Here is a 42,207-nt window from a genome sequence, read left to right as displayed (position 1 = left end):
GAGAATTGACCCGCCTGTTAGGTATGTTTCGGGTCTGCGGTCGTGGTCAAGTTCCTCGGTTTCTCTTTTGTCGATTTAGTGTCGTGCGCAGAGCTGTTCTTGAAGCGGAAGCTGTCGTTTCCGGTTTCAAGGATGTGACAATGATGGGTAAGCCGATCGAGCAATGCCGTGGTCATCTTGGCATCACCGAAGACACTGGCCCATTCGCTGAAGCTGAGGTTCGTCGTAATGATGACACTGGTTCGCTCGTAGAGTTTGCTGAGCAGGTGAGATGGTAGGACTGAGCCAATCGGCTACGAGCGCGGCTCTCAGCCGATTGAGGGACATGTTTCATGACCCGTTATTAGTACGGGTTGGTCGCCGGCTTGCGCTGACCCAGAACGCGGAGAATTTGATCGAACCGCTGAAAGACGCTTTGAGCAAGGTTCAGCAAACACTAATGCAACAAGGGGGCTTTGACCCTCATCACGACGCAAGAACTTTTACAATAAGCGCGTCGGACTATGCGGTCCTCGTGCTACTCGGCCCGCTGCTAAAGCGTCTAGAAACAGAAGCGCCACACATCACACTTCACCTTGTCCCTCGCTCGCATGACACTGAAAGAATGCTCCACGAGGATTTGGTGGACGTCGTGATCGAGCCTTACGAGCTATTGCCGGACAGCGATTTTCCCTCTGAGCCCCTGCTGAGCGACCGTTGGCTTTGCGCTGTTGATTCGCAAAACGCGATTATTGGGAAATCAGATAAGGTTTCGCTGGAGGCATTCCTAAATGCGTCCCACCTCGCATATGGTATCGGACCTGATCGGCAATTCAACTTGGCCGACCAGCATCTGGCGCGCGAAGGTGTTAACCGGCGGATTACAGTGACTGTCGAGAGTTTCGTGCTAGTCCCCTTCCTATTGCGTCAGTCCAATCTTATTAGTTTGGTGCTGGAGAGAGCAATTTCCGAACTGGGCGTCCCGCAGGTTGTTGGCGTTGAGCCGCCCATAGCGTTGCCCGATATACATGAACGTATGTTCTGGCACCCGAGGCACACCAGCAATCTCGCACACTCTTGGCTGCGTGACTGCTTGCGAGAAACGGCAGCGCGGATTCAGGCCGGCATCTCACACGTGAAAGGCGCAGGCCAACTCGAGGCTACGCGGGAAGAGGCTGAAGCGGATCGAATTTAAGGTCGCCCTCTTGAAGCGCTCTTACGGTTTCGGAAACGAATTCGGTAAACACCTGCAAGCGGTGGGTAGGCATCCTGCCAAGCGCATGGAGAACCTGGAACGGCATCCTCTTGAGGCTTGCCGACGGGATCACCTCAAATAGCGTGCCGCGCGCAAGGTCTTCTTGTACGATCAGTTTGATCACATATGCGAGCCCGATTCCGGATCTCGCCGCCTGATGGATTGCCGCGGCTGTGTCGAGATCCAGTCGGCCCTTTGGAATAAACTCTGTTCCATCGGCAAGCTGAACTGGATAGGTCCGCCCACCAATCGAGTATCGCGCAAAGGGCAACTCTCGCAGCATTTCGGCTGTCACCGACTTGCCACGTGTCGCTTCAAACGACGGCGAAGCCACCACGGCCATATCCAACTGTGCAAGAGTGCGGGAAATGAGAGAATTCTGGTCTGCAAAGCCTACACGATACGCTGCGTCGTATCCATCACGGACGACGTCCGCGTGGCGGTCAGTCATGTCCAGCTGCAGCGATATACCCGGATGCACCACCATGAACTTCTCGAAAATTGGTCCAAGAAGCTGCCTACCGAATTCACCTGGTAAGCTGACGCGTAGGTGACCCGATGTGTTTTGACTAAACTGGACGACATCGCCTGCTTGCTCGATGAGGTCTAGTATGGGACGCATTCGCTCGAAGAGTGCCTCGCCTTCCTGTGTTAGCGTGAGCGTCCTTGTGGTGCGCCGGAACAGCTTCGCTCCAAGAACCGCCTCCAGCCGCGATACAGCCTTTGAGGCAGATGAGGGGCTAGTTCCAATACTACGCGAGGCTGCGGTAAATGAGCCCGTCTCGACAGTTCGGCAAAAAGCAAGCAAGCCCGTGGTTTCACTTAGGAGATCGTACACCGAGATCCGCCTATTCCCAGCTCTCGCCCTGTGACGCCCGCTGACTCGGCCCTACCTCCCCGAGCAGATCCTCAATGGTCAATCCTGCGAGCACCGATTGCCACGCCGCGTTGACCTCCTCGATTAACCGTTCGACCGCCTGATTTAGAGCTTGAGCTGGCGGTTCAGCAGTGGCGAGCATGGAGCCTTTGGACCTCGGGCTGTCGATTGGACCTTCTATTGCCTCGATGATTTCCAGAATGGAAATCCCGCGCGCCTCTCTACTCAATCGATAACCGCCACCAGGACCGTATGAAGCGGTTACGATCTTCGCATGAGCGAGTGCCTGCAGCGTCTTCGCAAGATAATCCTTGGGCAGGTCGAAAGTCGCGGAGAGCGCACGCGTTGTCATACAATTGCCGGAGCGAACCGCCAGAAGCGCACAACACTGTATTGCCTGTTTTACCTGCGTCCGCAGCCTCATAATTCTACACCAGATGCCGCACCTTGGGTCGTCGCGTCCGAGTCATCGAACGGCGGCCAAGAGTAATCGGGGTGGCGTTTTGTTTGTAGTAAACTCAGGTTTGGGTAACAGTCGCCGACGCACTGCTCTAGTCATCTGCCGATCGGGGAGTGAAAGCAGTCACCTTGGGGACTTCGATCGCGAGAAAATCGACGAGCGACCGGACAGCAGGGAGGAGCCCGTTCTTATATGGCATAAGTGCACTCATGCGAGCGTCGGCGGCCATCCAGCCCGGCAATATCTGGTATAATCTCCCGGCCTCTATTTCCTCTCGGCACATATATCCAGGCAATGCAGCAACGCCGAGGTTCGCGCACGCCGCTTCCTTCAGAGCGATCATGTTGTTGCTCAGAAATCTTGGTTCTATGGGAACCTCAATCTCCTGACCTACCGGACCTTTAAGACGCCATAGCTCGGCTCCGTGGCGGTCGTTAGCCAGCGTGGAATGTGAGGTAAGATCTTCCGGCTTGGACAGGTCGCCCGCCTGCTTCAGGTACTGTGGACTTGCAAATAGATACCAAGGCACACTGGCAATCCCTCTTTGAACCAAGGTTGAGTTCTGAAGGGACGCGACATGGCCGCGGAGCGCTAAATCGAATCCCTCGGCAACCATGTCGACCAACCGATCGGTTGCGATCTCAACAATCTTCACCTTAGGATATCTGTTCAAAAAGGTTGGGATGACGTCCCGCAGGGCAAACTGAGCAATCTCGACCGCGGTCGTGATCCTGATCGTACCGCTGGGCTCGTGTAATCTCTGGCGGACGAACTCCTCGGCGGTGTCTGCCGATTGAAGCATGTGGAGAGCATACTGGTAGAACTCTGCCCCTACGTCCGTCATGCCGAATTGTCTAGAGGTGCGGTTGATCAGCCGTACACCCAAGGAATCCTCAAGTTCGCGGACCCTATGACTGAGGGTTGACTTCGGCACGCGAAGGCTTTCGCCAGCTGCGGTAAAGCCGCCGCGATCTACGACTTGAACAAAGAAGTACACATCTTTGAGATCGAGCATTGGCACCTATCACTTTGGCGCGTGTAAACACGAAAAGGTCCCCGCGAGACCTCGCGACGACCAATTAATCGGCGGCTTCGTAGTATGACGTCAAGTGGCTGACGCGTTCAGCTTACGAATTCGACGAAATCCTCGATCGCTAGCTTATGATTCACCATGTTGTTTTCAGGGAGAGTGTTGTTGGCCCAGCCCAACGACATGCCCGCGATTACCATGTCAGTTTCGGGAAATCCGAGCTCCTCGCGAAGCAATCGATGCTGTAGCGACCAAATCTGCTGTGCACATGTATCCAGTCCTCTCGCCCTGGCCGCAAGCATCATGTTCTGCAGAAAGCACCCGTAGCAGATGAAACTTGCCCACTCAAGCTTCCGATCCATGGTGAAAATTATACCCACCGGGGCTTCGAAGAATCTGAATTGACGCTCGACGTCCTTGAGTCTGCCGTACTTATCACTCCGAGGAACGCCAACCGCATCGCCCAGTTGACCACGAAATTGATTGAAGCGACCGATGAACGGGTCGTGCAGCGGCTGCGGGAAGAACGGATACTCTGGTGCCAACTTTTCCGGACCCGCCCGAAAGGTCTCGACTGCTTTTGATGTGATCCGGTCTCTCGCGCTGCCCGTCAGGACGTAGCAGCGCCACGGTTGGGTATTGCTGGAACTAGGGGCAAAGCGAGCTGCATTGAGAATGTCGTTGACGGTTTCGCGCGGGACCGGCGTATTCAAAAAGCCCCGTTTGGCGCGTCTTTCCATCATAATTTGATCAACAGTAGATGCTCGATCGATGTCGGATTCATCCGGTTTCAGATTTGCCTGCATGACAGCTCCCCTTTCATTTTTTTGAGCTGTTAAGAATGGTAATAGCTCTATAGAGTTTTAGAAGTTCCTATGCTTGTACGCATGTTCCAACCACTTGAACGATGGCTCCGGGCGCGGTGGCATTCGTCCTCCAAAGCATGCGGTGGTTAGTGCCCACCGAACATGCTCCTAATCGCGTGCACGAGGTCGGCTCGCGATCCGTCCGAATGGTTCGGAGGAGGTGAGCCAGCCTCGTTATGTGATCCATGTCGGTGCAGTCGTCTCGCCAGGTCCTTGATTAAGAGTGGCCGCTCTATAGCGAGGCTATCGAACACTGACTTCTCGACCTCGTAGAATACGGCAGGTGTCAAGGTAAGAGACTGGCTTTCCTCGGGCTGCCCTGCAAATACCCCCCAGGCTCCAAGGACGTCGCCGGGAGCTAGTCTCTTGACGATCTCACCTTGATCGCGTCGCAAAGCGACTCCCTCGCGAACGATCAGCAGCCTGGTCGAGACGGACCCCTTTGCCAATAACTCCTCCCCCGAATCCGTCTTCTTTTCGATCGCGCCGGCGGCGACCGCATCTTGCTCCTCTTCCGTGAGATCCGAGAAAAGCGGGATTGACTTCAACAACGTCAACGCCGAACTCTTGGGAGGATTGATTTGGCCGTCTTGAATAATCTGGCTCCCCACCGGCCTCGCCAGAACAAGCCCGTTAGCAAGGCAATGCCTATATACAAGATCGATGACATCATTTCTGGCCGCGCTACGCTGAGCCAGGCTTGTAACCCTGAAGAAGAGTTGAATGTCGATTGCTGCCCCGTCGATACCCATCAAGGATGCGCTTGATGGCGGCTCTTGGACAATGCTATTGCAGCTGCTGAGGGCATCCAGCATCACCTTGAGCACAAAGCCGGGAGTATGGGTCGGGACAATACGGACATCTAACATGACCTGATGCGTTTCATCTGGTTTGCTAACGTTCGTCAAACCCTGCTTAGCCAGGACGCTATTCGGCATCACAACCAGGTTTTGGGTGCCCGTAAGAAAATAAGTCGAACGCCAGTTGCTTGCGACGACGCGACCCTCAGTTCCATCGGCAAGCGATATCCAGTCTCCGATCGTGTATGGTCTTCCGAGAGTTAACGCGATGCCCGAGAAAACATCGCCTAGAGTGTTCTGAAGCGCGAGGCCGAGAATGATCGCGAACACCCCTGAGGTGGCGAGAATGGTTCCGATTGGCACGCCGAAGACGAATGCCATGACAGAAAGCAGTACCCCGAGGTAGACGATTGCAACTAGGAGGTCCTGTATAAGGCGTGCTTCCCGGGGCCTTCCGTCGAGCACGATGTAGATCCTTACAAACCCGATCGTGGCCCAAGAGAGGTGCGTCCACCAGAGTATCTTAGCCATGACGACGAGTGAACCGGTTCCGTCCAAGTGCGGCGCGTCGAACCGGAAAGGCATAATGCGTGCGCTAACAAGCACCGCGGTCATCGCTAGAAAGAAGAAGATCTGCGTTACAAGTCTTTCGTTTGGTCGAGACCGGCCCTGGAGGTGCCACACGACAATGCCGGTTATGCCGAGCAAATCTATCAAGGTGGTAAGAAAAATGGTGTTTTGAGACATACGAGCCCGTGTTTGCGGCGAGATATGCGCGCAAAGCCGCTTATCCCGTCGCCTCTCAGAGGATTTTTGAAAGCAGTCTACCCTCTGACGGGCTCTCTCGATACTAAACCAATTGGTAGGGGCTCTGATCGAATATGTCGATCCAGCCCGGCTGTGCCCTCACTCGCGCGAGCCATCCGGCAATGGCAACAAACCGTTCCATCTCATATTTTCCCTGATGTGCCAGACACACGTATGCAAAGACCGCCAAGTCGGCGACCGTGTATCTATCACCCACCAACCACTCACGGTTTGCCAGCCAACGCTCCAACTTTTCAAGACCGAGATAGCCGTCAGCGTGCAGTCGCTCGATCTGTTGCGACATTTTGTCGGCCAATCCACGAATATGGTAGACCCTGGCCATAGCAAGAAAGCGTTGGAGGTCTCCCTGTTCGAAAAACATCCAGCCTATGACCTGCGATCGGAGATACGGATCGTCGTAAAGGTATTGTGTCCCTTCGCTTAGGTAGAGAAGGATGGCAGCCGACTCGACTACACTCCGCCCGTCTTCGAGCTCAAGAACGGGGACGCGGCTGAAACGGCTCAGCTTATAGAAATTGTCGGTCTTCGTCTCACCCGCCTCCAGGTCGAGGGTGCGTCTTTCGAAGGGCAACTTTAGCTGGTTTAGCAGGATCCTTATCTTCCATGAGTTGCCTGAATAACGGCTGTCATAGAGTCTGAGCATCGCGTGCGTTCCCTCGCCTTTTCAATCTAGCGAGTCACACTCTAGCCCTTAACCTCGCGGTATGGCTATCAAATTTAGGCTTGCATTCGATTCATCCGCCTCAACCAGTGATGTATGACCTTATATATTCGGCCTCGTATTCTATGGCTCGGATGTGATGCCTGACAGCGTCGCCAATTGAGACTATGCCTGCCAGCCGGCCGTCGTGTTCCACCGGCAGATGGCGAGCTTTTTGTTTATTCATGACGTCCATCAGACCATTGATGCTAGTCGTTCGGCTGCAAGAGAAGACATTCTTCCACATGACTTCCGAGAGTTGCAGCTCCATGCAGGAAATCCCGCGCTGAACAATTGCGCTGACTACATCCCGCTCAGTAAATATGCCCTCGATCCGGTTCTCGCGGTCAACGATGATTACCGCACCAATATGGTTCGAGTGAAGCAAGCGACACGCGTCCTTCACGGTATCGGTGCCAGAAGCAGTTACAACATTGCACCCCTTCTCCATTAAAATGGCATGCACAGACATTTAGTCCTCTCCCCGTTCATGGTTACCTGAGATCAACTCGGCCGCGCCAACACCAGATGCGCCTCAACTTCAGACGCGAAGGCCAGAAGCCCGTTGTCTCGACCCCTCCTAGCGGCGATCTGCAATCCGACTGGCATCCCGTCTGCCTCGGCTCGAGATATCGGCAACGATAAGGCTGGCATGCCCGCAAGGTTGAATGGCGCGGTATAGAACATCAGCGCCTCTCGAACGCTGCCGTTCCACGAACCAATCGTAATCTGATCAGCTCCGACGGCTGGAGCCGTGCATGGACACGTTGGCAGGAGTAAGAAGTCAAGATCGGCCATCGCGTTATCGAGCTGATGAACGAACACTCGGCGAACTTGTTGACTGTCCGCATAGGTCCTGATCGTTGTCTCCTCAGCCATTGCAAGGCGGCTAGCGGTCTCGGGGCCGTACGATGCCTGGACATACTCTCTATCGTGCCGGCTGAAATGGACCATGCCACCTTCGGCAAGAACAATCCCAGCGAAAGCTTCAAATCCTCGCTTAAACGACGGCAGTTCTCCCACCTCGACCAAATCATAGTGAGGTTCGAGAACAGCATAAGCCTTCTCGAGCGAACGCTGGACGTCCGAAGAAATCGGAAGATCATTGGTTTTGCCCGCGACACCTATTCGATACCGCGAGGTTCGCGGCGCGATATCGTTCCTAATGCCGAGGGCAGACACAACCATCTCCACATCACCGACGGCTCTCCCCATCACCCCGACATGGTCCAGTGACGGCGCAAGAGGAAAGACACCCTCTGTTGAGAGCAACCCGTAAGTCGGCTTGAAACCAACAACCCCGCAGAGGGCCGCGGGAATACGAACCGAGCCGCCGGTGTCGGTTCCAAGCCCCGCGCTGACAGTTCCATAGGCGATCGCCGCTGCCATACCGCCGCTCGAACCGCCCGGGATTTTACCGTGATCCCATGGGTTCAATGTATCGCCAAAGTAATCACTCGCTGTTGTCACGCCCCATGCGAATTCATGGGTGGTCGTCTTGCCGATAATAGCGGCCCCCCTCTTTCTTAGGATGCGGATAATCTCAGCGTCGGCGGACGGCATGTTCTCAGAGTAGGCCGGCGAGCCATACCGTGTTGCCAAACCGGCTGTATCAAAGAGATCCTTGACGGCAACAGGTATGCCTTCGAGTGCTCGTGCCTTCCGGTCCCGGTAGCGGTCGTCCGACACAGCTCCGGACAGCCGCGCCCCAAGGGCGTCAATTTCCGCGAATGCGCGGATTTCGGTGCGGCAGCTCTGAGCAGATGCAATTGCCGCCTCAACTACAGCAGTCGGTAGCAGTCGCCCGGCGGCATAGTCTGATAGCAGTCCGGCTAGCGAGTGTGTCACGTCGGCTCCATTTCCTACCAGAGGCTCTCGAGGAGATCGGAAAGTTTGGTGCGCGCGTCTACACCGAGATCTGCGACCTCCCGGGGATAATTCTCGACTAGCAATTCGGCAACATTCGAAATCAAGCTTCTGTCGAAGCCGATCTCCCTCAGTTTTGAGGGCAATCCGAGGAACGTCACAATGCCGCTGATGTCACTTGAGAGAGCGGAAGCAGCTTCGCGTCCACCGGCTTGGGCATTGAATATTCTGAGCTTGTCCCCGTAAAAGGACGCGCAGGCTTCGATGACCGGAGCCAGCGTGATGCAGGACGTGAGGCTGTGCGGTACCCCGAAGGTTCCGCCAAGAATGTGACCGATACGGTGGCTCAAGCCGTAAATTACGGACGCTGGAAAGAAATAACACTGCCAGGCAGCCAACTGAAGTTGAAGTAAGTCGTCAAGTGTGATTGATCCAGCATCGAGCGCGTGCTGCGTCTCGCCCTCTGAAGGCCACCGATTGAGAACACCCAAGAAACGAGCCACACCGCTGGCCGCGAGAACCGCGTGCGGATGGTCTGCCTCCACTAACCGCATCCCCTCAACAGCATGATCGATTCCCTTGATTGCGGAAGAAAGTAGTAGCTGTCGCGGCGTACCTCGGATTAGTTCCGGGTCGATGATTACGACCCGAGGAGCCGTCTCCCTAACCGCGTAGCTCCGCTTGAACTTGATCTCCCCAACCGTTTCGGTAACACCAAAATAATGCGAAAACTCTGAACCCGACAATGTGGTGGGAAGAGCAGCAATCGGAAGATTCTTACCGTGCCGAACTTGGTAGAAGTGCGACACGGCTTTTGCCGCGTCGAGTACCGAGCCGCCTCCAAGAGCGATGATCGATTTCGCTCCTGTGCTTTCGCAAGCCCGCAAAGCGCTATTGACGGCCGTCTCAGGAACGTGCGGCGGAAAGTCTAGGAATTCGCCCACGATGTCGGAGCCGATGGAGGCGATCACCTCATTTGCTAGCCCAGCCAACGGCTCCACCGTGAACAATATAGGCCTCTCGATGCCGTAAAGACTAAGTTTCATAAGGGCATCGGCCAGGATATCGCGGCCCCAGACGACTTTTTCTTGCGGTAGAAAATCAAGCTGCTGCATGCTTCACTCCTGCCATCGAGGGCTTGTCGTCGTTTACGGCAGCACCGGCACCGGTGCGGGGCGATACGCGATATGGCGTTCGATCTCGCGGCGTTCGCTCTCAAGATGTTCCGGTAGGCATAGCTTCTGGCCTAAGAAGCCGGTGTCTTCGTCTATCGAAAAACGATTCGGTGTGGAAAGAGCACAAATATGGCCATCCGGATCACGGAACAGAAATTGGCGTGCGTATACCGTGTCCTGAATTTTCGACACGTCGATCCCGACTTTCTTGAACCGCGCGTGTTCGTCAGCGAGAGCGGCATCGTTTTCCACTTCCAATGCAAAGTGATGCGAAAGTCCAGTACCAAGCCGACCGCTCGTGTATCCGGGCAGACCGAAGAAGGTGAGCACTGAGCCGGGCGATAGGTCCTCGTCGCAGGCATAATAGAAATGAGTTCCGCCCTTCTCGTCGAGATAGTCGGTCTTCTTGATGAGCCTAAGTCCGACCTTCTCTACGAAGAAGTTCTCGGTTCTCTCCGCGTTGCTCGAAATAGATGTGATGTGGTGAAAGCCTCGAAGGGCGAAATCGGATGTGACTTGGGGCAGCGGTTGCGGCCAGGTTTCAGCGGCGACTTGCAATTCATCGCGACCACCTATCAGGTTCTCCTTAGGCTGCGGTCGAAATCCTGAGCCGAGGACGGCCTCGTCATGGCCGAATCCCGGCTCCGTCGTCGCTATTTCAATAATCGCGCCGTCGGGATCGCGCAGGTAGATCGCGTGAAAGTAATGCCGATTGTAGGGCCCGGTTACGTGGACGCCGTGATCGGAAAGGCGGCGCTTCCACTTCAGAAGTCCGTCCCTGTTCGGCACGTGCAGAGCAAGATGATGGTTCGTACCAGCGCCCCAACGTCCCTTGGGATCTCCAACCCGAGGATTGGAGACGCCGTCACGCGTGGAATTCTCTTCGACGAAGCCTCCATCTGGCATCATATAGAAAATTGGATTCCATTCGATATACGTGATGGTTTCGCCACGATGTGGCTCACTTCCGACCGACTGGAAACCAAAGGTGACAATCGGAAGACGGGCGTCATGGTGATGAACCGTCCGCTTGACGACCGGCAAGCCGAGGACTCTGTTGTAGAAGTCCTCCGTCCGCTTGATATTGGCTGCAACGAAAGTCTGGCTATTGACGCCTCTGATGATCATCTGGTTCATGTTCCACCTTTGCTGTTTTTCGTTCGTGCACGGCTTTGGCTGGCTCGATCGACTGCAACCGTATGGCCAGGTTCCTTCCATCTGAAGTCGGCGCGACAGAAACGGAGCGTCCAAAATTATGGACGCAAACCGCGCGAGTGGTGTCAATCCGCCCGCGTAGCCCCTCACCCGAGGCCGATATTCACACGGAAGCGCTGGCTAGGACGACGTTTGCGAAGCGATCGTCCAAGTTTTTGGACGCACATTCCGGCTTTTGACGGCTTTTTAGGGAGGTCGGGGTTCGCCATTTTCCGGGCACGGCTGTGGCATGAGCCAGCAGCGATAACTCGGAGGCAGATATGTCGAAACCAAAGGTGCTGATCGCATTCTATTCGCGGAACAGTTCTACCGAAATTCTAGCAAACGCTATCGCACAGGGAGCGATCGAAGAGGGCGCAGAGGTACGCCTTCGTCGCGCGCGCGAATTTGTCGGTGACGACATCATGTCTCAGGTGCCGGGCTGGCGCGAGAACGCGCAGGCCATGAACCAGAAATACGAAGCTCCGAGCGAGGCGGACGCCGAATGGGCAGATGCGATCGTATTCGGGACACCTACGCGCTTTGGCTCTATTTCGTCCGAACTCAAGGCCTATATCGATGGCCTCGGCGGGCTCTGGTTCCAAGGCAAACTCAATGGCAAGGTCGGCTCTGTTTTCGGAGCTACCTCTTCCCTCCACGGTGGAAATGAGTCGACGCTGCTGTCCATCTATACGCCGATGGCACATCTCGGACTTATCATCGTTCCACTCGGCTACGCGGACCCCGCGATGTTCAAGGCCGGCACTCCCTACGGCGCAACGCACGTCTCCGCCCGCGACAGCCTGAAACCAAACGACGATCATTTGGCTGTGGCACGCTTCCAGGGTCGTCGGGTCACCTCGGTGGCGCGCGGGCTGCTCCATGCAAAAATACCTGGCGCTACCGCCTGATATCGAGAGGACGGTGTGTCATCGGCACACCGTCCTCGACCGAGGCAGGCATGTCAAAATCCAGCTTCAGTCGGAAAAGATCCTTGCCCCTATGGATCGGCGGTTTTGCCGTTTCCATTCGGTGTTCGATGGTGAACTCGGAAAATCCCACAGCGTTCGCAATTTCTCGAAGACCGTTAGCCTTTCGGTGGGTGTTCGAACATTGGCAGCACCAACCCAATTGCTCTTGAAGAAGTCGGATGGCTGAAAGAGTTAACAACAGGATCGGTTCAGCGAAGCGCGCTATGGACAGCTTGGTTGTCGACATCGCTGATGCGTCGAGCGAAAGCATTGTTATCTATGACGCGGAAGGATGCATCGTTCATTGGAACGAGGCGTCCCATCTGCTTTATGGTGTCGTAAATTCGGAAGCAATCGGAAAGACCGCGGCTGAACTGTTCGGGGAGTCAATTGATGGGCCTGGGCTGGACCACTTAGTCTCAAAGCGCTCTTGGCAGGGTATCGTCCAACGACGTACGGCGGACGGGATACCGTTGCTCGTTGAAATCCGAGTGAGATATCATCGAGCCGAAACAAACGCCACGGATCTCTTCATCGAACTTGGTCGCCGGGCAGATCCGCGCATAGTCGAGGGGCATTCGGTCGGCATCCAAAGGGACTGGGTGGCAGTCTGGAGTATCGATGTATCGAGTGCGACCACGGCACTCCGGAAAATGGCCAGTGGCGGCGAAGGCGGACCAAACCATCTATCCGCTTCGGATCCCCGTTTCGTGGCTGACCATCTCAAAATTAAAGATCTGAACCTCACTGCCGCCAAACTGTTTGCAAACGAGGGCTCTCCTGCTGCAGTCATTGGTAAAAGCGCATACCGCTGCTGGCCAAAGAACCACAGGGATGCTCTATTGGATATGACACTCGCCATGCTGCTGATGGCAGAGGACGACATCCCAATTATTAGACGTATCGTCGGAGCCGACACGCTTACCGTATGGCGCGCCAGCACCGAGCATCCCTCACTCATTTCCGTCAGCGTGACTGGATCGTGGAGCGATCCCGAGACCTATTGGGAAATCGCAGCGAGCGAGCAGCGCTACCGAAATCTGATCGACAACATACCCCTTCCCGTGTGGCAGGTGGATGCTCGCGTCATGAGTGGCGTTATCGAAAATCTCAAGGCGTCCGGCATTGATAACATCGAGGATTACCTTTCGGAGCAACCCGACTTGGTGCGTTTTGCCAGCGAGGCAGTCGTCGTAACGGAGATCAACGAAAGTGCGATGCGCCTCTTCCGAGGAAACAGACGAGAAGACTTCCTACAAGACGTATCATATCTCTTCGCCGGTACACCGGCTGCCGCTTCTCGTGTGGTCATTGCCCACTTCGAAGGAGGGCGGAACTACAGCGAGGAAATGAGAATTCTTACGTTCGATGGCGAGCTTCTCGACGTTCTGTTCTACGTTACGTTTCCTCAATATCCGGAGAAGTTGGATAAGACGTTGATAATGATGATCGACGTCACAGAACAGCGTCGGATCGAGCGGCAACTGAGGAAGATCGAAGCCGATTTTGCCCACGCCGCCCGCATTTCCGCTCTCGGTGAATTGGTGACGTCGATTGCGCACGAAGTGCGTCAGCCGCTTTCAGTTATCGTTACGGACGCCGATACGGGAATTCGCTTGCTTACTCGAGGTGAGCCAAACCTTCCCAAAGTAAGGTCGATCATGTCACGGATCATGGAGAACGCCCATAGGGCGAACGAAGTAATCCGACGAATAAAGGACATGGCGGTAAAATCCGACCCGGTTCGTGACTTTGTTGATATCAATGACATTGTGCGGGAAGCCGCCCTGTTCGTACGATCAGAGAGCCAGACGCATCACATTGCGCTTACGACCAAGCTCGCAGGCGGGCTTCCCCGGACGATGGGTGACCGTGTCCAGCTCCAGCAGGTTATCGTCAACCTTCTCATCAACGGTATTCAAGCAATAGCGGCCAACAATTCGCGCACCCGCGAAATCTCAATTGAGACGGCTCAGGCCGCCGGCAAGATAACGCTCGTAGTTAGGGACACCGGAGGTGGCGTGCAAGCCGATGACTTAGACAGAATTTTCGAGGGCTTCTTTTCGCGGAAGGCAGACGGGATGGGAATGGGGCTAGCGATTTGCCGATCGATCATTGGCGATCATGGCGGAACGATCTGGGCTGAAAATGCTGGGACCTGCGGCGCAGTCTTCCGCGTAACGTTGCCGATCGTTGACGGCTCGCAAGAAGTTGCAATTGAAACCGTTCCTCGTGGAATTGCAAAGAGATAGCAAACGTTGGTTTACTTGTTCGAGGAGGGATGAGTAGTAGAATGTACCATGATCTGATGCCATCAATCCCGCTTGGAGGACCTGACATGGCGGACACTGCCAAATCCATCGAGCCCCCATTTGTGCCGCGACAGGTCGTCCATATTGTGGAGGACGACGAACAGTTTCGTCTATCGCTCCTAGATCTCTTCCAATCGCTCGATATCGAGGCGAGAGCGTTCGAGGACGCCGCTTCGTTTTTTGAAAGGGCTTCGAAGGCCGATTCGGGATGTGTTCTTCTTGATGTCCGCCTCCCAGGGGTTGATGGCATCGAGTTTCAGGCGAAGCTGAGTGCTAACGGGTTCGATCTGCCGATAGTGTTTATGACCGCACATGGCGACGTGGCGACAAGTGTTACCGCGATGAAGGCCGGAGCCATAGACTTTCTTCAGAAGCCGCTCAGCACGACCGATCTTCTTAATGCAATTGAAGCAGCCTTTTCTTTGGATCGGGACCAACACCCGGAAAGATCCCAGCGCATAGAAATCCGATCCCGCGCTAACACCCTTACTCCTCGTGAGACCCAGATTTTCTGGCTGGTGGCCAGTGGCCTGATGAATAAGCAAATCGCGTTTGAACTCGGGATCAGCGAAATCATGGTCAAGCTTCATCGCGGCAGCGTGATGCGGAAGATGCGCGCGAAATCTTTAGCCGACCTGGTTCGGCAATATGAGCTTATCAGCTAGGTCTTAAGCCTCCCGACAACAATCAACGTCAGGCTCAATACGGCCAGCGACACAACAGAGGTTCAATGCGTCTCAAGCCCCCCACCACGGTCGCCATAGTTGATGATGATCACTTTTTGCTGGAGTCGCTCCACGACTTCTTCGAGGCTATAGGCATTCGCAGCAAGACATACTGTTCCGCGGACGAATTCCTCGCCTCTGGTGATGTGAGCAAAGTGCATTGTGTACTCGCCGATCTCAAAATGCCGGGCACTAGCGGCCTGCAACTTTTGGAGTCCCTGGTCAAGCAAGGGGGCCCGCCGGTATGCATCATGACCTCCTTTGCCGACGCCCGGACCAAAGCGGCTGCTATGAGCGGCGGCGCTGTAGGCTTTTTGGAAAAGCCAATCAACTCCGCTGAACTGCTCGCTTTCATCTCTACTAAGAGCCGGCATTGACGCTCACGTCGAGCGGAACTCGGACCTGCGTCCCGTGTCGACTAGCGGCATCAGAATAGCCTCAGATGACGATCAACCGCACAAACCGACGTATAGTACATATCCTCGTCCGTAGCGCGTAATTTCCTGCTCATTGCAACAGGAGTACAAAATCGTGTTTGGAGAGCGGGGCTCGAGAAGCCTTATCAATCTGACGAAATCGCTCTGGAAAAGGGTTTCGACCAATCGCCCAATGAGCCAAAGGTCCGAGCCCACTACGATCCCAATCTATGTGGCGCAGGCATATTCGAGCGGGCTTCCCTTCAGCACCAGGAAAACCTTATTCGATCGCCCGTCCACGATCGAAAACGGCGAAAATCAAAGATCATGAGGATCTTGCATTTAATCTGCAGTCCCCGCGGCCATGCCTCCGCAAGCGCTCGTCTCTCACGTCAAATGATTGAGAAACTAGTCGCATCAAACAGCGAAATCGAGGTTACCGTTCGATGCCTGAACGACTCCAACATGCCGCATATCGACCGTGAATTTTCGATGTCATCGCGGACGCATTGCTGGATTGAGGAGCCAATGGGATCGCGACTGCTCTCCGACGAGCTCATTGAAGAAGTCGTCGAAAGCGAAGCCATTGTGATCGCCACTCCTACGCACAACATGACAGCACCGTCCGCCCTAAAGGCCTGGATCGACCACGTAGTGAGACCAAATAGGACCTTCCGTTACATTGATAACAGGATGGTCGGCCTACTCTCCGATCGCCCCGTATTCGTGAGTATATCGCAGAGCGTTGAAGCGGTCGGTGAGCCAGATTTCTTGCGTCCCTATCTCCGCGCGATCTTCGCCGCAATGGGGATAACTAGCCTCGAATTCCGGGGCTCGCTGGAAGCAACAGCTGATGCTGCAGCGTCACTACCTTTGACCTTGGGCCCGGCATGGACCGATGGAGCTAATGATGATGAACCGAAGAAATGCTGATCCTAGCGCGGAAATGATCGAATGGCTTTCGCAGGGCGTTCGCGATGAAGCCTCATCCGAGAGAATTTTCGTACAGCTCTGCGAACGCCTGATGAAGGCGGGCATCGCACTTAGTCGAGCGACCGTGCACTTCAGGGTCCATCATCCTCAATGGTTAGGCACGCGCCTTATTTGGTATAGAGGATATAGCCAGGCGGAGGTACAAAATGTTGCATATGATGTCGAGGCAACAGACGTTTTTCTACGAAGTCCTTTCCATTTCGTCATAGCCACCGGCAAGGAGGTCAGGCAGAAAATCCAGGTATACGGCCCTCATAAGTATCCCGTATATGAGGAGCTTCGCGATCAAGGTCTGACCGATTATGCCGCTTGGCCATTCGACCACACGCAGGGTCGTCGCCACCTTTTAACTTTTGCCACAGACAGGCCGGAAGGTTTCGATGAAGCTGATATCGCCTTGATCCGCGACACACTGCCACTCTTTTCCTTGGTTACCGAGATCCGGCTTAAAAACCAGTTGGCGAGGACACTGCTTCAAACTTATGTTGGACCACACGCTAGTGAACAGATCCTGGATGGTGCGACAACACGAGGCAGCGGTACCACGGTGAGCGCCGCGATCATGATCTGCGATTTGCGGAATTTCACTCTCCTTTCTGGCAGCCAGCACAGGGATCGGGTTATCGACATTCTGAATGAATACTTTGACTTAATGGCTGATCCGATAGAAAGACACGACGGGGAAATTCTCAAATTCATGGGCGACGGCCTGCTAGCTGTTTTCCCCCTCGACAAGCCAAACGCCTGTCAAAGACTTATCGGGGCGTTGACGGCCGCATACGAAGCATTGGCACGCCGCACTTCAGCGAAGTTTCCTGTCCAGTTCGGCACTGGCGTACATGTCGGAGAGGTAATGTATGGGAACATCGGTTCGCAGAGAAGGCTTGACTTTACTGTGATTGGCCCAGCCGTAAACCTAGCGTCAAGGCTCGAAGCCATGACAAAACAACTGAAGCGGCCTATTTTGATTTCTGCAGACTTTGTCGCGTCCGCCGAATGCGCGGCCCAGACAGATTGCCTTGGAATGCATAGTATTAAAGGCTTTGATGAGATGATCGAAGTCCATGCTCTCAACATCTAAAGGCCGCCTTTGGCCCGAATACTGATCCATAGTGTCGGAGGACGCTCGTCCGACACCGCAAGTTCGCCGTCTTTTCCAAAGAGAGTTGGATATAGCGTTGTGAAACTGGACCCGCCGCGTGCCCAAATCTATCTAGCTTCGGGCATGGGTTGAGATGAGCTGAGAGAGCAGTTCGCACTTTGCCCCGACCGAGCGTTCGCGGACGTTGGATATCCCAAGTAGGAGCCCCTGTCCGGGAGTATGCGACTGATACCAAGGGGAGAGTGGAAGGACGCCAAGTGAAGCGCGCTGTGCTTCCGCTGCAATAGCTACATCGTCGATTCTTCCAGGGAAGAACAAGCGAACCGACAGTGCGCCTTCAAACTCGCACCGAACCCCAGGATGGATTTCACGACGGAGGCTTTCGACTAACAAGGCTTTTCGCCGAGCATACAATGTCTTCATACGTCGGAGATGTCGATAAAAATGCCCTCCTGCCATGAAGTCCTGCACCGCTTGTTGAGCGACAATTGAGCCGGCGGGCGCAAGACATCCCACGAATGTGGCGAACACATCTATAAGCCTTGGAGGCACAACTAAGAAACCAAGTCGGAGGCCCGGGTTGAGCGTCTTGCTGAAACTGCCAATATGGAACACTCGCCCAAATTTGTCGTCGGCGGCCAAAGCGGGCGATGCCCTGCCCGTCAGTTGCAACTCACCCGCGTAGTCATCCTCTATTATCCAGGCGTCTGCCGCCTTGGCCCAATCGAGGACTTCAGCGCGTCTGGCAGCCGAAAGAGACATTCCAAGCGGCGCTTGTTGGCTCGGCGTCAGGACGGCAAACCGTACATCGCGCTCCGAATTTGGAAGATTTACGCCTTCGTGATCAACAGGGGCAGAAATCGTTTCCACTCCGGCTTGTTGGAGCGCGTGTCGTGTACGAGGAAACCCTGGCTCCTCTACGAAAGCCTTGCTGCCTCGAAATCCCATGGCACCGAGCACGATGCCAAGAGCGCCAGCAAAACCTGATGTCATGAATACCTGACTGGGATGGCAGCTATACCCACGGGCCATGGAAAGATATCCGGCAATCTCACGCCGTAGCGAAAGGAGTCCTTGCGGATCTGGATAGATCTGTGGTCGCGCACTTTCCATCGCGATTGCTCTGCGCCAAGCACCATGCCACGCCTTGGTAGGAAATTGATCTTGAGCGGGAACTCCCATTTGAAAATATTGGGGTGCGTCCTCGAAATTGTAAAACAAACCGCGCGGAGCCCCCACAGGAGGCACGCTCGCCGAAGGTGTCGCTGGAAGCGTCGTGGACACCCAAGTTCCCCCTCTCCCCTTAGTGACGATGAGACCTTCGTCTTTGAGCAAATCATAAGCTCGTTTGACGGTTCCTCGCGATACGCCCAACTGCGCCGAAAGGTCCTGCCAAGAAGAAATCCGTGATCCCTTCTCAAGCGCGCCATTCAGGATCGCCGTGCGCATTCCAGCGAAAATCTGGCGCGTAATCGAAACCTTTCGCTCGCGGTTCACCGGCGGGAGGAATGCACCCGTCATTCGGTACAACGCCTTTCTACCTTATTGGGGCTATCGGGTTTTAGCACCTTGGACCATGGTCCCCACAAATTGAAATTTGAAGGAGTCGATATGTTTTCCCGAGCGCTTTTGATACTGGCCGCAGCAACGTTGTCAACACATACCGCCAGCGCCTCCGATGTCCACGGAGGTGCCGCCAAAATCTCGATTGTGTTCGACCACGTGCTACCGAACGTACCTGGGAAAAGCATGAAGGGCGTGCTCGTCGAATATGGGCCAGGCGGTTCGTCTTCGGCTCATATTCATCCCAAATCAGCTTTCATCTATGCGACCGTCCTCACCGGTGCGATTAAGAGCAAGGTTAACGACGGTCCAGAGACAGTCTACAAGGCAGGCGAGAACTTTTCCGAGTTGCCAGGTGATCGCCATGGAGTGAGCGCTAACGCCAGCGCCTCAGAGCCTGCCAGCCTCCTTGCCGTATTTGTTGTAGACAGCGATGAGAAGAACCTGGTCACGGACATAGATCCGTAGTCGTCGCGAACTTCCCTTTCGAAGGCGAATTGCATCCGAACGACAGCACCAGCAGAGCTCGTCATGAAGCACGTCCTCGTACTCGATCGATGCCAAACGACGAGGTTGGAACTGACCGAGTTTCTTGGGCTACACGACATAAGGGCTATCCATGTCAGTGACAGCAAGCATCTATCGGGTATCCTTTCGACAAATGTGGTAGACGCATTGCTGATCGAGATTGCTACCGATGAGTTGGAGAATGTTATTCGCCAAGTCACAGCGATTACATATGCCCCGATACTGGTTGTCGGGGCAGAGAAATCCATCGAGGAAGATAAAATTCGCGGGTTGGAAGCTGGCGCGAGCGACTATATTTGCCGACCTGTCGGAAACCGTGAACTCGTTGCCAGGATAAAGGCTGCAATTAGAGACAGAGTGAATTCAAATCTCCGGCAGGAGCGGCGCTCATACAAGTTCGGCGATTACAAGCTTTTCCTTCGGCAACGGCTGCTCACGCATTCCGACTCCGGCGAAATCAAACTTACGATAGCGGAATTCAATCTGCTGACAGTATTTCTAGCTAGCCCAAGGATCATATTGACGCGCGAGCGCTTGTTGTCAGCAAGCAGGCTTCATGAGGGCGAGATTTCCGATCGCAGCCTTGATCCCTTGATATTGCGACTCCGCCGGAAAGTCGAAGTTGATCCCACCCATCCACGACTTATACGGACCGTGCGCGGCTCTGGTTATATCTTCGACAGTGACGTCGCTATCGAAGTTAAAGACTCGTGAAAAACCTGACCCTGGGCCCAAGCCACCAAAACGGCTTTGTGCAAACTTCGGTATAGCTTCAAGGTCACCTGTTTAGCACCTACGATACACGAGAGCTGCAAGGCACCTCTCGAATTCGGAAGCTCCGAACTCCGGCGGCGCATTGGTAGTCTATTGTTGCATCTTACTATCAGCGCGCTGCGCCATTGCCATCAAGTTGGATGGGTAGTGGAAGCGAGTACTATGGGTCCCAAGATGGCCGTCACGTCTTACACACAATATCTCCGCGACCTTAAACAGGTCATCGATCGCATTCGCGACAGACCTTTCGAGTTCGACATCGCGGATGTGCAACTTGCGTTATGCAAAAACGGGTTTGGGTACAAATGCCGCGATCGCGTCGAATGTGGCCAGCTGTTCTCAGAGCATTACATGGGTCCATTGAACTTTCACCATTGGAAGCCTGACCACGAGCAGCTCGGACGCGCCGAGATTGATGAGTTTTTCCAACTGCCCGAAGTCTTTGCCTATTCGGATCGAGCTCTACTTGCCGATAAGAACCCGCTGTCCGTTGCTCATTGGGATGCTACGATTGGAATTGTCGAGATCGAAGTCCGCGAGCGCCATTTGCCTGCGCGAAAACAGCGTATGCTGTTCGCAGGGTTCACTGACCAGATTCACGCAGAGTTCTTTCTCGCGGTGGAGCACGACCTTATAGTCCAGGATCACCAGCCCGGAACCCAGCTATACGAATGGCGAGAGAGCTTGCGTGACGAGGCGACGTCGTCGATGAGGTCCGGTCTCTCCAAAAGGCATCGTTTGGCGAGCCTGTGATCTCGACTATAGGTTAAATCGCAATTTGAATAAGACCTCAAAAAATAACAGATATAACGTACGTATAAGTTAAAATATTTACACCTATTGATAATGTAAAACTCTTGCACAGCTCAAATATACTCGGGTTTTGCAGGTATTATATACTTTACATTGGAGAAAACTATGAAGAAGCACTCCTCTCTTACTGCCACTCGACGTAATGTCGTAGCGGGATCACTTTCCCTTGCGGCCGCCGCGGCCGCCGCCGTAGCGCAACCAGCGTCTGCCGCAAGCAAAAAGAAGCCACAAACGGTGACGTCAGAAAGCCACAACTCTGTTACTGTCAGCGATGGAACGCGAATTTTCTTCAAAGATTGGGGACCGAAAGATGCTCAGCCCATCGTGTTCCATCATGGCTGGCCCCTTAGTGGCGACGACTGGGACAACCAGATGCTCTTCTTCCTCGGGAAGGGTTATCGGGTAATTGCACATGATCGCCGGGGACACGGCCGGTCTTCGCAAGTAAGCGACGGCCACGATATGGATCACTATGCAGCCGATGTTGCCGCGGTCGTAGAACATCTCGATCTCCGAAACACGATTCACATCGGTCACTCGACAGGCGGCGGCGAGGCCGCACGCTACACGGCGCGCCATGGCAAAGGTCGCGTATCCAAACTCGTACTGATCGGTGCTGTCCCGCCGATCATGGTGAAGACTTCCTCAAATCCGGGCGGCCTCCCCATCGAGGTCTTCGATGGATTCCGTACTGCACTCGCGGCCAACCGTTCGCAGTTCTACTTTGATGTGGCAAGCGGCCCGTTCTACGGCTTCAACCGTGACGGCGTTAAGTCAAACGACGCAACGATTAAGAACTGGTGGCGTCAGGGGATGACGGGAGCGGCAAACGCGCACTACTTGGGAATCAAGGCTTTCTCCGAGACGGATTTCACCGAAGACTTGAAGGTCATCGACGTGCCCACACTCGTGCTCCATGGCGATGACGATCAGGTGGTCCCGGTCGCGGACTCTGCTGAGCTTTCCGCGAAGCTCCTTCAGAAGCCAACACTGAAGATCTATCCTGGCCTTCCTCACGGCATGGCGACAACCCACGCGGATGTCATTAACGCCGACATTCTCGCCTTCATTCAAGCTTGATCGGTGGGGCGCGAGGCGACGAGCGCCCCTCTTTCATCTGCAGCATCACAAGCGGCTCGTGGATCAAATAACCACCTGGGAGAAGGCAGTTTTGTTCTCAACGTCGGCCGACCTTCAGATTTTACGCACATCGAGAAATAAGAAAGGTCGCAGAGGTTCTGCGACCTTTCTAAGCGATTGGTTGCTATGGAGTCAGTCAGCGTGTCGGCGGTGGCGTTGCCGTCTTGACCCACTCGGAGTAAGCGGTGCGTCCAAGGTGGACGCTTGGCCCGGGCATCAACATTCTGTCATCAAGCACCACGCCGAAATACGGCGTCTGCTTGTCGACGACGATCTCACGCTTGTCGCCAATCTGATGGAGGTACTTCGCCACCGCGTCGGAGATACGGATTGCTTCCGGTCCCGCGATTTCCTTCACGCCATTGGAAGGTGAGCCAACCACAACCTCCGCAAGAGCGTCGGCAACGTCATCGGAGAAAATTGGCTGCATCATCGCGGGAGAAAGGTGGACCTTATCACCCTGCGTACCGGACTGAGCGATACCGAACATAAATTCGAAAAACTGCGTGGAGTGAACGAGTGTATAAGGAATCTTCGATTCCCGGATAAGATTTTCTTGAACCAGCTTGGCTCGAAAATAGCCGCTATCCTGCAATCGCTCGGTGCCGACGACCGAAAGCGCCACATGGTGCTTAACTCCGGCAGCTGTCTCGGCGGAAAGCAAGTTACGCCCCGAGGTCTGGAAGAACTCCATGACAGCCTTATCTTCAAACGACGGAGAATTCGCGACGTCGACTACAACCTGCGCGCCTGCAAGCACTTCCGCGAGTCCCTCACCCGTTACAGTGTTCACGCCCGACGCCGGAGATGCTGCAATCACTTCATGTCCCTTGGCCTCAAGGCGCTTCACCAGTTTCGAACCGATCAACCCGGTTCCGCCAATCACGACGATTTTCATTGTTCGCTCCTATTACGGTGATCTTTCCGCAATACCGGTGATACCGGTACTGAAGATTTGTGCGGTCAGGATTCCAGTCGACGAGGTCGACCGACGCTCGGTGAAGATTCATCTCAAATGCCACAGGCCGATCAGAGCCTGACCTACGGAAACTCTAGGGAAATATCCCGATGAGCCTAGTTAAACATAGGTTGGGGATGGCCGTTCTCGCGCAAATTACACCGGCCGCCTTGGCGCAGACAAACGCAACTCGTCAAAGAGGAGGCAAAGGGCCAAAGTTCGGCGGCTTAGTCTCGCTGAAGCATTTCAACTTTGCGAACCAAGTCGGGAAGAGAGCGGCTCTGCATTTTGCGCATGACGCTCATGCGGTGGAGCTTGACGGTCATCTCACTGATTCCAAGCTCATAGGCAACCTGCTTGTTCATCAAGCCGCTCACGACCGCCAGCATAACCTCGGTCTCCCGCGGTGTAAGTGTGTCGGCGAGCGACCTCACCCGATCGACCTCAGCAGCGGTGTTGCGACGCTTACAATCCATTTCGATCGCATGATCGACCGCCTCGAGAAGGTCTTTGTTGGAAAACGGTTTGGTTATGAAGTCGGTGGCTCCCGCCTTCATTGCGCGAACGCTGGTGGGTATGTCCGCGAACGCGGTTAGGAAGATCACCGGGAGTTTGCTTCCTATCGAAATGAGGCGGTCCTGCAAGTCGAGTCCGGTACCGTCGGGCATCCTGAGATCAACGACAACGCATCCCGGCACTGTGGTGTCGGCTCGTTGAAAAAACTCGGAGCCGCTAGAGAACGCAGATGCACGCTTCTTTGTGACCAAAAAGAGGTCAAGCAATGTTTCCCGCATCTCGATGTCGTCATCAACCACATAAACAATGGGTTCAGCGGGCGCTTCCGGCTCTGCGTTTGCGTTTCGCATCTCAGTACCACCTTTCAGTCCCGGGGCACGTCAACCTAGCAAGTTGCGCCACAAAGCCTCAGCCCTCCAGGCCTCTATAGCACAGTTCACCATCGGCGGGACCATAAACCTTAGTTTGGGTCCCTTGCACACATACCAGCTCCACATGTCATCGTTGTAACCCTGCAAGGGTGCTGGGAGATTGGGTCAAGCCCACACTTCGTTTAGTCGCAAGGCACGTCGCATACTCCTACGATCTAGAGACTTGCATTATGTTGGAGTTTCTCATGAAAGTAGTTGTTGTAGGTGCTAGCGGCACCATGGGCTCGAAGGTAGTAAAATACCTCGAGCGCGATGGGCATGACCTCGTAGTGGCGTCCAAAGAGACCGGCGTCAATGCCTTGACTGGTCACGGCTTGGACGACGCTTTCGATGGTGCGGATACAATAATAGACGTTACGAACTTCGGCTCGTTTGGGAGCGGTGACGTCCTCGGACTCTTTAAACAAGCGGGAACTAATCTACTGGCGTCGGCAAGGAAGCACAACGTCAAACATTATCTCGCTCTCTCGGTCGTCGGCACAGAAAGCCTTGTCGAGAACGACTACTTCCGTGCCAAGCTCGTCCAGGAGAACCTCATCCGAGCTTCCGACTTACCCTACACCATCGTCCGATCCACACAGTTCTTCGAATATCTGAGCGGTATAGTCAGCACTTCTGCGGACGACGGCGTCATCCAGCTTCCATCACTTCGGCTCCAGCCCGTCGCCGGTGCCGAAGTCGCAGCCTGGATGGCTAAGCTCACCGCCCAGGAGCCTGAAAACTCAATTGTAGAAATTGGTGGTCCAGAACCGGTTGATTTTATTGATCTTGCAAATCAACTGATGACGGTCACCGAAGACGCGCGGCCGGTAACTTCGGATCCGGCAGCACGCTACTTTGGAATCACGGTCCGTCGTGACGGTTTGATCCCGACAATGCCTACTGCTCTGGGAAAACTGACGTATCATGACTGGCTGTCGAGAACATTGTACGCTTGAGCAGCGTACCAGAGCAGGTGGCTCCGGTACGAATTATCAGCGTTGCCAATCAGCGATGGTGGTCGCGGCGTTTTTGTCCGTCGCTTTAGACTGCGCGCACGCCCAAACAGTGCCAGCGGTGCCGAACAACGCTGGCAGGCTCACGGCGGGAAAATCGCGTAGCAGAACAGACGCTGAGCAGATGCCAACAGCTACTTCCCACAGGTGGAAGCAGGCGTGAGCGATCAGCCAGAGCGTTGCGGCAGCCCAGAGCTCAATACGCCGCTCGGGCTTGAACGTACCGATGCCGAATGCCAGCGCGATAAATCCTTGGATAAGGCCGATATCCCGGATGAAATGCTGATTGTAGAGGCCAGTATCGGTCACCCCGGGAACGAAATAATACCAACCCTCGGGATCATAGAGCATGTGGATCGACAGCCATGCGGCCAGAACCACGTTGAACCACACCATTGCGAGTATACAATATTTGAGCATTTGCATTTCAATCTCCTTCGGTTGACTGAAGAAGAAAATATCATCGTGACATACTCGAAACTTCCCAAACGAAGGTTTGAGCATCAAGCGCAAAATATGCTGCTGAAAAGGCCCTTGCGGAAATTGCACTTGATGTTCGGGAGGACGAACTGTTTGAAGGAAAGTACAAATTACTTCGATTTGCGGGCGTCGCATCAAACGAAAACAGCTAGTCGCGATCGAGACGGAAGCTGGGAGCTTGACGCCATGCTCGCGAATGCCAGCATGCCCTGACTGCGTCTGACCGCTGAGGTCTCTGAAGGTCGGAACTGCAGCGTTGATCTCGCGGCATTAATCGAGCGCTAATCGAGGCGCGTTGACGTTCACATCCAAATGGAAACAACATTTACCGATAGTTGGACTTGCCGTAAACGAGTTCGAGCTTCTTTATCAGTTGGACGAGCGAGCTCACCTTCATCTTCTTCATCATACGGCTTCGATGGATCTTCACCATCATTTCGCTCACATTGAGACGGTGCGCGATCTGCTTGTTGAGGTCGCCCTCGGCTACGTATTTCATCACTTCCCGTTCACGGGGAGTCAGCATCTCGATCAATCTCCGCGTGAGGTCGCGTTCGGCAGCTTGCGCTCGAGCAGCCAGATCTCGATTTATGGCACTACGCACCGCGGCGAGAACAGCCGCGTCGTCGAGCGGCTTCAGGAGAAAGTCACACGCTCCACGCTTTATGGCATCGACAGCCATCTGGACGGTCGCATCCCCGGTCATAAAGACAATTGGCAGCGAACAATTTTGGGCCGCCAATCGTTGCTGCACGTCGAAGCCATCGATTTGTGTGTCCAAAAGCAAGCAACCTGGTGGCCGGAGGTCGACGGAACCGAGTAACTCCCCACCAGTCTCGAAGCCTCGCGCGTCGATGTTCGCAAGTTCGAGAAGCTTGAGCAGCGAAAGCCGCGTTTCTACATCTTTGTCGACAATAAAAACCCTTGCCATGCCGGGCAACTCTGTTCGATTTGGCATGTGGGTGTCAGAATTCCGTTATTCTCAGTGGTGCAGCCGGCTAGCGCAGGAGGTACGGTGAGGTGCCTCCTGCCTCAGGTTGTCAATTCGCCGAAGCGGCCTCTTCAATAAGCTTTGTCACTTCGCCGGGATGAGAGATCATCACGACGTGTGAAGCACCCTGAACTGCGATGGTCTTTCGAGACTTTGCTCGGTCAGCCATCCATTGCAGGGCTTTGGCGGGGATATTTTTGTCTGCATCACCGTAGATAAACCACGACGGAATTGCCTTCCACGCCGCCTCCGGGGCAGGCTCTGCGAGCGCCGCGTCAGTGATCGGTCGCTGCGCTACCGCCATGAGGCGGGCTGTGCCAACCGGAACGTCCGCTGCAAATTGGTTAGGGAAGTTGCTCTGTTCGATATAGAGGTCCTTCGCGCCACTCGGCAGCGCGACGGGTTCTGCCAGCGTAGGTGCGAGCGAGCTTCCAGGAAACTTAGCGGACAGCTCGGCGGCGGATTCGCCCTTTTCCGGTGCGAAGGCTGCGACAAATACCAGTGCCTTCACATTGTGGGCACCAGCTGCTGCGTCGCTTATGACAGAACCGCCATAGGAGTGGCCGACCAGGACGACCGGGCCTTTCAAGGTTTTGATGACACCGGCGACGTACTCCCCGTCGTTCTTGATACCCCGTAGGGGATTGGCAACCGCCTTTACAGAGTATCCATCCTTCTCAAGGAGGATAACTACCCGGTTCCAGCTAGACGAATCCGCAAAAGCTCCGTGAACCAATACGATTGTGGGTTTTGGCGCTTCTGTATGTCCGGCAATTGAGGACGCCATATAGAGGCCCGCCGCGACAGCGAGTCGTGCGATATTGCGCATTTGCTTTCCTTTTATGTTTAACGCCCTACCCACCGCTCGCGCATTGTCATCACATGGGTCGGGAGCACTTGTCCGATCTGACAACGAGCGGCACCATCACTCTGATTGTCGTACCGCTGCCACTCAACCCAAACAAAGGTTTGCAGAGCCTATCAACGAAGCTGGAAACGATATCCTACATAGCCGTAGGAGATCATCATTTCCGTAAAAGCACCTGTAAATGTTACCAACGGGCATATGAGCGACAGAGCCCCACCGCCCCCATCGAGAAAACCCTCAACGCCGTTCTCCCCGAGAGCTGTTCGGCGGCGATGATGATTCTCTCGCGTGCCTCACGACTACGCTTCTGTTGAGGCGCAAGCTCGTCAGCGTTTGGATCTGGCGCTTCAAAGAGTCGCTCAATGCTCATTCCCTGCGTCTACCACAAGCTTCGACGGCATTCCGCGCTCACGCGTTCCGGAGCTTCCGCTACACTTCAAGCCAACCACTCGTTTAATTGGCGATCGCAATACACGGGGCTAAACCAAACGTGTGCCGCGGCTCCGGCTGCGGAGTTCCACTAAAATTCCGACTCTGAAAGCTGAGAGACACCCGATGAAGCTCTATTATTGCCCATTTGCTTGCAGTCTTGCCGATCATATCGCCTTGGAAGAGGCTGGGATTGAATTCGAGCGCGAGCGGGTAGACCTCAAAACAAAGGTCACAGCGACGGGGCGGAACTACAACGAATTGACATCAAAGGGATACGTTCCCGCTCTCCAATTGGACAACGGCGAAATCCTCACCGAGAACGTGGCGATCCTCGACTGGATTGCGTCGCACTACCCCAAGCTCGGCGTTCGGGGAGAATTGGGCCGCACTCGCCTGCTCGAAGCGCTCGCTTATATCTCCACAGAATTGCATCGTAGCCTGCGTCAGCTGTGGCATCCCGGTAGCGATCAAGAGACGACGGAGGCGCGCAACTCAATCGAGGCTCGGTTCGAGTTTCTATCGAATAGTCTCGCCGGCGACTACCTGTTTGGTGAAAATTTGACAGTTGCCGACTGCTACCTCTTTGTCATGTTGCTTTGGGCAGAGCGCTTTGGCATCGAGGTTCCCAATCCGCTTATCGCGTTACGCGAACGGATGCGGGCGCGTCCTGCGGTAAAGGTGGCATTGGCCGTCGAAGGCCTAAGCTGAATAACGCCCACCGACCCGCTTTTGAAAGGACGGGTCGGTGAAAATTTCTTCAGGTCAAATGCATGCCGCCATCGACGATCAGTTCGACGCCGTTGACGAAAGTTCCCTTCGACGCCAGAAACAATGCCGCCTCCGCGAGCTCTTCAGGTCGACCCATGCGACCTGCCGGGATCAAGCCTGCCATGTGAGCCTCGAATCCGGGTCGGTCGGCGTCGCTCACGCCGAGCTTGCCGAGTATTTCCGTCTCGACCGGTCCAGGGCTTAGGATATTTACGCGGATACGACGGTCCCGGAACTCGAGGGCCCAATTGCGCGCGAATGCTGCTAAAGCCGCTTTCGAGCCTGCGTAGACTGTGTGCTGTGGAAGCACCTTCGTAGCGGCCAAAGAGCTCACAACGATGATATTGCCCCCATCACGGATCAGTTGTGCGACTGCCTGCACACCGAAAAAGACGCCGCGTGCGTTGATATCGAAATGCCTGTCGAATTCGCTCTCCGTAACTTTATTCGAGCTTTCAAGGTTAATCACGCCAGCGTTCGCAACATAGATGTCGATTGCGCCGAACTTACGCTGGACCGTATCGGCCAAGCGTCGATGAAAATCGATTTCCGAGACATCGCCACGCACGCCAATTGCTTGATGGCCGATTTCGGTCACGGCAGCGTCGACGACATCTTGGCGGCGGCCGGTAATCAAGACCTGCGCGCCCTCCTCAGCGAAGCGCTTTGCCGTCGCCTTCCCGATACCGCTGTTACCTCCAGTTACTACTGCGATTTTTCCTTCAAGTGATTTCATCGATTGAACTCCGTTTTCGATCTTATTGAAGTACGACCTGAAGCCGCGAAGTATTAGTCGGCCAGCAGGCACATCAATCGTTCCTCAGGTTGGTGAATGGGCCCACGGGGCATGGCATCCAGGCTTCACCGATTGTGATTTCCGGCTCGGACGATAAGCCGGAGGTAATCACCGTCCTCCGACCGCAATTCGAATAGAGCTAGATCGATGTACGTAGATGATTCACAAGGCTGTATCGACCGCTTCGGCAGCTAATAATTCGAGTCCGCAGACGTTGAGTTCCGTCGATGTGGGCCACTCGCCAACGGAGTGGGGTGAGTTGGCAGAACCTGAGAGTACTCGGCATATGGCCGGCTCGGAGGTGAGCGTAAACCTCAATTTGGACGCCGCACTCTAGCCTCTGTGGCATGACGATGTACTAAGGGAGTTGGTTCGCGCGGCCGCCTATGCGTGACGGAAAACGGCACGGGGATCTCCCGTGCCGTTTCGTGGAGCGCAGAAATCTGCCCTGATACCTGCCGGGAAATCCAAACAGATCGCTGCGCGCACCTCTTGCTTCTCTACTGCGCATCAAGATCGAGTGCAGCCGCAAGTCGAACGCCATAGTCAACATCAGCTCGGCGGCAGTTCTCGACATGTCGAGCCTTCACGGCCATTGAGACACCGGCCATCGCTCTGACCGTATTCGCGATAAGCACCTCTTTCTGCTCTTCATCCATCAAGCGGAAGAGATCACCCGGCTGTTCATAGTGGTCGTCATCGATGCGATGATCATACCGGTCGGCCGATCCGGCTAGCTCGAGCGGAGGTTCCCGATAATCCGGCTGTTCATCCCAACTTCCACGTGAGTTCGGCACATAGCTCGTTTGAGCACCATAGTTTCCATCAATCCGCATGGAGCCATCCCGATGATAAGAATGGTAAGGACAGCGTGGTGAGTTGACCGGAATCTGATGGTGATTGACGCCGAGACGGTATCTTGCCGCATCGCCGTAGGAGAACAGGCGCGCCTGCAACATTCGGTCGGGCGAAAAGCCAAGACCCGGCACGATATTGGCGGGAGAGAAAGACGCCTGTTCGACTTCCGCGAAGAAATTTTCCGGGTTGCGGTTCAGTTCCAGAACTCCAACCTCGATAAGCGGATATTCTGAGTGTCGCCACACCTTCGTGAGATCGAAAGGATTGTGCCGATGGGCTTTTGCCTGCTCTTCCGACATAACCTGGATATAGAGCTTCCAGCGTGGATATTCGCCGTTTTCAATGCTTTCGAAGAGGTCCCGTTGATGGCTTTCCCGGTCGCGTCCGATCAAATGAGCTGCCTCCTCATCGGACAGGTTTGCAATACCCTGTTGGGATTTTAGGGTAAACTTCACCCAATGCCGCTCGTTGGCCGCATTGAACATGCTGAATGTGTGGCTGCCGAAGCCGTGCATATTCCGGAATGTCTTAGGAATTCCGCGATCCGACATGATGATTGTCACCTGGTGCAACGCCTCAGGCAACAAAGTCCAGAAGTCCCAATTGTTCTCAGCACTCCGCATCCCCGTTCGGGGGTCGCGTTTCACCGCGTGATTGAGATCCGGGAAGCGCAGCGGATCTCGGAAGAAGAAGACAGGGGTATTGTTGCCGACAAGGTCCCAGTTTCCTTGTTCGGTGTAGAACTTGATCGCGAAGCCACGAATGTCCCGTTCAGCATCGGCCGCCCCGCGTTCGCCGGCGACCGTTGAGAACCTGATGAAAATCGGCGTTTCTTTGCCAATTTCGGAAAAGAGAGCCGCCTTGCTGTAACGCGTGACGTCGCTCGTTACCGTGAACCTGCCAAAAGCGCCCGCGCCCTTGGCGTGCATCCGGCGTTCCGGGATGACTTCTCGATCGAAGTGCGCAAGCTTCTCGATTAGCCAAATGTCCTGGAGCAGCGCCGGCCCACGACGGCCTGCCGTTTCAATATTGAAGTTGTCCGCTACAGGCGCGCCTGCGGCCGTGGTCAGCTTTCCTTGAGTCATGTTCATCGCCCTTGCGTTTGAGTAAAAGCAATAGGCCACCTGCTTCTTCCTCCGTACAGCTATACCCTCGTTTGATTGCGCTCGATGACGGGAGAATACATTCAGGAAGACAATCTTAAATTGCATTTGCCCATGGCGCGAATTACTCTTCCTTGGAAAGTTTGAAGCAAGCCCATCGCCTCAGGTTGCGCCCACCTGCCGCCACCAGCCCGACCGGAGCGTCATGAAAGTTAGATCGAACAATTCGATTTACAGCATGTTTTCAATCCTAAGCCGTAGGCCACCGTCCATCACCGACGAAAAAATCGTACTGCCTGCATCCTCACATACGATCGTCCCGCCTGCCCCATAGATGTCGATTGCCGGTTACGACACCTCGTCAATACGGTGATGTACGATCTGTATTTCAGGAAGACTCAGCGGGCTCAACGCCGGCGCTGGCGAGCGGCGCGCGTGCTGATGTCTAGACCGATCATGTGCCTTGGACGCCACGAAACGGTTGGGAATTCGCGTGTCGATCGGGTTTGCAAACTGGTCTTGAATCGCCAAGCCCCGCAAAAAAGGGCCGTCTTCGGCGGGAAGACGGCCCACTATGCGGACGCGGCATCCGCAGTCCTCGACAACAAGGGGATGCCGAGGAGAGTCAAGCCGCTTCGGATGAGGGAGGAACGCGGTCTTGACGGTTTGAGGTTACTCCGTGGGGAATCCTGTAAAAGTTATACGTTGGTTTTGCCTGAACTAATGGTTCGAGACGAACACCTGCAGACCTGCACTGGAGGATCGACACCGCGATGTTTTCCCCGAAAGCAATTGATCTGCGCTCAACAACCATCTGCTTCTCCCGGTGCATTTCTCTCGTTCATTGACGCGGTATGGTTGTGTAGGTTGCTATAACTCCTACCGCCAGAACGAGCGTCTCCAGATCTGGATTTCTATCTAGGAACTCTGCTTGTGAGTGTACCGGCCTGACGGCATCTCTAAACCGATAAACCGACGACAGGGAACATACGACTCCGCAGTTCGCTCACTGCGCTGGAGGCAAGAATTCAGTCAGTGCCGCCGTTACAGCAACGGGTTGCTCTTCAGGAATCCAATGACCCGCACCCTCAACAACGATAGCGCGAACATTCTTCGCGACATGGCGAATATGCTCTCCATAGACGGCACCTAATCCTCCGATCCCGCTCATCGCAAGAACAGGCATTTCTAACTTATTCTCAGCGAATATCTTGTTGGCGGCAACATCCTCGGGAAATGCGCGGTAATACTCAAAGCCCGCGCGAAGTGCTCCTGGCTGTGAATATGAGCGGCCATATATCTCGTCCGCTTCATTGTCGAACGCGCGCGAATTCACGCCCTCCACGTTGTGAAACCATTTGAGATACGCTAACTCACGTCCGGCGATCAACATTTCCGGAACGTCACGCAGTGCGTGGAACCTAAAATGCCAGGTGCGCGGCCCCTTGACCCACTCGTCCCATGGATCAATCCCCGGTAGTGGTACATCAAGAATTGCCAGCGTCTTCACCTCGTCAGGATGTTGGGCTGCATAGGCGTAGACGACCATCCCGCCCATGTCGTGTCCTATTAGATTTATTGCGGGGCCAAGGCCAAGATTGTTGACCAGCTTCCGGATATCTTGTGCGATCGCCGCCTTATCATATCCTGCTACCGGCTTCGCTGTATCGCCTAACCCGCGGAGATCGGGCGCGAGAACCGTATACCCGCGGGCTGCTAACTCTGGCATTACGTAGCGCCACATATAGGAAGTCGTGCCCCAGCCATGAAGAAGGACAACTGTCTGAGGACCGCCACGCGCTAGCAAATAGTGATAATTGACGCCATCAACATCCGATTTGCCATCAACTATCGAATTTGACGCACCAGGCGCTCTATCAGCCGCCATGACTTCCGTCATCCAAACGGTACCCCACGCGAAAACTGCAAGCATTAGAGCAGTCGTAGCAAGTCTGCGCATTTTAGACTCCGAGTTGTCACACGAAGTGTCTCAAGACGCGAAATGGCTTCCCGCGTCTATAGAACGATCGTATGCAAGCTCATTCGTAAAGCCAGCGGCGGGCATCGCCCTAAGTCAAAGCGTATACTCGCGCCAATACTCCAGGGTCCCATATTGGCCCGGCCCCACCTCCGTTATCGTTGAATGGAATTCAAACCCCGGTGAGGGCATAGCTTTATCCTGTCTCGTTGTCATCGCTCTCAGAAACGGGCTTTCGGAGGATGGGCTTCGGAGTCCGGTCTCCAACCTTGACTTTGATACGTCTTCCAAGTGGTCGAAAGTCTGGTCCGAGAGCAGAGCCAAACGAGCTCCCCTTCGACGTTTGGCTATCGTCATGCATTTTCTTTTCGTCAGACATTGCTCTGGTGTCCGCTCCTATCAACCGATCTCTACAACCATTTGCGGATCATAACCCGTATGCTCACCTGGATATCCCCGCGGATTGCACACAACCCGCGTGCGGGCGATTATGTAGTCGCTCTGATTATGCAGATGCCCGTGCACCCATAAATCAGGACCGTGAGCTGCAATCATGTCGTCGAGGTTCGATGCGTAGCAGGGGCTCAGCGGATCACCAATGAAACGCGGCGAGAGAGACCGCCAGCTCGGTGCATGATGTGTGACAACCACAACTTTGCGATCCTGCGCAACGGCAAGCGCACCATCCAGAAAAGAGGTGGCCTCCACATGCTTTCGATAAAGGTGGATCGGCTTCAAGCGTCGGTATGGATTTCTCGACCACTTGATCTTCCGATAGTCATTCATGCCACTTTCGGCCGCAGCCATTGCCAATATGGGATCTGAACCGAGAAGCCGATAGTCAGTCCACAATGTGGTGCCCAGGAAAAGGACACCTCCGATAATGGCGGAGTCATTCTCAAGGTAGTAGAATCCGGGATGCCGCGCGGCAGTCTCCCGTGCGCGATCGATGCTTTCGATGAGGGCTGCTCCGTAGGTCTCGTGATTGCCAGCGACAAAAACCACGGGCATCTTTGGCAAGACGTTTGCCGCGAGCCATTCAATACTGGGGACGATGCCCTTGTTGAGGATATCACCCGCGCAAATCATGATGTCTGCTTCCGGCGGTTCCGTCAGGAAACGAATTGCGCCGAATTCGAGATGCAGGTCCGAAGCGATCCAAGCCTTCATGACGTTTTCTCCCCATCGAGCCCATGCCGGATTTCCGCCGCCGACAGCTCCTGCCGCTCAGACAAGAGCCGTGCCAGCGCCTCAACTTGTACCCGTCGTTCCGCAAGGATTTCGGTCGCTCTCGCTAGCTCCGTGTCCAGTCGCTGCCGCACGGTGCCCTGTAGCTGACGATCTTGACGGCGCATGTTTTCCCATGGTCTCTGGCCGTATCCCATGTCCATCAGAAGGTCATCGCCGAAGCCCAAACTCCTTTCCATCATGGTAGCCGTGTCATTTGCTAAACCAAGGTCGCCTTTCGCATCGCCGCCCGCCCCCGTGGAGTGGTCTCCGAGGATGACCCGTTCAGCTGCCATCCCTGCCAGAAGGATCGCGATCTGGTCGCGGAAATGGCAAGCCTTCCCCATGTAGGGAATGAGATTCTGAAACTGCGTTTCACCGAGATTGCCGTAGGCTGCTTTCGAGCTTTTGCCGCTCCGGATCCACACCTTCACGAGGGCTTCCGGTCGCAGAACGTGTCCGACAACCGCATGCCCGATTTCGTGAACCGCAAGGCGAAACCGTTCTTCCTCTGTGAATGGAACGCTCGGCGGCATCGCATCGGTGACGTCAGTTGCCCGGATCACGGCCCGTCCTGATTTTCTCGCAAGGCGACGCGCATCGCGGGCAAGCTTTTCGATATCTGCCCCTGTCCAACCTTCGGATTGGCGGACGAACTCCGTCAAATCACCCAGTTCGTGGCCTGGCAAATGATACTCGATAATCGCCCGCCGCGCTTCCTCGTCGGGCAACGGGATTTCGACGACCTTCTCCAAACGCCCGGGTCTCAGAAGGGCGGGGTCGATGCGGTCCGCATCGTTCGTGGCGGCAACAACAACCACACCCTCCCTTCCCCCGGCCGGATCAAGGCACTCCAGAAGCCCGTTGATAACCTGTCTCTTGTAATCATGGTGGGGATCGTTCTGATTTGTCCGGCGGTCGCCGAAGCTATCGAACTCGTCGAGGAAAAGGATGGCCGGACGCTCATCCTGAGCCCTTTTGAACGCCCCACGCATTGCCTTTAGCATGTCACCAAGATGGCCCTTGGCCTGCCACGCAGCCGCCGATTCAGAGATAAAGTTGACTCTGCAACTATTCGCGAGTGCCAAGGCGTAGGTAGTTTTTCCGCACCCAGGAGGACCACACAAGACAACGCCGCGGTCGACGTCGCGCCACTCGATCTCGCCTTGTTGCCAAAGACGCAGGTCCTCAGCCAACTGCATGCCCCAAACTTTCGCCTCCCCATAGCCAGCAAGGTGTTCGAGACGCGTTTTCGCATTTTCAGGCCGCGGAGGCGGCTCCGACTCCCGAGTCGGCTGCGTCCTGCTTTGCATTTGGCGGACGACACGCGAAATCGGCCTTCCACGGCGCATGGCCGCGTGAATATCATGCAAGCTCTGAGTGGCAAGGTAGCTGGCCTCCTCGGCGGTCATCGGCAAACTGAGTTCTCGGGCCGCGGCCATCCACAGTTTCGGCTCAGGCGGATGAAGCACAATGCGTTGGTCGAGGACCATTCCCAATTCGGCAGAGATCTGGGTCTCATCACTGTAGAAAAGCACCGCTCGGTTGGTGTTCCTGAATCTCTGAACCAAGCCCCAACCCGACTGGGAAATGGCTTTGGCACAATCCACGGAAACCGGCCGGTCACCGTTCTCGGAAACTGCATTGAAAGGATCGAGAAGGTCGCGGGTCGCCGCTAGATAAGCTTCAAAATCATCAAGACTCGGCAGCTTGACGGCAACAACAAAGCAGGTGGCTGAAAGAAACGGCCTAATCGCCCGCCTCACCGCCATCTGTGCGACGATGATTGGAAGACTGAGGGGCTGTCGTTCCGAACGCAACGAAATTAACGATCTCATGGTGGGCCTCTTTGGAATCGATGATGAAGGGGCAGGCTCAGCCCTTTATTCGTCTCACCATCGTTTCAGGCCCAATGAGCGCGTCATCAAGCTCGATTTCCAGTAAGCCCTGAAGAATGAGTGAGGCAAGCGCGGCGACGGGCTGCGTTTCCCTGATCACCCGCATGCAGTCCGCAAATGAGAGCGGCCCCTCCTCGTCGAGAGCACCAAGTAAGCGCACACGATCACCAAGCGGTACATAGTGTCCGCTATAGCGGAGCAGATCACGGGCGTTCTTCAATCGGTAACCGTCATAAATTTCCGCGCTGTCGACCTGGCGATACCGATAGCCCAACATGCTCGCCGCCTCGCAGAGAACTTCCGAGCAAAGCACTGGCTTTCGGTCCGGCGCATCCAGCATCCACCGAACTCCGGTGCTGTCGACCATCTCGAAATCCGACGCGTATTTGGGCGCGGCCAGATGTAGCGGCGGCGGAGCTGAATTCCACGAGATAACCGTGGCATTCAAATCGAGAATGCATGCGAGATCCCGCGCGGCTTTCGAACGGAAATTGCTTACAGGTGGAGATTTCAGCGACGGATGTAGGTTTGGAACCTTGAGCGAGCTCGCCGTTAAACGGCGTGTATTGCCAATATGATCCTGTGATGCCATGTCTGACCTCAATACAAACGTAATGGACACCTCCGCTTTCGCGGTAGCGTTCAACGTATTCGTATCGGGAACAGTCCAAGCATCGACATAGCAGAGAGAACTCTCTTCATTAGCCAAACGGAATTTGCCGAAAGGCTAGCGCGGTGTGCTTAACAAAGGATTACCGAGCCGCGGACGCCCGCGTGCGCACCCCTATCTACGTGGCAAACTATCACGTCGAACGTCGCATGATCGATGTAATTTGCGTCACGGGTATGATGCGGAAGAAAATCACCAAGTAGAGATTCGTTAAATTTTGTGCACTGCAACACTAAAAATACACACCAATCTTCCGCTAAACCCTTCCTCAAACCACTAGTAACTTCCTATATTTCAGGGGATAACTTCTCGTTGTTATTGCAGGATGGCCTTTTCACTTTCTAATTATCTTCAGCCTTAAATTGTAAGCTGGGTTTAATCGCATGTCCGATTCCGAAGTAGCTCGTGTTATTCTGCTCGATGAACCCTCTTCTGAAGATCTCTTTCACGGCAAAGGGCATGACCGCACGGCATCGGCGTTAGCAGCGGCAATCCGCGACTTCCGTCGTGCCGATCGAGCTATTGGTCTCGACGGCGCTTGGGGTTCTGGAAAATCGAGCGTGGTTGGCATCGCGGAGCGCAAGCTTCAGGACGGGAACGGCAAAACGAAATATCATTTCTTCACTTTCGATATCTGGAAATCGCAAGGCTCTGCATTCCGACGCTCGTTTCTCGAAAGGCTTGTCTCATGGGCGAAGGCGAGCTTTCCAAACAAGACCAAAACGCTGACCGAGATTGAGAAGAATATCAAAGGCAAGACCCGCGAGGTCGATACCAACAGTAGTCCACGCCTCGGTTTGTACGGAATTGGCGTACTCCTGTCTGTTCCCCTGCTTCCCGTCTATCTACTATGGAGCAAGGATATTTTCGACAAGCTGGCCAATAAGAACAACGAAGCCGACTTTCTTTGGTCGTGGCCGATGGTCTTTATCTATGTATTTCTGTTGATCACACTCGTCACCGCCGCGTTCAAATATCGAAAACTTCCAATCGCAGATGGCGGGCGTTGGGAAAGAATTGGCCTGGCGATCTCGCAGACCCTTCTCATCGGCGCTAAACAATTCGAACGCCAGACGGTCAAACAATACATCCGGGAGGTTGACCCGAATGACTTCGAGTTCCAATCCGTGCTGCGCGAGATATTGGGAGCGATCCAGGATGATCACACCCGGATCATCATCGTCCTGGATAATATTGACCGCCTACCCAGCGAGGAAATCGATGAATATTGGGCGATGGTGCGCTCTATTTTTTCGCGGTCCCACACGGACGGCAGCGGAACGAAGCATAGTCATATAACGGCTATCGTTCCCTACGATCGAAACCACATTGCTCCCGCAAAGGAGCAGAGCAACTCCTCCACCCTTCGTGCAAAGGAGCTTTTCGCGAAGACCTTCGACGAGGTACTAAACGTAGCACCACCCGTAATGTCCAACACCCGCGAATTCTTTGACCAAAAGGTCCGCCAGGCGCTCCCGCGGTTTGCCGACGAGGACGGCCTATTCCGGGTCTATCTCATCTTCAACTGGCTGATCGATAAGGAAGGAGGAAAGGCAACTCCCCGCCAGGTGATAGCCTTTATCAATGAAGTGAGCGGTCTCTTTGCGCTGCACAGCGGCCGTATCCCACTTCCAACAGCCGCTGCCTATCTTGCCGTTCGCGACAGACTGGAAGCGTCGCCTTCCCTTCTGGCGAAAGAGAAGATCGTCGACGACCAGCTCAGGTCGCTGGCCGCCGACGCCAGCCTGGATAAGCATCTGGCCTCAATTCTCTTCAACGTCGAGCCGGACTTGGCCTTCCAGCTTCTTCTCGACGCAGAACTGAGGAGTGCGATTGGCGAGAGCACGCCCGATCGTCTTATTGCACTTTCGAACTCTCCAGGTTTCGGTGTGCGCATAGACGAGGTGTTTGGGAACGGCGTTGCTGAGTGGAGGAGCGCAGGGAGATTGGCCACCGCGATCGGTAACATTTGCGACCTGCTCAATACCTACAACGGTGACGGCGCTGACCTTGTGCGACAGTCTGCCATCGAGGCGTTCCTAGCGACAGAGACCATTAGTACATTTGAAGAAGTGCGGTTTCGGAAACTTATCCGCACGTCAGCAAAGGAAGAGCGAACGAAGATCATCGAGCACCTCCTCTCGACGATCGTGGCCGGAATTGGGCCGCCCGATAAGATCGATGATGTCACAGGCAGTCGGTTGGCAAGTCTTTTTTCAACGATCGCGGAGGAAGTCCATGCTCTGGACCCTGCCATCGGGCTCGAAGGGATTTGGAAAAGAGTCGCGCTTCCTGCAGATTTGCTGCTGATATTCGGCTTCGCGCTTGCTTCATGCACGCTCGAAGTCACTTTGGCAAAGCTTGCGAAGCCCACCCTCGACCTCTCGGCGGAAGCGGAGTTCCTGAAACAAGCTGCCATTGATCGGCCTGGGGATACCTTCTTGGTCCTGGGCGAGTTCAGAAAGGCTGGAATCCTCACCGATGACTGCCTACTCACGATCAGCACCAGACTTTCGACAGCCTTGATGGAGGAAAGTGAAGATAACGATCTATTTGCGTCGCAAGCCAAGCTGATGGGCAAAGCATGGGCACTAATGTCTTTGGCGGCCCGCAAGAAGAATGATCTTTCGGCGCTGCAAAAGGATGCGACATTCTACGAGAACATGCACGCCGCCTTCTCGAAAAGCCCGGAAAGCGAGGCTCTACCCTTTGCACTTCTCGTCTTAGAAGAGCCGTACATCGGCGGGAAACTCGGCATACCTGTTCGTATCGCGCCAAATGGGCAGGCGATTTCTGCTGCACAAGAGGAGTTTGCCTGGCTCACTGGTGTGCTCAACGGAGACACTCTTCTAACTGACAAGCAGATAGACGTCTTCACGAATGAACTGAATTCGTACTCTCGCGTGCCACATTGGATATTTTACGGGCGCGACAATCCGAACAATAAGCTCGCTCCTGCGGTGACCCGCTCTGCGTTTGCGAATTCGAAGATCCCATGGATTGCTTCCGTAGACATCATACGGATCTACGCTTACCTGAAGACAATTCTTGAAACCGAGATGGAGACAATTCTTCCTGGTCTTGGGCAACGCATAGCGGCAGGATCTTTGGATAAGTTGACAATTGACGGTCTGCCCCTCCAACTGTTGTCGGACACGGTCAAGTATGCACAAACTGAATGGAAAACGTTCCATGATCGCACCGCCGCGGTTCTGGATTCAGTATCAAAAGACGAGTGGCTCGGGCATTTCATCGCTGGTGACAATTACTTCCAGCTTCTCATCGCGAAGGTGCAATCCTCAGGCTATTGCCCGGATTCAACCGAGATCAGAGATAGCCTCTTACGTTTCGTACTTGGCGTGCTGGACGGCACCAATGCCCCGGCACAGGCGATATACGATCCGATTTTGGATGCCTTCGACCCGAACTATCACCTCGAGTTCTTTAGGCTTGTTCGCGAAAAGGTAAGCGGCGTATCGGTCGAGACGATAGCCACTGCGGCCCAAATCATGCCCAAGCTGATGGTGAGCGTGATCCGGTCAGGTGAAAAGCAGAAACCCGAAAAGGAAAATCTCATCCGCTTTATTCTCTGGCCAGCGCTAGAGGGAGGAGTGGTCACAATCATCGACGCCTTCCTTGAACTCCCCAAAAGGGTGGTGGCAGATTTTGTGCGCTCCTCCGACAAGAGTGTACAGGATGCATTGGAACCTGCTTTGCGAGCCTTGTTGAAGCACAGCGACTACGGATACGTCCGACGCGTCACCGAGCATCTTCAAGGCAGAAGGTCGAAGACCCTTATCCAAACACTCTTTGGTTTGCCTGCTAAGGACGAAGACGAATAGCCGCCCGGTTCAGCACAGAATTCCGTTGCATGACCGTCTTTTTGGTTGATGGCTCCACTCTAATCGAAAGGACGGTCACTCCAATTCCCTGCATCATCAACGCTAGCTTTTCCGCGTTAACCATTTATTAACCATATCAGGCGACCGTTATATACCCACTTGGCTGATGCGGATCGCGCTCATGGACAGCGATATTTTTCTACTCAATACCACGGTGCTTAGCCATGCAGAGAAAAAGAAGCCGCACCCCGTTCTCGTGCAGTGGTTAGCTGCGCAGTCATCTCTAGCAATACCGTTCGCGACGTTCGTCGAGGTGGAAACCGGCATTATCGAAAGGCAACGGTCAAATCCCAAAAGAGCAGCCGAGTTGCGATACTGGCTGAACGATTTGTTGCAAACACAATTCATCTTCCCCGCGCTCACACCTGAAGTCGCCCACGTGCTCGCTAAGATGATTTGCTGCCGGCAATTGACCGATCTCTGGTACAAGGATCAATGCGACACCCGGAAGCCTGGACAAGATCTATCGATAGCGGCCGTCGCGAGTGTCTACGGGTTTCCGATAGCAAGCCTCGATGGCGACTTCGAGCGAATAGACCACTATTTCCCCCTTCCGGGCGTCTACAATCCAGCGTTCGACATGTGGGTGGTGCCCCGCTGTGACCCGCGCGAAGCAAACCTTGGGCACCAGTTGGTGGTCGCATAGTTGTATTATCACGCTCTTGCGACACCCGCGGCCTCCATCTTCGGCTGCACGTGCGTGCGTACTGAGGGGCCTGTAGCTCAATTGGTTAGAGCCGTCGGCTCATAACCGATTGGTTGCAGGTTCGAACCCTGCCGGGCCCACCACCTCGTCTAATTCGTCACGAACGATGATTCTTTCGTCAATACGATTGCGCTGGCGGGCATTGTTTTTATTGCGAAAATTTCCTCAGAGACGCATTTCTCCTCACTGACTACGCTGACATCAACACGAAGTTCCTGACGTAAAAGTTGGAGTAGCGTTTTATTTTTCCTGCAAAGACGGTC

The 42,207-nt window shown here is 54.7% G+C and carries 37 protein-coding genes, 1 tRNA gene and 1 pseudogene; 16 read left to right on the top strand and 23 right to left on the bottom strand.

Features of this window, described 5'->3' with window-relative positions:
• Positions 1–17: 17 nt before the first annotated feature.
• Positions 18–287 (bottom strand): annotated as a pseudogene (locus tag ACYJRZ_RS30390) (ATP-binding protein); the annotation flags it as partial.
• On the opposite strand from ACYJRZ_RS30390, the gene ACYJRZ_RS30385 reads away from it, so the two are divergent.
• Positions 272–1,174, top strand: coding sequence for a LysR family transcriptional regulator (locus ACYJRZ_RS30385; protein ID WP_459465037.1), 903 nt, complete (start codon positions 272–274; stop codon positions 1,172–1,174). The pseudogene ACYJRZ_RS30390 and the gene ACYJRZ_RS30385 overlap by 16 nt on opposite strands.
• Here ACYJRZ_RS30385 and ACYJRZ_RS30380 read toward each other — a convergent pair.
• The 10 genes from ACYJRZ_RS30380 to ACYJRZ_RS30335 all read right to left on the bottom strand — a co-directional run bounded on the left by ACYJRZ_RS30380 (position 1,140) and on the right by ACYJRZ_RS30335 (position 10,973).
• On the bottom strand, positions 1,140–2,072 hold the full coding sequence (locus ACYJRZ_RS30380; RefSeq protein ID WP_152095335.1) for a LysR family transcriptional regulator: 933 nt from the start codon (positions 2,070–2,072) through the stop codon (positions 1,140–1,142). The two genes, ACYJRZ_RS30385 and ACYJRZ_RS30380, sit on opposite strands and share 35 nt — an antisense overlap.
• Positions 2,073–2,082: 10 nt before the next feature.
• Positions 2,083–2,535 (bottom strand): Rrf2 family transcriptional regulator, encoded by a 453-nt coding sequence (locus ACYJRZ_RS30375; RefSeq protein WP_459465035.1) that lies wholly within the window; start codon positions 2,533–2,535, stop codon positions 2,083–2,085.
• 127 nt (positions 2,536–2,662) lie between these two features.
• Positions 2,663–3,586, bottom strand: coding sequence for a LysR substrate-binding domain-containing protein (locus ACYJRZ_RS30370; RefSeq protein WP_095436710.1), 924 nt, complete (start codon positions 3,584–3,586; stop codon positions 2,663–2,665).
• A 107-nt stretch (positions 3,587–3,693) separates the two neighbouring features.
• Entirely contained in the window at positions 3,694–4,407 is a 714-nt protein-coding gene (locus ACYJRZ_RS30365; RefSeq protein WP_095436711.1) for a nitroreductase, read from the bottom strand.
• A 146-nt stretch (positions 4,408–4,553) separates the two neighbouring features.
• Complete coding sequence (locus ACYJRZ_RS30360; RefSeq protein ID WP_459465032.1) at positions 4,554–6,014, bottom strand: mechanosensitive ion channel domain-containing protein; 1,461 nt, start codon at positions 6,012–6,014, stop codon at positions 4,554–4,556.
• Between the two features lie 103 nt (positions 6,015–6,117).
• Positions 6,118–6,738 (bottom strand): glutathione S-transferase family protein, encoded by a 621-nt coding sequence (locus ACYJRZ_RS30355; protein ID WP_459465030.1) that lies wholly within the window; start codon positions 6,736–6,738, stop codon positions 6,118–6,120.
• Positions 6,739–6,838: 100 nt separating this feature from the next.
• Positions 6,839–7,267, bottom strand: a complete 429-nt coding sequence (locus ACYJRZ_RS30350) for a CBS domain-containing protein (RefSeq protein WP_113410308.1) — start codon at positions 7,265–7,267, stop codon at positions 6,839–6,841.
• A gap of 32 nt (positions 7,268–7,299) precedes the next feature.
• Entirely contained in the window at positions 7,300–8,643 is a 1,344-nt protein-coding gene (locus ACYJRZ_RS30345; protein WP_459465028.1) for an amidase, read from the bottom strand.
• 14 nt (positions 8,644–8,657) lie between these two features.
• On the bottom strand, positions 8,658–9,776 hold the full coding sequence (locus ACYJRZ_RS30340; RefSeq protein WP_152095341.1) for an iron-containing alcohol dehydrogenase: 1,119 nt from the start codon (positions 9,774–9,776) through the stop codon (positions 8,658–8,660).
• 33 nt (positions 9,777–9,809) lie between these two features.
• Entirely contained in the window at positions 9,810–10,973 is a 1,164-nt protein-coding gene (locus ACYJRZ_RS30335) for a VOC family protein (RefSeq protein WP_459465026.1), read from the bottom strand.
• A gap of 338 nt (positions 10,974–11,311) precedes the next feature.
• On the opposite strand from ACYJRZ_RS30335, the gene wrbA reads away from it, so the two are divergent.
• From wrbA to ACYJRZ_RS30305, 6 genes are all read left to right on the top strand, one after another.
• Complete coding sequence (gene wrbA / locus ACYJRZ_RS30330) at positions 11,312–11,941, top strand: NAD(P)H:quinone oxidoreductase (RefSeq protein ID WP_459465024.1); 630 nt, start codon at positions 11,312–11,314, stop codon at positions 11,939–11,941.
• Between the two features lie 239 nt (positions 11,942–12,180).
• Complete coding sequence (locus tag ACYJRZ_RS30325) at positions 12,181–14,253, top strand: sensor histidine kinase (protein ID WP_459465022.1); 2,073 nt, start codon at positions 12,181–12,183, stop codon at positions 14,251–14,253.
• Between the two features lie 86 nt (positions 14,254–14,339).
• On the top strand, positions 14,340–14,978 hold the full coding sequence (locus ACYJRZ_RS30320) for a response regulator transcription factor (protein WP_152095344.1): 639 nt from the start codon (positions 14,340–14,342) through the stop codon (positions 14,976–14,978).
• A 65-nt stretch (positions 14,979–15,043) separates the two neighbouring features.
• Positions 15,044–15,415, top strand: a complete 372-nt coding sequence (locus ACYJRZ_RS30315; RefSeq protein WP_152095345.1) for a response regulator transcription factor — start codon at positions 15,044–15,046, stop codon at positions 15,413–15,415.
• A 366-nt stretch (positions 15,416–15,781) separates the two neighbouring features.
• Positions 15,782–16,387, top strand: a complete 606-nt coding sequence (locus ACYJRZ_RS30310; RefSeq protein WP_113410300.1) for an NAD(P)H-dependent oxidoreductase — start codon at positions 15,782–15,784, stop codon at positions 16,385–16,387.
• Positions 16,362–17,528: an adenylate/guanylate cyclase domain-containing protein gene (locus ACYJRZ_RS30305; protein ID WP_459465019.1), complete on the top strand. Its 1,167-nt coding sequence runs from the start codon at positions 16,362–16,364 to the stop codon at positions 17,526–17,528. Before ACYJRZ_RS30310 ends, ACYJRZ_RS30305 begins: the two co-directional genes overlap by 26 nt.
• A gap of 132 nt (positions 17,529–17,660) precedes the next feature.
• Here the strand turns inward: ACYJRZ_RS30305 and pdxR are convergent, their stop codons facing one another.
• On the bottom strand, positions 17,661–19,070 hold the full coding sequence (pdxR, locus tag ACYJRZ_RS30300) for a MocR-like pyridoxine biosynthesis transcription factor PdxR (RefSeq protein WP_459465017.1): 1,410 nt from the start codon (positions 19,068–19,070) through the stop codon (positions 17,661–17,663).
• A gap of 90 nt (positions 19,071–19,160) precedes the next feature.
• On the opposite strand from pdxR, the gene ACYJRZ_RS30295 reads away from it, so the two are divergent.
• From ACYJRZ_RS30295 to ACYJRZ_RS30280, 4 genes are all read left to right on the top strand, one after another.
• Positions 19,161–19,580, top strand: a complete 420-nt coding sequence (locus ACYJRZ_RS30295) for a cupin domain-containing protein (RefSeq protein WP_152095347.1) — start codon at positions 19,161–19,163, stop codon at positions 19,578–19,580.
• A 63-nt stretch (positions 19,581–19,643) separates the two neighbouring features.
• Positions 19,644–20,354, top strand: coding sequence for a winged helix-turn-helix domain-containing protein (locus ACYJRZ_RS30290; RefSeq protein WP_459465015.1), 711 nt, complete (start codon positions 19,644–19,646; stop codon positions 20,352–20,354).
• 222 nt (positions 20,355–20,576) lie between these two features.
• Positions 20,577–21,167, top strand: coding sequence for a hypothetical protein (locus ACYJRZ_RS30285; protein ID WP_152095349.1), 591 nt, complete (start codon positions 20,577–20,579; stop codon positions 21,165–21,167).
• A 165-nt stretch (positions 21,168–21,332) separates the two neighbouring features.
• Positions 21,333–22,307, top strand: coding sequence for an alpha/beta fold hydrolase (locus ACYJRZ_RS30280; RefSeq protein ID WP_459465013.1), 975 nt, complete (start codon positions 21,333–21,335; stop codon positions 22,305–22,307).
• 196 nt (positions 22,308–22,503) lie between these two features.
• On the opposite strand, the gene ACYJRZ_RS30275 is transcribed toward ACYJRZ_RS30280, so the two are convergent.
• A complete protein-coding gene (locus ACYJRZ_RS30275) occupies positions 22,504–23,265 on the bottom strand; it encodes an SDR family oxidoreductase (protein WP_152095351.1) in 762 nt (253 codons plus the stop codon).
• Positions 23,266–23,552: 287 nt separating this feature from the next.
• Positions 23,553–24,191 (bottom strand): response regulator transcription factor, encoded by a 639-nt coding sequence (locus tag ACYJRZ_RS30270; RefSeq protein WP_459465011.1) that lies wholly within the window; start codon positions 24,189–24,191, stop codon positions 23,553–23,555.
• A gap of 266 nt (positions 24,192–24,457) precedes the next feature.
• On the opposite strand from ACYJRZ_RS30270, the gene ACYJRZ_RS30265 reads away from it, so the two are divergent.
• The gene (locus ACYJRZ_RS30265; protein ID WP_152095353.1) at positions 24,458–25,210 is read left to right on the top strand and encodes an SDR family oxidoreductase; all 753 of its coding nucleotides are present in this window, start codon (positions 24,458–24,460) and stop codon (positions 25,208–25,210) included.
• Between the two features lie 36 nt (positions 25,211–25,246).
• Here the strand turns inward: ACYJRZ_RS30265 and ACYJRZ_RS30260 are convergent, their stop codons facing one another.
• The 3 genes from ACYJRZ_RS30260 to ACYJRZ_RS30250 form a co-directional block, all read right to left on the bottom strand.
• Positions 25,247–25,693, bottom strand: coding sequence for a hypothetical protein (locus ACYJRZ_RS30260; RefSeq protein WP_095436731.1), 447 nt, complete (start codon positions 25,691–25,693; stop codon positions 25,247–25,249).
• Between the two features lie 379 nt (positions 25,694–26,072).
• Complete coding sequence (locus ACYJRZ_RS30255; protein WP_459465009.1) at positions 26,073–26,705, bottom strand: response regulator transcription factor; 633 nt, start codon at positions 26,703–26,705, stop codon at positions 26,073–26,075.
• Positions 26,706–26,787: 82 nt separating this feature from the next.
• Positions 26,788–27,558: an alpha/beta fold hydrolase gene (locus tag ACYJRZ_RS30250; protein ID WP_459465039.1), complete on the bottom strand. Its 771-nt coding sequence runs from the start codon at positions 27,556–27,558 to the stop codon at positions 26,788–26,790.
• 603 nt (positions 27,559–28,161) lie between these two features.
• On the opposite strand from ACYJRZ_RS30250, the gene ACYJRZ_RS30245 reads away from it, so the two are divergent.
• Positions 28,162–28,746 (top strand): glutathione binding-like protein, encoded by a 585-nt coding sequence (locus ACYJRZ_RS30245; RefSeq protein WP_095436735.1) that lies wholly within the window; start codon positions 28,162–28,164, stop codon positions 28,744–28,746.
• Between the two features lie 49 nt (positions 28,747–28,795).
• Here ACYJRZ_RS30245 and ACYJRZ_RS30240 read toward each other — a convergent pair whose 3' ends face one another.
• The 6 genes from ACYJRZ_RS30240 to ACYJRZ_RS30215 form a co-directional block, all read right to left on the bottom strand.
• A complete protein-coding gene (locus ACYJRZ_RS30240; RefSeq protein ID WP_152095358.1) occupies positions 28,796–29,542 on the bottom strand; it encodes an SDR family NAD(P)-dependent oxidoreductase in 747 nt (248 codons plus the stop codon).
• A gap of 560 nt (positions 29,543–30,102) precedes the next feature.
• Positions 30,103–31,545 carry a catalase gene (locus ACYJRZ_RS30235; protein ID WP_152095364.1) on the bottom strand — a complete coding sequence of 481 codons (1,443 nt, stop codon included), beginning with the start codon at positions 31,543–31,545 and terminating at the stop codon, positions 30,103–30,105.
• A gap of 1,024 nt (positions 31,546–32,569) precedes the next feature.
• Positions 32,570–33,523, bottom strand: coding sequence for an alpha/beta fold hydrolase (locus ACYJRZ_RS30230; RefSeq protein ID WP_459465006.1), 954 nt, complete (start codon positions 33,521–33,523; stop codon positions 32,570–32,572).
• Between the two features lie 417 nt (positions 33,524–33,940).
• A complete protein-coding gene (locus tag ACYJRZ_RS30225) occupies positions 33,941–34,711 on the bottom strand; it encodes a metallophosphoesterase (RefSeq protein WP_459465004.1) in 771 nt (256 codons plus the stop codon).
• Positions 34,708–36,606, bottom strand: a complete 1,899-nt coding sequence (locus ACYJRZ_RS30220) for an AAA family ATPase (RefSeq protein WP_459465002.1) — start codon at positions 36,604–36,606, stop codon at positions 34,708–34,710. Before ACYJRZ_RS30220 ends, ACYJRZ_RS30225 begins: the two co-directional genes overlap by 4 nt.
• A gap of 37 nt (positions 36,607–36,643) precedes the next feature.
• Positions 36,644–37,375, bottom strand: coding sequence for a hypothetical protein (locus ACYJRZ_RS30215; RefSeq protein WP_459465000.1), 732 nt, complete (start codon positions 37,373–37,375; stop codon positions 36,644–36,646).
• Positions 37,376–37,719: 344 nt separating this feature from the next.
• On the opposite strand from ACYJRZ_RS30215, the gene ACYJRZ_RS30210 reads away from it, so the two are divergent.
• The 3 genes from ACYJRZ_RS30210 (at position 37,720) to ACYJRZ_RS30200 (ending at position 42,027) form a co-directional block, all read left to right on the top strand.
• The gene (locus ACYJRZ_RS30210) at positions 37,720–41,178 is read left to right on the top strand and encodes a P-loop NTPase fold protein (protein ID WP_459464998.1); all 3,459 of its coding nucleotides are present in this window, start codon (positions 37,720–37,722) and stop codon (positions 41,176–41,178) included.
• A gap of 181 nt (positions 41,179–41,359) precedes the next feature.
• Positions 41,360–41,884, top strand: coding sequence for a PIN domain-containing protein (locus tag ACYJRZ_RS30205; protein ID WP_459464996.1), 525 nt, complete (start codon positions 41,360–41,362; stop codon positions 41,882–41,884).
• A 66-nt stretch (positions 41,885–41,950) separates the two neighbouring features.
• Positions 41,951–42,027: transfer RNA gene (locus tag ACYJRZ_RS30200), tRNA-Ile, on the top strand.
• Positions 42,028–42,207: the final 180 nt, after the last annotated feature.

It is taken from the genome of Rhizobium sp. No.120 (assembly GCF_054558365.1).
The sequence above is the reverse complement of the archived record's forward strand: the minus strand, read 5'-3'. Positions and strand labels throughout refer to the sequence as shown.

What these genes read in the sequence shown, in the direction of transcription:
- ACYJRZ_RS30360 (WP_459465032.1), bottom strand. Translation starts at nt 6,014, where the DNA reads ATGTCTCAAAACACCATTTTTCTTACCACCTTGATAGATTTGCTCGGC.
- ACYJRZ_RS30295 (WP_152095347.1), top strand. Translation starts at nt 19,161, where the DNA reads ATGTTTTCCCGAGCGCTTTTGATACTGGCCGCAGCAACGTTGTCAACA.
- ACYJRZ_RS30350 (WP_113410308.1), bottom strand. Translation starts at nt 7,267, where the DNA reads ATGTCTGTGCATGCCATTTTAATGGAGAAGGGGTGCAATGTTGTAACT.
- ACYJRZ_RS30235 (WP_152095364.1), bottom strand. Translation starts at nt 31,545, where the DNA reads ATGACTCAAGGAAAGCTGACCACGGCCGCAGGCGCGCCTGTAGCGGAC.
- ACYJRZ_RS30310 (WP_113410300.1), top strand. Translation starts at nt 15,782, where the DNA reads ATGAGGATCTTGCATTTAATCTGCAGTCCCCGCGGCCATGCCTCCGCA.
- ACYJRZ_RS30205 (WP_459464996.1), top strand. Translation starts at nt 41,360, where the DNA reads ATGGACAGCGATATTTTTCTACTCAATACCACGGTGCTTAGCCATGCA.
- ACYJRZ_RS30370 (WP_095436710.1), bottom strand. Translation starts at nt 3,586, where the DNA reads ATGCTCGATCTCAAAGATGTGTACTTCTTTGTTCAAGTCGTAGATCGC.
- ACYJRZ_RS30225 (WP_459465004.1), bottom strand. Translation starts at nt 34,711, where the DNA reads ATGAAGGCTTGGATCGCTTCGGACCTGCATCTCGAATTCGGCGCAATT.
- ACYJRZ_RS30210 (WP_459464998.1), top strand. Translation starts at nt 37,720, where the DNA reads ATGTCCGATTCCGAAGTAGCTCGTGTTATTCTGCTCGATGAACCCTCT.
- ACYJRZ_RS30285 (WP_152095349.1), top strand. Translation starts at nt 20,577, where the DNA reads ATGGGTCCCAAGATGGCCGTCACGTCTTACACACAATATCTCCGCGAC.
- ACYJRZ_RS30385 (WP_459465037.1), top strand. Translation starts at nt 272, where the DNA reads ATGGTAGGACTGAGCCAATCGGCTACGAGCGCGGCTCTCAGCCGATTG.
- ACYJRZ_RS30240 (WP_152095358.1), bottom strand. Translation starts at nt 29,542, where the DNA reads ATGAAATCACTTGAAGGAAAAATCGCAGTAGTAACTGGAGGTAACAGC.
- ACYJRZ_RS30325 (WP_459465022.1), top strand. Translation starts at nt 12,181, where the DNA reads ATGGCTGAAAGAGTTAACAACAGGATCGGTTCAGCGAAGCGCGCTATG.
- ACYJRZ_RS30340 (WP_152095341.1), bottom strand. Translation starts at nt 9,776, where the DNA reads ATGCAGCAGCTTGATTTTCTACCGCAAGAAAAAGTCGTCTGGGGCCGC.
- ACYJRZ_RS30275 (WP_152095351.1), bottom strand. Translation starts at nt 23,265, where the DNA reads ATGAAAATCGTCGTGATTGGCGGAACCGGGTTGATCGGTTCGAAACTG.
- ACYJRZ_RS30305 (WP_459465019.1), top strand. Translation starts at nt 16,362, where the DNA reads ATGATGATGAACCGAAGAAATGCTGATCCTAGCGCGGAAATGATCGAA.
- ACYJRZ_RS30375 (WP_459465035.1), bottom strand. Translation starts at nt 2,535, where the DNA reads ATGAGGCTGCGGACGCAGGTAAAACAGGCAATACAGTGTTGTGCGCTT.
- ACYJRZ_RS30290 (WP_459465015.1), top strand. Translation starts at nt 19,644, where the DNA reads ATGAAGCACGTCCTCGTACTCGATCGATGCCAAACGACGAGGTTGGAA.
- ACYJRZ_RS30260 (WP_095436731.1), bottom strand. Translation starts at nt 25,693, where the DNA reads ATGCAAATGCTCAAATATTGTATACTCGCAATGGTGTGGTTCAACGTG.
- ACYJRZ_RS30265 (WP_152095353.1), top strand. Translation starts at nt 24,458, where the DNA reads ATGAAAGTAGTTGTTGTAGGTGCTAGCGGCACCATGGGCTCGAAGGTA.
- pdxR (WP_459465017.1), bottom strand. Translation starts at nt 19,070, where the DNA reads ATGACGGGTGCATTCCTCCCGCCGGTGAACCGCGAGCGAAAGGTTTCG.
- ACYJRZ_RS30365 (WP_095436711.1), bottom strand. Translation starts at nt 4,407, where the DNA reads ATGCAGGCAAATCTGAAACCGGATGAATCCGACATCGATCGAGCATCT.
- wrbA (WP_459465024.1), top strand. Translation starts at nt 11,312, where the DNA reads ATGTCGAAACCAAAGGTGCTGATCGCATTCTATTCGCGGAACAGTTCT.
- ACYJRZ_RS30230 (WP_459465006.1), bottom strand. Translation starts at nt 33,523, where the DNA reads ATGCGCAGACTTGCTACGACTGCTCTAATGCTTGCAGTTTTCGCGTGG.
- ACYJRZ_RS30270 (WP_459465011.1), bottom strand. Translation starts at nt 24,191, where the DNA reads ATGCGAAACGCAAACGCAGAGCCGGAAGCGCCCGCTGAACCCATTGTT.
- ACYJRZ_RS30320 (WP_152095344.1), top strand. Translation starts at nt 14,340, where the DNA reads ATGGCGGACACTGCCAAATCCATCGAGCCCCCATTTGTGCCGCGACAG.
- ACYJRZ_RS30220 (WP_459465002.1), bottom strand. Translation starts at nt 36,606, where the DNA reads ATGAGATCGTTAATTTCGTTGCGTTCGGAACGACAGCCCCTCAGTCTT.
- ACYJRZ_RS30355 (WP_459465030.1), bottom strand. Translation starts at nt 6,738, where the DNA reads ATGCTCAGACTCTATGACAGCCGTTATTCAGGCAACTCATGGAAGATA.
- ACYJRZ_RS30255 (WP_459465009.1), bottom strand. Translation starts at nt 26,705, where the DNA reads ATGCCAAATCGAACAGAGTTGCCCGGCATGGCAAGGGTTTTTATTGTC.
- ACYJRZ_RS30315 (WP_152095345.1), top strand. Translation starts at nt 15,044, where the DNA reads ATGCGTCTCAAGCCCCCCACCACGGTCGCCATAGTTGATGATGATCAC.
- ACYJRZ_RS30245 (WP_095436735.1), top strand. Translation starts at nt 28,162, where the DNA reads ATGAAGCTCTATTATTGCCCATTTGCTTGCAGTCTTGCCGATCATATC.
- ACYJRZ_RS30335 (WP_459465026.1), bottom strand. Translation starts at nt 10,973, where the DNA reads ATGAACCAGATGATCATCAGAGGCGTCAATAGCCAGACTTTCGTTGCA.
- ACYJRZ_RS30280 (WP_459465013.1), top strand. Translation starts at nt 21,333, where the DNA reads ATGAAGAAGCACTCCTCTCTTACTGCCACTCGACGTAATGTCGTAGCG.